Annotated in this window: 47 protein-coding genes and 1 riboswitch (2 of these 48 running past the window's edge); of the genes, 26 read left to right on the top strand and 21 right to left on the bottom strand. The window is 68.6% G+C overall.

What is annotated here, in order from left to right; translation table 11 throughout:
* A protein-coding gene (locus KHF85_RS04490) for an NAD(P)/FAD-dependent oxidoreductase (RefSeq protein ID WP_409976655.1) crosses the window boundary here: on the bottom strand, positions 1-1,425 show its 5' portion. Its footprint begins 174 nt before the window's first position; the window shows 1,425 of its 1,599 coding nt (coding positions 1-1,425); its start codon is at positions 1,423-1,425; its stop codon lies beyond the left edge, outside the window.
* A 338-nt stretch (positions 1,426-1,763) separates the two neighbouring features.
* On the opposite strand from KHF85_RS04490, the gene KHF85_RS04485 reads away from it, so the two are divergent.
* Positions 1,764-2,381 (top strand): HAD-IA family hydrolase, encoded by a 618-nt coding sequence (locus tag KHF85_RS04485; protein WP_284568664.1) that lies wholly within the window; start codon positions 1,764-1,766, stop codon positions 2,379-2,381.
* 437 nt (positions 2,382-2,818) lie between these two features.
* Here KHF85_RS04485 and KHF85_RS04480 read toward each other — a convergent pair whose 3' ends face one another.
* The 5 genes from KHF85_RS04480 to KHF85_RS04460 all read right to left on the bottom strand — a co-directional run bounded on the left by KHF85_RS04480 (position 2,819) and on the right by KHF85_RS04460 (position 7,981).
* Positions 2,819-4,051, bottom strand: coding sequence for an acetylornithine transaminase (locus tag KHF85_RS04480; RefSeq protein WP_284568663.1), 1,233 nt, complete (start codon positions 4,049-4,051; stop codon positions 2,819-2,821).
* Positions 4,052-4,314: 263 nt separating this feature from the next.
* On the bottom strand, positions 4,315-4,737 hold the full coding sequence (locus KHF85_RS04475) for a VOC family protein (protein ID WP_009607216.1): 423 nt from the start codon (positions 4,735-4,737) through the stop codon (positions 4,315-4,317).
* Positions 4,738-4,885: 148 nt separating this feature from the next.
* Entirely contained in the window at positions 4,886-6,046 is a 1,161-nt protein-coding gene (locus KHF85_RS04470; RefSeq protein WP_409976654.1) for an ROK family transcriptional regulator, read from the bottom strand.
* A gap of 334 nt (positions 6,047-6,380) precedes the next feature.
* Positions 6,381-7,196 (bottom strand): SDR family oxidoreductase, encoded by an 816-nt coding sequence (locus KHF85_RS04465; RefSeq protein WP_284568662.1) that lies wholly within the window; start codon positions 7,194-7,196, stop codon positions 6,381-6,383.
* Between the two features lie 110 nt (positions 7,197-7,306).
* On the bottom strand, positions 7,307-7,981 hold the full coding sequence (locus KHF85_RS04460; RefSeq protein ID WP_053113536.1) for a serine/threonine-protein kinase: 675 nt from the start codon (positions 7,979-7,981) through the stop codon (positions 7,307-7,309).
* A gap of 48 nt (positions 7,982-8,029) precedes the next feature.
* Here KHF85_RS04460 and KHF85_RS04455 point away from each other — a divergent pair, with 48 nt between their 5' ends.
* From KHF85_RS04455 to KHF85_RS04440, 4 genes are all read left to right on the top strand, one after another.
* Entirely contained in the window at positions 8,030-10,048 is a 2,019-nt protein-coding gene (locus KHF85_RS04455; RefSeq protein ID WP_284568661.1) for a bifunctional DedA family/phosphatase PAP2 family protein, read from the top strand.
* A gap of 532 nt (positions 10,049-10,580) precedes the next feature.
* The gene (locus KHF85_RS04450; protein WP_284568660.1) at positions 10,581-11,570 is read left to right on the top strand and encodes a hypothetical protein; all 990 of its coding nucleotides are present in this window, start codon (positions 10,581-10,583) and stop codon (positions 11,568-11,570) included.
* Positions 11,567-14,770, top strand: a complete 3,204-nt coding sequence (locus KHF85_RS04445) for a LamG domain-containing protein (RefSeq protein WP_284568659.1) — start codon at positions 11,567-11,569, stop codon at positions 14,768-14,770. The genes KHF85_RS04450 and KHF85_RS04445 overlap by 4 nt, the downstream gene beginning before the upstream one ends.
* Before the next feature lie 39 nt (positions 14,771-14,809).
* Positions 14,810-15,319 carry a hypothetical protein gene (locus KHF85_RS04440; RefSeq protein ID WP_284568658.1) on the top strand — a complete coding sequence of 170 codons (510 nt, stop codon included), beginning with the start codon at positions 14,810-14,812 and terminating at the stop codon, positions 15,317-15,319.
* A gap of 5 nt (positions 15,320-15,324) precedes the next feature.
* Here KHF85_RS04440 and KHF85_RS04435 read toward each other — a convergent pair whose 3' ends face one another.
* The 3 genes from KHF85_RS04435 to KHF85_RS04425 all read right to left on the bottom strand — a co-directional run bounded on the left by KHF85_RS04435 (position 15,325) and on the right by KHF85_RS04425 (position 19,060).
* The gene (locus KHF85_RS04435; RefSeq protein ID WP_284568657.1) at positions 15,325-15,909 is read right to left on the bottom strand and encodes an LON peptidase substrate-binding domain-containing protein; all 585 of its coding nucleotides are present in this window, start codon (positions 15,907-15,909) and stop codon (positions 15,325-15,327) included.
* A gap of 28 nt (positions 15,910-15,937) precedes the next feature.
* Positions 15,938-17,383 (bottom strand): UDP-N-acetylmuramate:L-alanyl-gamma-D-glutamyl-meso-diaminopimelate ligase, encoded by a 1,446-nt coding sequence (mpl, locus tag KHF85_RS04430; protein WP_284568656.1) that lies wholly within the window; start codon positions 17,381-17,383, stop codon positions 15,938-15,940.
* A gap of 1,113 nt (positions 17,384-18,496) precedes the next feature.
* Positions 18,497-19,060, bottom strand: a complete 564-nt coding sequence (locus KHF85_RS04425; protein ID WP_053835490.1) for an adenylate kinase — start codon at positions 19,058-19,060, stop codon at positions 18,497-18,499.
* A 145-nt stretch (positions 19,061-19,205) separates the two neighbouring features.
* Between KHF85_RS04425 and KHF85_RS04420 the strand changes: the two genes are divergently transcribed.
* Positions 19,206-20,465 carry a 6-phosphofructokinase gene (locus tag KHF85_RS04420; RefSeq protein ID WP_284568655.1) on the top strand — a complete coding sequence of 420 codons (1,260 nt, stop codon included), beginning with the start codon at positions 19,206-19,208 and terminating at the stop codon, positions 20,463-20,465.
* A gap of 410 nt (positions 20,466-20,875) precedes the next feature.
* Positions 20,876-21,091, top strand: a complete 216-nt coding sequence (locus KHF85_RS04415; RefSeq protein ID WP_284568654.1) for a DUF6434 domain-containing protein — start codon at positions 20,876-20,878, stop codon at positions 21,089-21,091.
* 289 nt (positions 21,092-21,380) lie between these two features.
* On the opposite strand, the gene KHF85_RS04410 is transcribed toward KHF85_RS04415, so the two are convergent.
* Positions 21,381-21,923 carry a hypothetical protein gene (locus tag KHF85_RS04410; protein ID WP_284568653.1) on the bottom strand — a complete coding sequence of 181 codons (543 nt, stop codon included), beginning with the start codon at positions 21,921-21,923 and terminating at the stop codon, positions 21,381-21,383.
* Between the two features lie 256 nt (positions 21,924-22,179).
* Between KHF85_RS04410 and KHF85_RS04405 the strand changes: the two genes are divergently transcribed.
* Positions 22,180-24,207 (top strand): sodium-translocating pyrophosphatase, encoded by a 2,028-nt coding sequence (locus tag KHF85_RS04405; protein WP_284568652.1) that lies wholly within the window; start codon positions 22,180-22,182, stop codon positions 24,205-24,207.
* A gap of 59 nt (positions 24,208-24,266) precedes the next feature.
* On the opposite strand, the gene KHF85_RS04400 is transcribed toward KHF85_RS04405, so the two are convergent.
* Positions 24,267-24,755, bottom strand: a complete 489-nt coding sequence (locus KHF85_RS04400; protein ID WP_284568651.1) for a hypothetical protein — start codon at positions 24,753-24,755, stop codon at positions 24,267-24,269.
* 195 nt (positions 24,756-24,950) lie between these two features.
* On the opposite strand from KHF85_RS04400, the gene ppa reads away from it, so the two are divergent.
* A complete protein-coding gene (gene ppa / locus KHF85_RS04395; RefSeq protein ID WP_284568650.1) occupies positions 24,951-25,484 on the top strand; it encodes an inorganic diphosphatase in 534 nt (177 codons plus the stop codon).
* 158 nt (positions 25,485-25,642) lie between these two features.
* Positions 25,643-26,758 (top strand): HDOD domain-containing protein, encoded by a 1,116-nt coding sequence (locus tag KHF85_RS04390; RefSeq protein ID WP_284568649.1) that lies wholly within the window; start codon positions 25,643-25,645, stop codon positions 26,756-26,758.
* Positions 26,759-26,863: 105 nt separating this feature from the next.
* Here the strand turns inward: KHF85_RS04390 and KHF85_RS04385 are convergent, their stop codons facing one another.
* The 4 genes from KHF85_RS04385 to KHF85_RS04370 form a co-directional block, all read right to left on the bottom strand.
* Entirely contained in the window at positions 26,864-27,238 is a 375-nt protein-coding gene (locus KHF85_RS04385) for a hypothetical protein (RefSeq protein ID WP_284569617.1), read from the bottom strand.
* Between the two features lie 161 nt (positions 27,239-27,399).
* Positions 27,400-28,065: an ion channel gene (locus KHF85_RS04380; RefSeq protein WP_284568648.1), complete on the bottom strand. Its 666-nt coding sequence runs from the start codon at positions 28,063-28,065 to the stop codon at positions 27,400-27,402.
* Between the two features lie 70 nt (positions 28,066-28,135).
* The gene (gene thiC / locus KHF85_RS04375; RefSeq protein WP_237650320.1) at positions 28,136-30,013 is read right to left on the bottom strand and encodes a phosphomethylpyrimidine synthase ThiC; all 1,878 of its coding nucleotides are present in this window, start codon (positions 30,011-30,013) and stop codon (positions 28,136-28,138) included.
* Positions 30,014-30,123: 110 nt separating this feature from the next.
* Positions 30,124-30,224: riboswitch (TPP riboswitch) on the bottom strand.
* 219 nt (positions 30,225-30,443) lie between these two features.
* Positions 30,444-32,294 carry a methyl-accepting chemotaxis protein gene (locus KHF85_RS04370; protein ID WP_284568647.1) on the bottom strand — a complete coding sequence of 617 codons (1,851 nt, stop codon included), beginning with the start codon at positions 32,292-32,294 and terminating at the stop codon, positions 30,444-30,446.
* Positions 32,295-32,918: 624 nt separating this feature from the next.
* Between KHF85_RS04370 and ilvC the strand changes: the two genes are divergently transcribed.
* The 10 genes from ilvC (at position 32,919) to leuB (ending at position 42,480) form a co-directional block, all read left to right on the top strand.
* Entirely contained in the window at positions 32,919-33,932 is a 1,014-nt protein-coding gene (ilvC, locus tag KHF85_RS04365; protein ID WP_284568646.1) for a ketol-acid reductoisomerase, read from the top strand.
* 43 nt (positions 33,933-33,975) lie between these two features.
* Positions 33,976-35,697: an acetolactate synthase 2 catalytic subunit gene (gene ilvG / locus KHF85_RS04360; RefSeq protein ID WP_284568645.1), complete on the top strand. Its 1,722-nt coding sequence runs from the start codon at positions 33,976-33,978 to the stop codon at positions 35,695-35,697.
* Positions 35,681-35,929: an ACT domain-containing protein gene (locus tag KHF85_RS04355; RefSeq protein WP_009606991.1), complete on the top strand. Its 249-nt coding sequence runs from the start codon at positions 35,681-35,683 to the stop codon at positions 35,927-35,929. The genes ilvG and KHF85_RS04355 overlap by 17 nt, the downstream gene beginning before the upstream one ends.
* Before the next feature lie 198 nt (positions 35,930-36,127).
* Entirely contained in the window at positions 36,128-37,234 is a 1,107-nt protein-coding gene (locus KHF85_RS04350) for a threonine dehydratase (protein WP_284568644.1), read from the top strand.
* Positions 37,231-38,790, top strand: coding sequence for a 2-isopropylmalate synthase (locus tag KHF85_RS04345; protein WP_284568643.1), 1,560 nt, complete (start codon positions 37,231-37,233; stop codon positions 38,788-38,790). Before KHF85_RS04350 ends, KHF85_RS04345 begins: the two co-directional genes overlap by 4 nt.
* Positions 38,791-38,794: 4 nt before the next feature.
* On the top strand, positions 38,795-39,184 hold the full coding sequence (locus KHF85_RS04340) for a methyltransferase (RefSeq protein ID WP_284568642.1): 390 nt from the start codon (positions 38,795-38,797) through the stop codon (positions 39,182-39,184).
* Between the two features lie 36 nt (positions 39,185-39,220).
* Complete coding sequence (gene leuC / locus KHF85_RS04335; protein ID WP_284568641.1) at positions 39,221-40,636, top strand: 3-isopropylmalate dehydratase large subunit; 1,416 nt, start codon at positions 39,221-39,223, stop codon at positions 40,634-40,636.
* Positions 40,636-40,818: a hypothetical protein gene (locus tag KHF85_RS04330; RefSeq protein ID WP_284568640.1), complete on the top strand. Its 183-nt coding sequence runs from the start codon at positions 40,636-40,638 to the stop codon at positions 40,816-40,818. The genes leuC and KHF85_RS04330 overlap by 1 nt, the downstream gene beginning before the upstream one ends.
* The gene (gene leuD, locus KHF85_RS04325) at positions 40,818-41,396 is read left to right on the top strand and encodes a 3-isopropylmalate dehydratase small subunit (RefSeq protein WP_284568639.1); all 579 of its coding nucleotides are present in this window, start codon (positions 40,818-40,820) and stop codon (positions 41,394-41,396) included. The genes KHF85_RS04330 and leuD overlap by 1 nt, the downstream gene beginning before the upstream one ends.
* Positions 41,386-42,480, top strand: coding sequence for a 3-isopropylmalate dehydrogenase (gene leuB, locus KHF85_RS04320; RefSeq protein WP_284568638.1), 1,095 nt, complete (start codon positions 41,386-41,388; stop codon positions 42,478-42,480). The genes leuD and leuB overlap by 11 nt, the downstream gene beginning before the upstream one ends.
* A 375-nt stretch (positions 42,481-42,855) precedes the next feature.
* Here leuB and KHF85_RS04315 read toward each other — a convergent pair whose 3' ends face one another.
* Positions 42,856-45,861 carry a ligand-binding sensor domain-containing diguanylate cyclase gene (locus tag KHF85_RS04315; protein ID WP_284568637.1) on the bottom strand — a complete coding sequence of 1,002 codons (3,006 nt, stop codon included), beginning with the start codon at positions 45,859-45,861 and terminating at the stop codon, positions 42,856-42,858.
* A gap of 331 nt (positions 45,862-46,192) precedes the next feature.
* On the opposite strand from KHF85_RS04315, the gene KHF85_RS04310 reads away from it, so the two are divergent.
* The 3 genes from KHF85_RS04310 (at position 46,193) to KHF85_RS04300 (ending at position 49,030) form a co-directional block, all read left to right on the top strand.
* Positions 46,193-46,858, top strand: a complete 666-nt coding sequence (locus KHF85_RS04310; protein WP_284568636.1) for a TetR/AcrR family transcriptional regulator — start codon at positions 46,193-46,195, stop codon at positions 46,856-46,858.
* Between the two features lie 129 nt (positions 46,859-46,987).
* Positions 46,988-47,647 carry a protein-L-isoaspartate O-methyltransferase family protein gene (locus KHF85_RS04305; protein WP_284568635.1) on the top strand — a complete coding sequence of 220 codons (660 nt, stop codon included), beginning with the start codon at positions 46,988-46,990 and terminating at the stop codon, positions 47,645-47,647.
* Positions 47,648-47,665: 18 nt separating this feature from the next.
* The gene (locus KHF85_RS04300) at positions 47,666-49,030 is read left to right on the top strand and encodes a TolC family outer membrane protein (RefSeq protein WP_284568634.1); all 1,365 of its coding nucleotides are present in this window, start codon (positions 47,666-47,668) and stop codon (positions 49,028-49,030) included.
* Between the two features lie 234 nt (positions 49,031-49,264).
* On the opposite strand, the gene waaA is transcribed toward KHF85_RS04300, so the two are convergent.
* Entirely contained in the window at positions 49,265-50,584 is a 1,320-nt protein-coding gene (gene waaA, locus KHF85_RS04295; protein ID WP_284568633.1) for a lipid IV(A) 3-deoxy-D-manno-octulosonic acid transferase, read from the bottom strand.
* A gap of 98 nt (positions 50,585-50,682) precedes the next feature.
* Between waaA and KHF85_RS04290 the strand changes: the two genes are divergently transcribed.
* Complete coding sequence (locus KHF85_RS04290; protein ID WP_284568632.1) at positions 50,683-51,639, top strand: LpxL/LpxP family Kdo(2)-lipid IV(A) lauroyl/palmitoleoyl acyltransferase; 957 nt, start codon at positions 50,683-50,685, stop codon at positions 51,637-51,639.
* A 94-nt stretch (positions 51,640-51,733) separates the two neighbouring features.
* Here KHF85_RS04290 and KHF85_RS04285 read toward each other — a convergent pair whose 3' ends face one another.
* The 4 genes from KHF85_RS04285 to KHF85_RS04270 form a co-directional block, all read right to left on the bottom strand.
* Positions 51,734-52,690, bottom strand: a complete 957-nt coding sequence (locus tag KHF85_RS04285; RefSeq protein ID WP_284566649.1) for an IS1595 family transposase — start codon at positions 52,688-52,690, stop codon at positions 51,734-51,736.
* Between the two features lie 272 nt (positions 52,691-52,962).
* The gene (locus KHF85_RS04280; RefSeq protein ID WP_003470612.1) at positions 52,963-53,949 is read right to left on the bottom strand and encodes a malate dehydrogenase; all 987 of its coding nucleotides are present in this window, start codon (positions 53,947-53,949) and stop codon (positions 52,963-52,965) included.
* A 34-nt stretch (positions 53,950-53,983) separates the two neighbouring features.
* The gene (locus KHF85_RS04275; RefSeq protein WP_284568631.1) at positions 53,984-54,358 is read right to left on the bottom strand and encodes a glutaredoxin family protein; all 375 of its coding nucleotides are present in this window, start codon (positions 54,356-54,358) and stop codon (positions 53,984-53,986) included.
* Between the two features lie 90 nt (positions 54,359-54,448).
* Positions 54,449-54,943, bottom strand: a complete 495-nt coding sequence (locus KHF85_RS04270) for a peptidylprolyl isomerase (RefSeq protein ID WP_284568630.1) — start codon at positions 54,941-54,943, stop codon at positions 54,449-54,451.
* A 189-nt stretch (positions 54,944-55,132) separates the two neighbouring features.
* On the opposite strand from KHF85_RS04270, the gene typA reads away from it, so the two are divergent.
* Complete coding sequence (gene typA / locus KHF85_RS04265) at positions 55,133-56,962, top strand: translational GTPase TypA (protein ID WP_003470617.1); 1,830 nt, start codon at positions 55,133-55,135, stop codon at positions 56,960-56,962.
* Between the two features lie 13 nt (positions 56,963-56,975).
* A protein-coding gene (locus KHF85_RS04260) for a DUF2127 domain-containing protein (protein ID WP_003479613.1) crosses the window boundary here: on the top strand, positions 56,976-57,146 show its start. The gene runs 312 nt beyond the window's last position; only the first 171 of its 483 coding nucleotides appear in the window; its start codon is at positions 56,976-56,978; its stop codon lies beyond the right edge, outside the window.

Genomic DNA, 57,146 nt, shown 5'->3' with positions numbered 1-57,146 from the left:
CCACACGCCGAAGCAACCATGGGTGAACGGCACCCGGTGCCAACCCACGGCGATGCCGTTGTCGAATTCGCGCGGATACTGCGGATGCAAGTGCGTACCGTATTCCAGCGCCTTGGCCACGCGCTGCGGCGGCGTCATCGAGGTGAACTCGAACGCCTCCAGCCCCCACACGTAGGCGCCCAGCAGCACGCCCTTGCCGGCGCTCTGGAAGCCGGTGCTCGGATAGCTGATCAGGGTGATCGGCAGGTCGGTGTAGCTGATGCCACCGTAGATCGCCTCGTCCTCTTCCCAGAAACGGCGCTTGAACTGCAGCCCCACCTTCACCGACGCCGCATACGGCACCTGGCCGATTGCTGCGGCCATCTTCTCGCCCACCGCGAGCGGAATGCGGCTGAGGATCGACAGCGGGATCGTGCACACGCACCAATCGGCTTTCGCCAACTGCTCGGGGCCGTTGCCGTCCTGGTAGGCGACGCTGACCCCGTGCGTATCCTGGTCGATGCGAGTGACCCGCGCGTTGTAGCGGATCGCGTCGCCGAGCGCGCGCGCGAACGCCTTGCCGATCTGGTCCATGCCGCCGACCGGCTGGAACATCGCGGTCTGCATTTCGTAGTTGTTGCCGGCCGCCAGCGTGGTCCACAGCCGCGAGCGCAGGATGTCCTGGGTACTGAACGGCGTGGAGAATTCCGGCTTGCCCGACAGGCCGCCGCCGGGATATTTGGCGAAGCCGCGGCGCTCGCTGCTCTCGCGGCCTTTGCCGTAGCCGAAGTCCTTGTCCAGCGCGCCCCAGCTGCGCAGCGACTCGAGCAGGATCTCCTGGTCCTCGCGCTGCACCTGCGCATCCAGCGCGCCCTGCCGGGTGCTCTTGGCCAGCAGTTCGGCCACATGTCCCTTGTAGTCGGCATCGATGTCGCGGAAACGTTGCGGCGTGCCGCCGAACCCAGCGCGGCTGTGCAGCAACGCGTTGAAGTTGACCTGCACGAACGGTTCCAGCGCCACCCCGAACTGCTTGCAGTAGGACAGCACCGCCTTGTGGTGATGCGGGATGCGCCACGGGCCGGGATTGAGGTACAGGCCCTCGTCGAAGCCGCACTGCTGCGCGAAGCCGCCCAATTCGGTGTAGCGATCGCCGCCGCGCAGCGTCCAATTGCGGCCGCCGGAACGCGCGTTGTACTCGAGCACCTGCACGCGATAGCCGGCCTTGCGCAGTTCGTAGGCCGCGGTCAGCCCGGCCAGGCCCGCACCGAGCACCAGCACCGTGGCGCCCTTGGCGTCGCCGTCCAGCCGCGGCACGCCGCCGAAGCGCGATTCGGCGGCCAGTCCCAGGCTGTGCATCGCCTGGTACATCATCGCGCCGCCGCCGGCCAGGCCGATCCTGGCGAGCAATTGGCGGCGGGTCATGGCGCCCCTGGTGGTTGCTTGCATCGTCGACATCGCCTCACGGATTGCGCATCGACCATAGCCGCCGCGACGGCGGCGCAGGCCGCATGCGACGGGTAGGTCGCGATGGAGCGGGTAGGACCGCGGCTGGCATTGCGCAGCGCGATCGGCACAGCGCGGCACGGCGCGAGGGCGTGCTCCGCTGGCGGACGGACCCTCACCCCGACCCCTCTCCCGTGGGAGAGAGGCTCGAGCGCGAGACGCGGCGCAGGGGAGTGGCCGCCGCAACCGCGGGGACTGGGTTACTCTCGGCGGCCGATGCTCCGGACCCGACCCATGTTCCAGCCGCGCCGCTGCGTGCAGCGCCAGACGCGGTGGCCGCGTTGATCCATCCACGCCCGAAATTGCTGCTGCTCGACTTCGACGGCGTGCTGGCGGCCTACGCGCGCGCGGCGCGCATCGCGCACCTGGCCGCCCACTGCGGCTGCGATTGCGAGCGCGTGCGGCAGGTGTTGTTCGCCTCCGGACTGGAAACTGCCTACGACAGCGGCGACATCGCCACCGCCGACTATCTGCAACGGCTGGGCGAAGGCCTGGGCGCGCACGTGAGCGCAGCCAACTGGATCGCCGCACGCGTGGCCGGCAGCCGCGGCGATCCCGGCGCGATCGAACGCGTACTGGCGCTGGCCGACAGGATCGACATCGGCGTGCTGACCAACAACGGCGCACTGATGGCGCAGGCGATCCCGCAGATCGTGCCGGCGCTGTTCCCGCTGCTGCACGGACGCGTGCTGTGCAGCGGCGCGCTCGGCGGACGCAAACCGCAGGCCGAGGTCTACCGCCGCGCACTCGACCATTTCGGCATCGCCCCGCGCCACGCCCTGTTCATCGACGACCTGTTCGTCAACGTCCGCAGCGCCCGTGCGATCGGCCTGCCCGCCGAAACCGCCAGCGGCGCCCGCGCCCTACGCCGCGCACTTGTGCGGCATGGGCTGACGTAAGCACCGCGCCTACAACCAACAGATCCGCTGTTGCTGCAACTGTTACGACGATTGCGGCTGTTGCTGTTGCTGTTGCTGTTGCTGTTGCTGTTGCTCAGATTTTGATCTTGGCTTTTCGGGGCCCCCATAGAGCGCGGCGAGGTGGGCAGGTACAACCCCGCAGGGGCGCCACGCATGATGCGTGGCGTTTTCCGCTGGCACATGGATGTGCCATCGGAAAATTCCTGTCCACCTCGCGCACCCGGAGCGCAGCGGAGGGCGCGCGTCTGGGGTGTGCTTTCTTTTGGTTACTTTTCTTTGCACAAGCAAAGAAAAGTGACTCGCGCAACGCGCGAAAGCTCTGGCTCTGGCTCTGGCTCTGGCTTTGGCTCTGGCTTTGGCTCTGGCTTTGGCCGTTATCGCATCACATGCAAAACCGAAACTATCCAGAAACCGACTCAACGCTTCCCGACATAAGCCTGCAGCGCAGCCCGCAACCGCTTCAGCCCCTCCGCCATTTCCTGATCGGTGATATTCAACGAAGGCACGAAACGCAACACATCCGGCCCGGCCTGCAACGTCAACAACCCATGCGCAGCGGCATGATCGAGGATCGCCCCCGCCTGCCCCGCATGCGCCTGATTCAGCACCGCGCCCAGCATCAGGCCCCGGCCACGCACCTGCGAAAACAGCGCGAACTCATCGTTGAGCGCGGCCAGCCCCTGCCGCAGCGCCGCCGCCTGCCGCGACACATTCGCCGCGATCGGCGCCGATGCCAACTTGCGCAGCGCCACCCGCGCCACCGCCGCCGCCAGCGGATTGCCGCCGAAGGTGCTGCCATGCGCGCCGAACTGCATCGTCTCGGCGACCTTCGGCCCGGCCAGCAGCGCGCCGATCGGGAAACCGCCGCCCAGCGCCTTGGCCAGCGTCACGATGTCCGGCGTCACCTCGTCCTGCCAATGCGCGAATAGCGTGCCGGTGCGGCCCATGCCGCACTGGATCTCGTCCAGCAGCAACAGCGCGCGATGGTGATCGCACAGCGCGCGCACCTGCGCCAGGAAGCCAGGTGCGGCCGGCATCACCCCGCCCTCGCCCTGCACCGGCTCGAGCATCACCGCGGCCACATCGCCGGCCGCCATCGCGGTTTCCAACTGCACGATGTCGTTGAAATCCACATAGCGGAAGCCGCCGGGCAGCGGCTCGTAGCCTTCCTGGTACTTCGGCTGCGCGGTGGCGGTGACCGCGGCCAAGGTGCGGCCGTGGAAGCTGCCGCGGAAGGTGACGATGACCCGCCGGTCCGGCGCGCGGCCCTGCCTGGCGGCCCACTTGCGCACCAACTTGATCGCCGCCTCGTTGGCCTCGCTGCCGGAGTTGCACAGGAACACCTTGCGCGCGAAGCGCGACGCGGCGACCAGTTCCTCGGCCAGGCGCAGCGGCGGCTCGCTGTAGAACACGTTGCTGGTGTGCCACAACTTGCCGGCCTGCTCGAGCAGCGCCGCGCTCAGGTCCGGATCGTTGTGGCCGAGTCCGCACACGGCGATGCCGGCGGACAGGTCGATGTAGTCGCGGCCTTCGCTGTCCCACACCTTGGCGCCCTGGCCGCGCTCCAACACCAGCTGGCGCGGGCGGTAGATCGGCAGGTAGTAGTGCTGACCGAGGGCAATCAGATCCGCGGCGGAGGAAGCGGTCATCGAAAGGATTCCTGCAGGAAAGCGTTCGATTATAAGACCGCTGGCATTGCGTGCAGTGCGCCGCTCCGGCGTGCAGCGGATTCGGCAGCAACGGCGCGGCGCCGCTGCTGCCCGCGAAACGCGCCGGCGGCGTTGCCGCGGCGAGCGGAGGTCGCGCTGCGACGCGCAGCGCAACGAAGGCAGGTGCTGCGGCGCGCGGCACCGGATTCAGCGGGAAACAGACCGCCGTGCGCAGTGCATCCGACGCGCGCGGCGGCAGCGAATCACCACACGCCGGTGTTCGGCATCGATGCCCACGGCTCGGCCGGGGCCAGCGCCTCGCCCTTCTGCAGCAGTTCGATCGAGATCAGGTCCGGGCTGCGCACGAAGGCCATGCGCCCGTCGCGCGGCGGACGGTTGATGACGACGCCCTGCGCCTGCAGGTGCGCGCACAGCGCGTAGATGTCGTCGACCTCGAACGCCAGGTGGCCGAAGTTGCGCGCGCTGCCGTAGTCCTCGTCCGAGCCCCAGTTGTAGGTCAGCTCGACTTCGGCCTGCGGGTTCTCCGGCGCGCCGAAGTACACCAGGGTGAACTTGCCGGCTTCGTTGTCGATGCGCCGGGTCTCGCTCAGGCCCAGGCCTTCGGTGAAGAAGGTGCTGGTCTTCTGCAGATCGTGGACGCGGATCATGGCATGCAGGTATTTCATCGCGACAACTCCAGTGGATGGCGGAAACGGGCAGGACCGCGACGTGCCGCGACACGCGGCCGCGCCGTCCTTGCACAGGCGCACAGGGTAACGCCCGCGGCGTGCAGGCGCGGGCACGCCGCGCACGCGGCCATGCGCGCGGCGCCGCTCAGCGGAAGTAGCAGGCCTTCAACGGCAGCGTGGCCGCGCCGACCGCGCTGGCGTCGGCCATCGCCGCCGCCGGCAGCAACACCGGCAGCGGCCGCGACTGGCTGCGGCGCGGCGGGTCGACGATGCGCAGTCGCGGGATCAGGCGCAGCGCCAGGTCGCGCGGCAGGCGCCCGCCGAACACCACCGCCTGCGGATCGAACACGGCGCTGATCGCCGCGACGATCAACGACAGGCCCGGCACCGTGCGCGCGATCCAGCGCTCGATGGCCGGCCAGGCCGGATCGTAGGCGGCCACCAGCGCGCTGACGTCGGCCAGCATCACCCCGTCCTCGATCAGCATCTGCCGCAAAAGTTCCAGCGTGGCGCGCTCCAGGCCCTGCCCCGGCAACATGCCGGCGAACTCGCCGGCGTTGCCGTGCGCGCCGCGCAGGCAGGTGCCGTCGATCACCATGCCGCCGCCGAGGCCGTAGCTGAAATACAGGTAAGCGAAATCGCGGTACTGGCGGCCGACCCCGAGCAGGCTCTCGCCGACCGCGGCGACGCTGCCGTCGTTGTCGACCCAGACCGGCAGGCCCAGCGCCTCGGCCAGCCAGTCGCCAATCGCAAACTCGCCCAGCGCGCGCAGCGGATCGGGCGGATTGATGCGCTTGGCGCCGTCGACGAAGAACCCGGTCATCGCCACGCCCGCGCCCAGCCGCGGCCCGAGTCCGTGTCCGGCCGCGGCCAGCAACGCCGCGTCGGCCTCGCGCAGCTGCGCCAGCAACGCCGCAGGCTCGGTGGAGCGCAGCGGATGCTCGGCACTGGCGCGGACCTGGCCACTGAAATCCAGCAGCGCCAGCGACAAGGCATCGGTGGCGATCGAGTAACCGACGGTATGGCCGTGGGCGGGATTGAGCGCGATCGCCGCACCCGGCTTGCCGCGTCCGCCGTGCGCCAGCGAGGCGCCGATCAGCACCAGCCCGCGCGCGGCCAGGCCATCGATCAGGCGCACCGCCGACTGCACGGTCAGCCCGGTGATGCGGCTGAGGTCGGCACGGGTGACCGTGCCGAACAGGCGCAGGCTGTCGAGCATGCGCCGCTCGTTGTCGCTGAGATCGGCATGCGTGGCATGGACGGGGCGGGAAGCGCGCGGCAGCGAGACGACGACGGGAGCTGGCATGAGCGACGATGGACGGAAGATCGGAAAAGCATATCGAGCAATGGTGAAATATTTAATTCACCTTTAGTTAGTGCATTCCAGGCCCTGCCTCAGCGACATCATGGGCGCGTACAGGGGCCGACGGCCATCGTGGACCGCTGCGCTCCTACCTCACTCGCGCCGCAGCACGTCGCGTCTCCGGCCGCACATCCTGCGGAGCAACACGGTGATTTGCCACGACCGCTGCAGCGAGAATTTCCGCACGGCAGACAGGGGCGGGGCTGGAGTCCTCCCCCAGGCAACCGCCACACCGAACCCATCGTCGCCGCAGCGGCCGACGCCCCGCAGCGCCCGCTCAATCCAGGAACAGATCCGGCAACAACGGCTGCGCCGGATCCAGCGCGTAGCCGGAGAGGTCGATCACGCCGGCCGCGGCCAGCACCTCGTCATCGATCAGGAACTGCCCATGGAACCCGGCCGCGGTGCGCGTCAGCACCGCATGCGCCGCGTCGGCCATGATCTGCGGACGCCGGCCGTTGCCCGCAGCGACGCCCGGGATCATGTTCAGCGCTTCGGTGGCGATCAGTGTGCGCGGCCACAGCGCATTGACCGCCACGCCTTGCGGGCCGAATTCGCCGGCCAGGCCCAGGGTCACGAAACTCATGCCCATCTTCGCCAGCGTGTAGCCGGTATGCGGCGCCCACCATTTCGGATCCAGCGACGGCGGCGGCGCCAGGGTCAGGATGTGCGGATTGGCGCTGCGCAGCAGGTGCGGCAGACAGGCCTGCGCGCACAGGAAACTGCCGCGCACATTGACCTGCTGCATCAGGTCGAAGCGTTTCATCGGCGTGTCCAGCGCCCCGCGCAGCCAGATCGCGCTGGCGTTGTTGACCAGGATGTCGATGCCGCCGAACGCCGCCACCGTCGCCGCCACCGCCGCACGCACCTGCTCCTCTTCGCGGATGTCGCACTTCAGCGCCAGCGCGCGGCCGCCGGCCGCCTCGACCGCCGCCGCGGCGCTGTGGATGGTGCCGGGCAACTTCGGATTGGGCACCGCCGACTTGGCCGCGATCGCCACATTGGCGCCATCGCGCGCCGCCCGCAGCGCAATGGCCAGGCCAATGCCGCGCGAGGCGCCGGTGATGAACAGGGTTTTGCCGGTTAGGTTCACGGGACTCGGGACTCGGGACTCGGGACTGGCAACAGCTTAGCCCCACTAAGCCGCAGACACCCCAAATCCGCTTTTCCGAGTCCCGAGTCCCAAGTCCCGAGTCCCGGCACTCAGGGCTTAGGCCCCTGCCCCTCATTGTCTTCCCACTTCAGCAGGCGCCGGGTCACGAAGCGGTACACCGGCTTGCCGGTGGCGAACCACAGTGCGCGCACCCAGGAGTGGCGCTTGAGCAGGCGCAGTTCGACCGGGGTCAGGGCGTGCCGGCAGTACATGCGCTTGTGCTTGAGCAGGTGGCGCAGGTCCTCGCGCGCCAGCAGCCGCATCCAGCGCGAGCGCGGCGCGCCGCGCACCGCCAGCTGGAAGTCGATCAGCGCCGGGCTGCCGTCCTCCAGCACCAGCCAGTTGGCTTCCTTGGCCAGGTCGTTGTGCGCCACGCCGCGCCGGTGCACCTGCTGCAGCAGGCGCCGTGCGGCGCGGAAATAGGCCAGGTCGCCGCGCGGCGGGCGCTGGTACATCGCATCCCCGGCCAGGTAGCTGCGGTCCAGGAAGGTGCCGTCCCAGCCGCGCAGCTGCGGCGTCGCCGCCATGCCGGCCAGTTGCCGCAACGCCAGCGCCTCGCGCCGCGCCAGCCACCAGGCCGGCAGGCGCAGCCACCACGGCGCGGCGGTCAGGTCGCGGCGCACGAACACGCGCTGGCCGTGGCCATCGGCCTCGCGCACCAGCAGGATGCGGCCGAAGCTGTCGGCCTTGAGGATCTGGGTGGAGGCGGCCGGCGCGGGTGTCATCGGCCCAGTTTAAGCGGAACGCCATCCGCACCCACTTATAATGTGGACATGAATGCCTCATGGATCGACGCCACGCTGGAGTGGGTCGCAACGCATCCCATCCTGGCCGGCGCGGTCATCTTCGCGATCGCGTTCTGCGACGCGGTGATCGTGCTGGGCACCATCGTGCCGGCGCTGCCGCTGCTGTTCGCGATCGGCGTGCTGATCGGACTCGGCCAGATCTCCGGGCCGTACGCGGTGGCCAGCGCCGCCCTCGGCGCGCTGGCCGGCGACGCGCTGAGCTACTGGGTCGGGCATCGCTGGGGCCACCAGCTGCGCAACTACTGGCCGTTCCGGCGCTACCCGCAGTTGCTCGACCGCGGCGAAACGATGTTCCGCCGCAATGCCTTCAAGAGCATCCTGGTGGCGCGCTACGTCGGCGCGATCCGCCCGTTCGTGCCGGCCGTGGCCGGGATGATGAAGATGCCGCTGCGCCGCTACTTCGTCGCCAGCGGCGTCGCCGCGGTGACCTGGGCGCTGCTGTTCCTGGGCCCGGGCTGGCTGCTCGGCCAGGCCTACGACGCGGTGGCCGCGGTCGCCGGGCGCCTGTTCCTGGTGCTGGGCCTGCTGGTGCTGGCGCTGGGCCTGGTCTGGGCGATCGTGCTGTACGGCTATCGCTGGTCGGCCGGACACATGGACGCGCTGCTGGCGCGTGGCCTGGACTGGTCGCGGCGGCACCCAGTGCTGGGCCGCTACTCGATCGCCGTCTTCGACCCGCAACGGCGCGAGTCGGTGCCGCTGGCGATGCTGGCGGTGATGCTGCTGGCGCTGGGCTGGGGCTGGTTCGCGCTGCTGATGGTGGTGGTCGGCCACGGCGAGCCGCTGCGGCTGGACCTGGCCGTGCACGACCTGATGCTGGCGCTGCGCAATCCGCTGGCCGACTACCCGATGACCGCGCTGGCCGCGCTCGGCGACTGGCAGGTGCTGGTGCCGGCCACCGCGCTCGGCCTGGGCTACCTGGTCTGGCGCCGGCGCTGGATGGCCGCGGCGCACTGGCTGGCGGCGCTGGCCTTCGGCCTGGCCCTGACCAAGCTGCTCGGCACCACCGTGCACGTGGTGCGCCCGCCGGCGGCCAGCAGCGGCTTCGGCTTCCCGTCGGTGGCGGTGACCATGGCCACCATCAGCTTCGGCTTCTTCGCGGTGCTGATCGCGCGCGAGCTGCCCGGGCGCTCGCGGGTGTGGCCGTACCTGCTGTCCGGCGTGGTGGTGACCCTGATCGGCTTCGCCCGCCTGTATCTGGGCGCGCACTGGCTCAGCGACGTGATCGGCGGCATGTTGTTCGGCATCTTCTGGCTGCTGGTGCTGGGCATCGCCTACCGCCGCCGTTTCAACCGCGCGTTCTGGATGAAACCGCTGGCCTGGCTGTTCTATGGCGGCTTCGTCGCCGCGGCGCTGTGGTACGCGCCGCGCGATCTGGAGCGCAAGCTGGCCAAGTTCGAACCGCCGCCGCCGGTGTTGATGGATCTGACCGCCAGCGCGTGGTGGCAGGACGAGTGGCGGCTACTGCCGTCGCGGCGCAACGAATTCGACGACGACCAGCGCTGGCCGCTGGACCTGCAGGTGGCCGGACCGCTGGCACCGCTGCAGCGCCAGCTCGAAGCCGCCGGCTGGCGCGTGCAGCCGCAGGCCGGCTGGCAACAGGCGCTGCAACTGCTCGACTACAAGGCCCAGGCCGAACAGGTCCCGGTGCTGCCGGCGACGCTGGACACGCAGGTGGAATCGCTGCTGATGCTGCGCAGCGGCCCACGCCCCGGCGAGCTGTACGCGCTGCGCCTGTGGCCGGCGCCGGCGCGGCTGCAACCGGGCAACGTGCCGCTGTGGCTGGGCAGCGCGCAGAGCCTGCGCTACGAACGCCACGTCAACCTGATCGGTCTGTGGCGCCCGCTGCGCGGCGCCGATCCGGCGCTCAACGCGGTCACCGATGCGCTGCACGCCCTGCCCACGCGCAGGGACATGCATCGTCCCTCGCAAGTGCCGGTGCTGCTGGTGCGCAGCGAGGGCGAGGCGCCGGCCAGCGACGGGAACTGATCGCCAACCGCGCAGCGCATCGCCGGCAACGGCGGCGTGTGGACGGGACCAGACGCATCGCCAGGCAGCGATATGCCATCGGCAGCGCTGGCGCAGCGCATGCAAGCGACCAGCGCGCGCAGGTGCCTCGCCGGCTGCAAGCGCCATGACCAGGCACGCCGCCTCCAGACCGGCAGCAGCAACCAATGCGTTGCCATGCGGCGGCCGCGCTGCAGGCAAGCGCCGCCGCGCTTGCGCGCCGGCGACTACGGCGGCGCTTTCCTGTCACAACATTCATGTACTATCGAACGCGGCAACCCTCGCATGGTTGCTCTTGGCCGATGGCCATGGTTGAGGCTGCAATCCTTCCTGTTTGCCTTGTTTGCACTATCTGCACAACCATGACCCGGCACACCCAGGCCGCCCCCATGGCGATGGCGCTGCAACATCCGCATTGCGCAAAGATCGACCTTCCCACCTGCTTCGCAAGCATCTCCTTGCCGATCCGCAGACGCACGGCGGATCACCATTCGCTTCATGGGAACCCTGCAAAATGCCTACCTATAATGGATTTTTGGTACGTGACTCGTTGGGCGACTCCGGCATAACGCCGTCGAAAGGCTATTGGAGCCAGTCGCCCGACATCATCTCCTCGCCCCTCATCGCCGACCCCCAGCAATTCGCCACGCCTTTCGCCTGGTCGCAAGACATGAACGTCCCGGCAGAAGCCGGCTCGCGCATCAATCCGGTGTATGTCCGCGCGAAGAACCTGACCGGCACGACCCAGCAAGGATGGTTCATTTCCTTGTACCGGTCGCCGGCCTCGCTGTTCCTGAACACGCCCGACTGGGCCAACAACGCGCTGCGCACGGATAAAGGCAACACCTACTCGCCCCTCGCCTCGACCGACGCCAACGGCATCATCGCCGGCGCCGACTACTTCGTGCTCGACGGCACCACGACCAGCCAGCACATGTGCTACGTGGCGGTCGCGTCCAACACGCAAACGCCGACATTGCCCAGCACGTTTTCCAGCTTCGACGACTACGTCACCTGGGTCCACGCGAACCAGAACGTCGCCATGCGCAACATGGATCTGGTGATGGACTATCCCGCGCGCACCTATGAAGTGCCGCAGACCTTCCAGAACCCGCAAAGCGGGCAGGCGCTGGTCGCGTTCGAATTGTGCGCCAAGGGTTTCCCGATCGGCACCACCTTCGGCATCACCTGCGCGGCGTTGAAGATCGACGAAACCTGGATGTTCAACACGGACCCGCAGACACAGGCGGCCTCGGGGATCTGTGATCCGGGCGCCGCGTTGGTGATCGTGAGCTGGGCGACCCTGCCCGCTTCCGCGCCCAAGTGGCCGGACCGCGCCAGCCTGCAGACGCAGGCGTTCTTCGCGCCGGCCGCCGATTCTCCCGTCGCGGCATTCGGCCGGCCGTGGAAGGACTTCGCGCTTGCGGACAAGCTGCGCGCCAACGACGGCCTGCTGGTGCCGGTCGGCGACTTCACGTTCGTGCTGCGCGAGACGCTGACATGAGCCAGACATCGCCGTACTCGCCCGCCAACACGTCCATCCTGCTGCAACTCGATGCAGCAGGCAGCGTGAACTCCACTGTTTCGAGCCTTGTTCTGAATGGCGCCTTTCCGTTCTCGATCGACGCCCTGGTCCGCTTCAAGTCGCTGCCGCTTTCGCAAGACATGCCGTTCGTGCCCATCGTCAGCCAAGCCGGGATCTTCCAGTTCGGCGCGAGCGGTGCGGAACTGGCCCTGCTGATCTCGGGCATGGCGCCGGCGGTGACCACCACCGCGCCGCTGCTGCAAGGCACCTGGCAGGCACTGGCCGTCACCTGCAGCGGTTCGCAGGTCTACCTGTACATCGACGGCGAGCTGGTCGCCGGTCCCATCGCCATCGGCGGAAGCCCCGGCTCGGTACCGGCGGACATCGTGATCGGCAATCTGTTCGAAGGAGAACTGCGCCGCGTGCGTGCGTTCAATGTGGCGCTCACCGCGGATCAGGTGCTGGCCAACATGTATACGCGCATCGACGATGCCACGGTCGCATTCGACTACGACTTCAGCGTCAATCCGCCGTGCGACCAATCGAACAACAAGTTCCCGGTCGCGCTGGCCGGCAGCGCCGCGATGATCAGCGAGGTCCCCGCGCTCAGGCTGCACGCCACTGCGTACGCTCGCCCGCTCTACCAAAAGCATGTCAACCCCGGCGGCGGCCTGATCGATCCATACACCGTCCAGGCCGATGTCTATATCACCGATAGCAGCCTCAGCAACGACCAGTACATCTTCATCAACGGAGACATCGAAGATTCCAGCGGCATGGGCCTGTTCCTGCGCTATAACGGCAGCAGCGGCTTCAACGTGGTTTCCGAGCGCGGCGCCAACTGGGTCGGCGATGCGCTGGTCTCCACGGCGGTCATCCCGCTCAACCAGTGGTCGAACATCTCCACCACGTTCGATGGAACCACGCTTTGCCTCTACATCGATGGCGTATTGGATGCCAGCAAAGCGTTCGGCCCCATCGCCGAAACCTCCGAAAGCAGTTACCTGGTGATCGGCGCGGCGCGCAGCGTGGGACAACCCACCGGCGCCACGCCGCTGCAAGGGTATGTCGCCAGCGTCGACGTCTGGAATCTTGCGCTGACGGCCGCCGACATACAGCTGTATCTGCAAGCGCCGCCGCCGGTCGATGCATCCGGACTGCTCGCCCGCTACGACTTCACCCTGTCGCCGGCGCGCAATCTGGTCGATGGCCATCCCATCGGGCTGGTCGATGGCGCGCGGATCGATATGCAAATCGCGAGCATCTCCGCGCAGACCGTCATTGCAAGCTCTGCGTTCACAGGCAGCCGGCCTCGGCAGACGACCGACTCGACCTTTCCAGCCACTGGTGAAGCCCTGATCGCCGCGCTCAATGCCGAACTGGAAGCGGCAAGCGCAACGCTGGGCGCGGACTCACCGCGCTTGCAAGCGCAACGCGCCTGGACCGCGACCATCGTTGCAAACCTTGCCCACAGCAAGGCCGTGCCGTTCATGATCTCGTCCGAGATCCAGGGCGACGCGCACGTCATCTACGTCGACCAGGGCGGCAAGCGTTGGGAGGCAGGCCGCGCCGTGGGCTTTCCCAACGACGACATCAGCGTCTGGAAGGCGCAGCTGGTCTTCACGGTCGTGTTCGGCGTGGTCGATCTCATCAGCGGACTGAAATGCGATTTCACCCAGCAGGGCAGGGCCTATATCGGCAAGATCCTGACCGACCCCAAAATCGCCGCCAACCTGTCGCTCGGCGCCGCCATGACCGGTGCGGGCATTTTCGAAATCGTCCGCCAACTCTACAACGGCAGCTACCTGCGCATTCTGGTCGGCTTGCTGGTGAGCGTTGGATACTGGGCGCTGCTCAGGATCGTGGCCAGGCTCATCCTGGTGTTCTCCGGCATCACCGTGGCGGCATGGGTGGTCTCGCTCGCCTCGACCGCGCTGGCCTTCGCCACGGTCTACAAGAACAAGCCGCAACCTCCGCCAACGCCCGACCCGGTCGATCCGCTGCCGCTGATTCAGATCATGGAGGTGCGGCTCGCCTTCGACCCGACCCAGACCCTGCGCAATTCGCTGCCGTTCTACGCGGATCCGCAAGCTACCCGCCTGGCCGCCGTCGATACGAGCAGGTGCCCTGACGGTTGGTATCTGCTCGACGACACCAGAACCATCTGCATCCAGGCGCGGTTCGCCGCTGCTGAAGGCTTCAACGGCATCGCCAGCATCCAGGCCACAGGCAGCGCCGAATTCGGCCAAAGCAACATGGTCGAGGTTACATTCGTCAATGGCGTTTCCGACTACATCACGTTCCAGTTCGCCAATAACGGCATTGGGCAAGGCGGCGTACGGGCCAGGAATGCGACCTTGACCTGGAATGGAACCATTCTCGGAGTTGCCGGAAATTTTGGCATCACCAATCACAAGGTCTACGTTACGTTGAAGCGGGCCACCCTGCCTTGGCTAGAGTACGGCGAACCTACCCAACGCGTGTGGAAGAGCGTTTTGGATTACGCTTGCCAATGGGCGGAAGGCACGCTCGCAGTCGATGGCGCAGCGGCAGCGATCACCACACGGGTCAACAACAGCGGCCTGCGCTACGACAGCGTCAACGGCGCGGCTTTTTACGTCGAAATCGTCAATGGCAACAGCCAATTCAATCTGAGTTCGTTCACCCGATTCTTGAGCGGATCGGCGTTCAGCCCACGAACGGTGAACTGCACAGACTGCGCCACCATCGTGACCACGTTCGCCAATGCGCTTGGATGCGAACTTCTCGAAGCCGTCATGACGGACCCGCAAGGCAACGGCTTTGCGACCAATATGATCATTGCAATAGGATCCAATGCCTTCGGTCCCACGTTCCCCGGGCGGCCGAGCCAGGGCCGCTTTTCCTATCATGAAGTGGCATGGAGCAGCGGATTCGGCGGCGCAAGCGAGCCGATCTACGATGCCTGCCTGCAGGTCGATGGATCGACGACGCCATGGCCGGGAGCGAGCATGCCGACCTTGCCAACGCCCATGACATTTTCGGTGGAAGCCGCCATGCCGGCGCTTCCCATCCCAACGCCCTACGCAACCATGTCCTATCGCTCGCGGCTTTGCGCCAACAGCGCCGACGGCATAGGGAAATGCATTCCTTCCGGAGCCGCAGCCAACACCCAATTTGGTCACCGCCGTGTTTTCTGATGGCTGGCAGGCACGCCCCGCATCGCTCAGGAGAAAAACATGATCCGTCTCGACGAACAACTGAAGACCTCTGCCGCCGCCAGCTATCGATTCGAGGAATGGCCGGCATCCGACGATCCGCCGCACGCCTATTTCGTTCCGCAGACGAAACACATCGGCCGTTTCATCTTCGAGCAACGCGAAGCGCTGCCGGGCACGCGCGATGTCATCGACTACTATTCCGATACGGCACGGGCGTATCTGCTGCAGGTGACCCACCATTACCGGACGACCCCGGAGGCGGCACGCCAGTTGCTGCTGACGCTGCTGTCCCAGCTGACCGTGGTCTCCCTTCCCGCATGCCCCAATTCGGCGTTGCAGGTGGGAGATTTGAGGTTTTGCGATGATGACGCACGGCCCACCATGCTGCTTTTTACCCGCTCCAACAGCCTGATGCGGGTACGCCTCATCGCTGCCGACGCCATCGCGGCGGCCGACGACCCGGTCGTGGAATTTTCCCTGGCGCTCGATCAGGCGCTGCTGGCGCACCGGAGGCAGGCGCTGCACTGACCGGCCTAGGGGATCCACCCGAGCAACTGCTCCAGCCGCTCATGCGGATCGTCTTCCTGCAGCAGCGCCAGGCGCTGGCGCTCGTCCAGCGGCAGCAGTTCGGCCAGGCGCCAGCCGACCCAGGCGGCCTGGTCGAGCAGGCGCGGGCCGGCCACCGGAAACACCTCGGCGGCCTGGTCGAGGATGCTGTCCAGCACGACCGACAACAGCGCGTGCTGCGGCTGCAGCTCGTCGTCCTCGTCCGGCTCGCGCCAGTGCACCTCGCCGACCACCAGACCGTTGTCGCGGACCCGGCTGCGCAGCACATGGAAGCGGCGTTCGCCGCGCAGGCTCAGCACCAGCACGCCGTCGGCGCCGACATCGAAATCGACGATGCGCGCCTCGGTGCCGTACGCGGCCGGCCGCGCCGGCGCGCCGGTCTCGCTGCCTTCCAGGATCAGGCACACGCCGAAGCCGCCGCCGCTGCGACCGCACTCGCGCACCATGTCCAGGTAGCGGCGTTCGAACACGCGCAGCTTGATCGACGCCCCGGGTAGCAGCACCGCATGCAGCGGGAACAGCGGCAGCGTGCTGCGCTCGTCTTCGCTCATATGCGCCCTCCGCATTGCATCATCGCGCTCATTGCAGCGCCGCCAGGAAGCGCCGAGGCGCGCCGTCGAAGCCGCCGTTGGACATGAACACCACATGGTCGCCGGCACGCGCCTGCGCCTGCAGCGCCGCCAGCAGCGCGTCCACGTCCGCGGCGGCAAAGGCCTGGCCGCGCAGCGCGGCGATCACCTTGCCCGCGTCCCAGGCCAGTTCCGGCCGCTGCAGGAACACCACCGCATCGGCCGCGTCCAGCGCCGGCGCCAGCGCCTCGGCATGCGCGCCCAGGCGCATCGAATTGCTGCGCGGCTCCATCGCCACCACGATGCGCGCCGTACCGACCCTGGCACGCAGGCCCTCCAGGGTGGTGCGGATCGCAGTGGGATGATGCGCGAAGTCGTCGTAGACGGTGATGCCCTGCGCCTGGCCGAGCACTTCCAGGCGCCGCTTGACGCTGCGGAACTGCGCCAGCGCCGGCATCACCTGCGCCGGCGCCACGCCGACCGCGTGCGCTGCGGCCAGCGCCGCCAGCGCGTTCATCACGTTGTGCCGGCCGAACAGCGGCCAGCGCACCTCGCCCAGTTCCTGGCCGTGATGCAGCACCGCGAAATGGCTGCCGTCGGCGGCCAGCGGGCGCGCGCTCCATTCCAACGCCGGATCGAAGCCGAAGCGCTCCACCGGGGTCCAGCAGCCCATTGCCAGCACCTCGCGCAAATGCGCGTCCTCGCCGTTGACGATCAGCCGCCCGCGCCGCGGCACGGTGCGGACCAGGTGATGGAACTGGCGCTGGATCGCGGCCACGTCGGGGAAGATGTCGGCATGGTCGTATTCGAGATTATTGAGGATCGCCACCAGCGGACGGTAGTGCACGAACTTGCTGCGCTTGTCGAAGAACGCGGTGTCGTACTCGTCGGCTTCGACCACGAACAGCGGCCGCTCGGCCGCGCGCGCGGCGTCCTGTGCAGCAGCGCCGCCAGCGACCGCCGGTGCCGCGCCGTGCGCGCCGCCGGCCGCGGACGCCTTGCCGCCCAGACGTGCGGACAGGCCGAAATCCTCGGCCACGCCGCCGATCAGGAAGCCAGGCTCGCGGCCAGCCGCCTGCAGCAGCCAGGTCAGGATGCTGGTGGTGGTGGTCTTGCCATGGGTGCCGGCCACCGCCAGCGTGTCGCGCCCGGGCAGCACCTGCTCGCTCAGCCATTGCGCGCCGGAGGTGTAGGCACGGCCGGCATCCAGCACCGCCTCGACCGCGGCATTGCCGCGCGACAGCGCATTGCCGACGATCACCTGCGCGCAGTCGGCGCCAATGTGCTCGGGCAGGTAGCCCTGCTGCAGCGCGATGCCGAGGTGTTCCAGTTGCGTGGACATCGGCGGGTAGATCGCCTGGTCGCTGCCTTCGACCTCGTGGCCGAGTTCGCGCGCCAGCGCGGCGACGCCACCCATGAACGTACCGGCGATGCCGAGAATGTGGATCTTGCTCATGGGCCGATTGTCGCCGATCCCCCGGCGTGCGCAAACCGGCGCGCAGCGGCGGCCGGCGTCGTGCCGTAGCGCTGGCGCGCGCGGAGGGTCGCAACGGCAACCGGGTCAAGCAGGAAATCCACTACAAGGCCTGAAGAAAGTTACCGATAGGCAAGTCGGAGGCCGACATCGAAAATGAACGCGCCAACCGCAGCATCCCTACGGTCCTACTCCCCCAAAAGCCATTACCAAGGGGGAGCTCATGCTGTGGGGCCTTGAGCAAGCCCGTTCGCTGGCACCTGACGATTCTCGGCCTCCCGCCCACGCCCACGCGCGGCGGGAGGCGTGGGTTTGGCCTTGGCCACTGCTGGCGACGGATGACGTTAAAATTCTTGCGCAGAACTCTTGCGCAGAACGCGGTTCGCCGACTACATGGCGCGGACGCGGGGTAGCCGGAGTTGGTCGATGCCCTGGCGGGCCTGAACCCTGCGGGCATCCCGCACACGCCGGCCTTACGTCCTTATCCCTTGCAGGAGCGGTTTCAACCGCGACGAGCGAAGTGTGAGAGGTACAGACTTCGGACACAGCCTGTCGGGGCTGAAGCCCCTCCTACAGTGCGTCCAGTTAGCTTGCCGCAAGTCCCTGTAGGAGCGGCTTCAGCCGCGACGAGCGAAGCGGGGCGCTTTCCGGCGGCGCAATGCGTCGGGACTGAAGTCCCCCCACAGTGCGTCCAGTTAGCTTGCCGCAAGTCCCTGTAGGAGCGGCTTCAGCCGCGACGAGCGAAGCGGCGCTCTTTCCGGCGGCGCAAATGCGTCGGGACTGAAGTCCCTCCCACAGTGCACCCAGCGATGTCGCGATAGCAGAAACGGCAGACGTGCCGGCGCGGGCAATGCTGGGCCGAAAGGCACTTCCACAACGCACCCAGGCAACCAAGCCCAACTCCCTGCAGGAGCGGTTTCAACGGCGACTAACCCAGCGGCGCGCCTTCCGAGGTCGGAAACGGTCGGGGCTAAAGCCCCTCCTACAGTGAAGCAAGCACGATGGTCGCAGGCCTGCGAAGAAGCGCCGCGAATGGGGCGAGACCATCGACCATCAGGCGCGCCGAGCGCCGCAGCCGCTCGGCGCAGCGCCGTCTCAGCGGCCGATCGCCGCCAGGATGCGCGCCAGCACTTCGTCCAGCGAGCCGACGCCGTCCACGCGCGCCAGGGTGCCGCGCTTGTCGTAGAAACCGATCACCGGCGCGGTCGAATCGTTGTACACCTGCAGGCGCTTGCGCACCGACTCCGGATTGTCGTCTTCGCGGCCTTCGGCCTTGGCGCGGCCGGCGATGCGCTCGACCAGCAGTTCGGTGGCCACGTCCAGCTGCACCACCGCGTCCAGCGGCTGGCCGATCTTGGCCAGCAGTTCGTCCAGCGCCGAGGCCTGGGTCAGGTTGCGCGGATAGCCGTCGAGGATGAAACCCTTGGCGACGTCGTCGCGGCCGAGGCGCGATTCGAGCATGCCGAGCAGGATGTCGTCGGAAACCAGGTCGCCGCGCGCCATCACTTCCTTGGCCTGCACGCCCAGTGGGGTGCCGGCGGCGACTTCGGCACGCAGCAGATCGCCGGTGGAAATGTGCGGGATCTGCAGCTTGTCCTTCAGGCGGCTCGCCTGCGTGCCCTTGCCCGATCCGGGCGGTCCCAACAGAACCAATCGCATCAACCTGACTCCTCGAGGAAATTACCGTGCGCGGCCGGCGGCGTTAGACTCGGGGGCCACGCCTGCGCTGTACCGCAAGGCCCCCAGCTTAACGCATCCGGGCAATGTCCCGGCAATGTCCCCACCCCAGGAGCGAGTCCCGACCATGGCCCAAGGCACCTTGCTGTATGCCCAGTCCGGCGGCGTCACCGCCGTCATCAACGCCAGCGCCGCCGCCGTGATCGGCGAGGCGCGTGCACGCAAGGTCAAGGTCCTGGCCGCGCGCAACGGCATCCTCGGCGCGCTGCGCGAAGAGCTGATCGACACCTCCAAGGAGTCGGCCGCGGCGATCCGCGCGCTGGCGCACACGCCCGGCGGCGCGTTCGGTTCGTGCCGCTACAAACTCAAGTCGCTGGAGGCCGACCGCGCCAAGTACGAGCGCCTGCTGCAGGTGCTGCAGGCGCACGACGTGCGCTACTTCCTCTACAACGGCGGCAACGACTCGGCCGACACCGCGTGGAAGGTGTCGCAGCTGGCCGACGCGTTCGGCTATCCGCTGCACTGCATCGGCGTGCCCAAGACCATCGACAACGACCTGGCGGTCACCGACACCTGCCCCGGCTTCGGCTCGGCCGCCAAGTACACCGCGGTGTCGGTGCGCGAAGCGGCGCTGGACGTGGCGGCGATGGCCGAGACCTCGACCAAGGTTTTTGTCTACGAGGCGATGGGCCGCCACGCCGGCTGGTTGGCCGCTGCGGCCGGGCTGGCCGCGCAGTCGCCGGACGATGCGCCACAGATCATCCTGTTCCCCGAAAGCGCTTACGACGAAGCCGCGTTCCTGGCGCAGGTGCGCAAGGTGGTGGACAAGGTCGGCTGGTGCGTGGTGGTGGCCAGCGAAGGCATCCAGACCGCCGACGGGCGCTTCGTCGCCGATACCGGCGGCGGCACCGATGCGTTCGGCCACAGCCAGCTCGGCGGCGTGGCGGCGTACCTGGCCGGCAAGGTCAAGGCCGAACTCGGCTACAAGGTGCACTGGACCCTGCCCGACTACCTGCAGCGCTCGGCCCGCCATATCGCCTCGAAGACCGACTGGGAGCAGGCGCAGGCGGCCGGCAAGGCGGCGGTGCAGTTCGCGCTGAAGGGCATGAACGCGGTGATGCCGGTGATCGTGCGCAGCAGCGATGCGCCCTACCGCTGGAAGATCGAAGCCGCGCCGTTGAGCAAGATCGCCAACCACGAGAAGAAGATGCCGCCGGCGTTCCTGCGCAAGGACGGCTTCGGCATCACCGAGAAAGCGCGCCGCTACCTGCAACCGTTGATCCGCGGCGAAGCCTACCCGCCCTACGACCGCAACGACGGCCTACCCAAGTACGTGGCGCTGAAGAACGTGGCGGTGAAGAAGAAGTTGCCGGCCTGGGAGGATTGACGGACTCGGGACTCGGGACTCGGGACTCGGTTTACAGCGTGCCTTTTCCCGAGGGGATGGGACAAGGCTTATTGCATGCTCCTCGCCGCTGCGCTGCACCGCGCAGCGCAGCGCAGCGCACGGAGTTTGCTGAGCTGAGCTGAGCAGATCGAGCGCGCGCAGCCGGTACTTGGTGTCGACCGCAATGGCATCGCGGCGGCGACGCCGGTCCGTGGCTTGGCTTGCCCGCCATGTGCGCCACTGCGCGTATGCGCGAGCGGCGCCAGACTAGGGCGCCGTTCATTCGCTGCGGCGGGCAGCGATTGGATGTCGCTTGCCGCGGCCGCTGTAGCGGGTTCGCAACGACGATTCGGCTACGCTGACGCCTGCCAAGCGGCATTCGCACTGCAAACCGGCGACAAGGAACCAGAATGAACGTCGATTGGCACAACGGTCCGATCACGCGCGCAACGCCGGTGGACGAGACCTACCGCAGTACGCAGGCAGTGCGCCGGTTCCTGGCCGGCGCGTGCGGGGCCGAGTTCAAGTTCGATCGCGCCTTCATGGCGTGGATCAAGGACGGCGCGCCGAAGAGCATGGGCGACGTTGCCGACGAATGGCTGCGCCTGCAGCGGCAAGGACTGTAGCTAGCGCGATAAAGCTGCGCGGGTTCGCATGGCCTATGTTTTCGATTAAAAAAGCTGGCGACGGCGCACGGCAACGCGCGTTCGCGGCTGAGAAAAATGCATTTCAGGCAGCCGCTGGCAGGGCTGAGCGCAGCGAACTGCGAACCGCGAACTGCGCAAGCGTGCAAGCACATCGGGTCAGGCAGAAAAAGCGCCCAGCCACCCGATGTCCATGCCACGCATCGGCAACGCTGCGCGAGCAGTCGCGCAGCAGCTGAATTCCGCAAGGAATGCCGCTACGCGCCCCGACTCAGCGGCAGGCCGTGCCTTCCAGCGTCATCTGCGCGGCGAACTGCGGCACCTGCGCGATCGCGCCGGCCGCCGCCTGCTTCTTCGCCTCTTCCAGATAGATCCGCGACTGGCCCTGGCCGTCGAGATCCGCCTTGGTCGCCACCGGCTTGCGCCACACCCGCACCACCGCCTGCTGCGACGGACAGGCGGCGCTGGGCACGCGGATCACGTCGTTGAACTTCCAGCCGGTCGCCTCGCTGGGCCTGGCCTGGTCGAACTCGACCAGCTTGGCGCGCGGCTGGCAGGTGGGGCTGCTGCGCACCGCGGAAAACGTGTAGGGCTGCGCCGCATCGCCGGTGTAGACGCCTTCGAAGCGCACGCAGGCCTCGGGGATCTGCCGGATCGTGTGCAGCACGCCGACCGCCTGAGGCGCACCGGGCTGCCGCTGCTGCAACTCCGGGACCGGATCGGCGGCCAGCGCCGCCAGCGGCGCGCAGGCGCACAGGCCCAGGGCCAGGGTCGAAGCGAGTGCGCGCCGCCGCGCCGGGATCGTCGATTGCATCGGCTTGCTCCTTGAAAGCGATGCGCCACGCTGCCACGCGCCGACTGAACGCGGCGCCAAGACAGGGCCGGCGCCTGTCGCTGGCGATGCGCAGGACCCGGGCGCATACTCGGCGCGTTCAGGCCAGGTCGCACATGGCGATACGCACCACCGGCGCGTTGCGGCCGCGGAGTCGTTGCATGCCTCAGGCTCCTTCGGTGTGATCCCGCTGTATGCCCCCATCGCTTGGGCGACATCCACATCCTTGGGAGGGGTCATGCTGGAACGATATGCGGTCACCGTGGCACTGACGTGCGCGGCCTTGGCAATTCTCTATGGCGTCGTGTCCACGCGCTGGGTCCTGGCCCAGCCCGCCGGCAACGACCGCATGCGGCAGATCGCCGATGCGATCCAGGAAGGCGCGCGCGCCTATCTCAACCGCCAATACCAGACCATCGCCATCGCCGGCGTGGCGCTGTTGCTGCTGGTCGGCTTCTTCCTGAGCTGGTACACCGCCGGCGGTTTCGCGATCGGCGCCGTGCTGTCCGGCGCGGCCGGCTACATCGGCATGAACCTGTCGGTGCGCGCCAACGTGCGCACCGCCGAGGCGGCGCGGCGCGGCTTGGGACCGGCGATGGACGTGGCGTTCCGCGGCGGCGCGATCACCGGCATGCTGGTGGTCGGGCTCGGCCTGATCGGTGTGGCCGGCTACTACGGCGTGCTGCAATGGCTGGGGCGCAGCGTCGAGGAAAGCCTGCACGCGCTGGTCGGCCTGGCCTTCGGCAGTTCGCTGATCTCGATCTTCGCGCGGCTGGGCGGCGGCATCTTCACCAAGGGCGCCGACGTCGGCGCGGACCTGGTGGGCAAGGTCGAGGCCGGCATCCCCGAGGACGATCCGCGCAACCCGGCGGTGATCGCCGACAACGTCGGCGACAACGTCGGCGACTGCGCCGGCATGGCTGCGGATCTGTTCGAGACCTACGCCGTCACCGTCATCGCCACCATGCTGCTCGGCGGGTTGATGGCGGCCGAGGCAGGACGCAATGCGGTGCTGTATCCGCTGGTGCTCGGCGGGGTGTCGATCGTCGCCTCGATCGTCGGCACCTTCTTCGTGCGCGTGCGGCCTGGCGGCTCGATCATGGGTGCGCTGTACAAGGGCGTGCTGGTATCGGCCGTGCTCGCCGCGCTGGCGTTCTGGCCGGTGACCCAGCAGTTGATGGGCGACACCGCCGCCGGTGCGACCAAACTGTACGGCTGCGCGCTGATCGGCCTGGTGCTGACCGGACTGATCGTGTGGATCACCGAGTACTACACCGGCACCCAGTACAAGCCGGTGCAGCACATCGCCGCAGCCAGCAGCACCGGCCACGGCACCAACATCATCGCCGGACTGGGCGTGTCGATGAAGTCGACCGCGCTGCCGGTGCTGGCGGTATGCGCGGCGATCTGGGGCGCGTTCGCGCTGTCGGGCCTGTACGGCATCGCCATCGCCGCCACGGCCATGCTGTCGATGGCCGGCATGATCGTGGCGCTGGACGCCTACGGCCCGATCACCGACAACGCCGGCGGCATCGCCGAGATGGCCGAGCTGCCGCCGGAAGTGCGCGCGGTCACCGACCCGCTGGATGCGGTCGGCAACACCACCAAGGCGGTGACCAAGGGCTATGCGATCGGTTCGGCCGCGCTGGCCGCGCTGGTGCTGTTCGCTGACTACACGCACAACCTGCAGGCCGCGCATCCGGGCGAGAGTTTCGTCTTCGACCTGTCCGACCACACGGTGATCATCGGCCTGCTGCTCGGCGGGCTGATCCCCTATCTGTTCGGCGCGATGGCGATGGAGGCGGTGGGTCGCGCCGCCGGCGCCGTGGTCGAGGAGGTGCGGCGCCAGTTCCGCGAGATCCCCGGGATCATGCAGGGCACCGGCAAGCCGCAGTACGACCGCGCAGTGGACATGCTGACCCGCTCGGCGATCCGCGAAATGATCGTGCCGTCGCTGCTGCCGGTGGCGGTACCGGTGGTGGTCGGGCTGCTGCTCGGCCCGCGCGCGCTCGGCGGGCTGCTGATCGGCACCATCGTCACCGGGCTGTTCGTGGCGATCTCGATGACCACCGGCGGCGGCGCCTGGGACAACGCCAAGAAGTACATCGAGGACGGCCACTTCGGCGGCAAGGGCAGCGAGGCGCACAAGGCCGCGGTCACCGGCGACACGGTCGGCGATCCGTACAAGGACACCGCCGGCCCGGCGATCAATCCGCTGATCAAGATCATCAACATCGTCGCGCTGCTGATGGTGCCGCTGCTGTAGGCATCCGCGACCGGGACCGGCGCTGGCGATTCGCCGGCGCCGGTGCGCGCACAGCGCGACTACAGGCAATCGATCAGGCCGTCGTTGACGCTGCGCCGGCTGTACGGCAGCGGCGCGAACAAGGGGTGCTCGCCTGCCAGCGCCTGGTACAGCGCCACCAGCCGGGTCTGCGGCAGCAGCGGCGTGGGGCATTGCCACAGCCTGGCATCCACCTGCACCTGGCCGGTGGCCGGGTCGATGCTGGCCTCGCTGGCGCCGAAGGTCCACACGCACTGGCCGATCGCGCCGTCGCGCTGGCGCACCGAACAGCGGTAGCGCAGCGGCCGGTAATCGCTGTAGTCGCCCTCGCAGAAGGTGTCGCCGCAGCTCTGGTCGAAGTCCTTGGCCAGCCGCCGCTCCAGGTCGTCGAATGCCTCCCAGCCCGCGCCCTCGGTTGGATAGTCGACCGCATCCACGTAGACCTGCTGCTGCGCCTGCGCCCGGGCCGCACCGAAAACCAGCAGCACGCCCGCCAACACCGCGCCGACCGAAAACGGGATTCCTTTCATCGTCTTGCTCCTTGGGTGGACTGTGGACACAGCATCGCCCGGCAGCGCGCCGGGCACTATCGGAAACCTGCCCATGCGCAGCGGTACGGAGTCCGAAAGCCCTGTAGGAATAGGCTTAGCCGCCCGCGCTGCATTGCAACAGCCAACCGACTAGAATGCAGACCTCTTTAGAAGCCACTCCACTGGAGCTAGCGCATGGGTCTGGAACTGGTCACCTCCGGCAAGAATCTCCCGGAAGAAATCAACGTCGTCATCGAAATCCCCAAGGATTCGGAGCCGGTCAAGTACGAAGTGGACAAGGCCAGCGGCGCGATCTTCGTCGACCGCATCCTGTCCACGCCGATGCGCTATCCCTGCAACTACGGCTATGTGCCCAACACCCTGTGCGGCGACGGCGACCCGGCCGACGTGCTGGTGGTGCTGCCGCTGCCGCTGGTGCCCGGTTGCGTGGTGCGCTGCCGCCCGGTCGGCGTGCTGAAGATGAGCGACGAGGCCGGCAGCGACGAGAAGATCCTGGCGGTGCCGGTGGCCAAGGTGTTCGAGGGCTACGGCCACATCGAGGACATCGCCCAGGTCTCCGGCCACTGGATGGAGCGCATCGGCCACTTCTTCGCGCACTACAAGGATCTGGAGAAGGGCAAGTGGGTCAAGCTGGATGGCTGGGGCAACGCCGCCGAAGCCAAGCAGATCCTGCTGGACGCGGTCGAGCGCTACAAAGCCAGCGTCTGACCAACAGGGCGTCGCGGCGGAGGGGGAGACCCGCCGCGGCTGACCCGCTTCACGTTTTACGAGTGCCAACCCTGTCGCAGTGCGGGGTTTGGAGTACATTGCGAAACGAATATCCGGGCCGGTCGAGCGTGAACCGGTCCCTTCCTGGGGGAAGTCTCTTGCGTATCCTGTTCGTCGGCGACGAAGCGAGCCTGCCGGCCGAAGTCACCGAATATATTCGCGAATTGGGCGAGGACTGGCAGGTCCAGACCGTGCTCGACGGCAATTCGGCCATCGCCGCTGCCGCCACCGAGCACCTGGATGCGGTGATCGCCGCGCCGGCGCTGCCGGACCTGACCACGGCCACCCTGCTCGGCCAGATCCGCACGCTGAGCCCGGAAACCATCCGCGTCGCGCTGATCGACGCCGAGCAGAGCAACCGTGCGCCGCCAGCGCGCATCATCGGCGTGGCGCACCGCTTCCTGCCGCTGCCGCTGTCCCCGGAAATGCTGCTCGAGGCGGTCACCAGCATCGAGGAACTGCAGGAGTTGCTGAGCGATCCGCGCTTGCGCGCCAGCATCGGCCGCATTGAGAAGCTGCCGTCGCCGCCGCATCTGTACCTGAGCCTGATGCATGCGCTGGAACAGGACGAGGGCAGCAACGCCGCCGACCTGGCCAAGCTGGTCTCGGCCGATCCGGCGATCGCGGCCAAGGTGCTGCAGCTGTGCAACTCGGCGTACTTCTCCAACGGCCGCACGATGTCCGACCTGCGCACCGCGGTGACCCGGCTGGGCATCGCCACCTTGCGCGACCTGGTCCTGGCCAGCGAGGTGTTCTCGGTGCAGGCGCTGTCCAACGCCGAACGCAACGCGCTGCAGCAGCGCTCGCTGCTGGCGTCGAAGCTGGCGTCGAAGATGCTGCCGTCCTCCAGCGCCGAACTGGGCGCGACCGCCGCGCTGCTGGCCGACATCGGCCTGCTGTTGCCGGGCATCCGCAACGAGCGCGAGTCGGCGGTCGAGGGCGACGAGGAACGTCCCGGCCATGCCGAGGCGGGCGCCTACCTGCTCGGCCTGTGGGGCCTGCCGATGCCGATCATCGAGGCGGTGGCGTTCCACCGCCAGCCGCAGCGCTCCAGCACCCGCAGCTTCTGGGTCACCGGCGCGGTGCACGTGGCGATGGCGCTGGCCAGCGGCTCGGAGATCGACGAGGACTACCTGGCCAAGACCGGCACGCTGAGCAAGCTGCCGGCCTGGCGCGAACAGGCGGAAAACCTGATGGGGCTGACGTCGGCCTAGTCCCGTGTCGGCGCTCCTCGCGCAACGCGGGCAGTTCGCGGGGAAGCGCCTCGCTCATGCGGGCATGCGCATCGCGGATCGTATTGGCAAGCCCGGCTCGTTGCGCTACGAACCGCCGCCCAGGTCATACGCGCATGCCTCACGCAGACTGGAGTAGCAACGTACGCCCCAGTTGACGCCGAAGTCGCCGCAGCTCCAATCCATGCTCAAGTTGGAACACAGACGGAAGTTGGAACCCCAGTCGTGGCTACCCCAGCCATTGCGCCGCTCGATCGGCGTGTCCGATTCGTTGTCGCGCTTGTATTGCTGGTAGCCGCCGTTGATCAGGGTACGGGTCACGTCGATGACCTGGCCGCTGCCGGTCATGCTGCCGAACAGCAGCCCGCGCCCGTCCGGGGGCCAATCGAGACGGAGCAGTTCGGTGCCGTCGCAGCGCGCGGCCTCGCGCGCCACGCCATGCCCCTCGGCCGCCACCAGCATCAAATGCGACGAATGCAGCCAGGCGTGGCGACGCCGACAAATTCCACCCTAGTCGTTGCCGCCGCCAACCGCGGCGAAGCACTACAGGCTCTCTGCGCCGACGAAACTCATATAAAGGTTGCAAGATCACGCGCCGCCTGGCGCGTTTTTTTAGCCGCAGCTCAGGCTTTGGGTTTGCGTGTAACGCTGAGTCCGATCAGCCGCGACACCACCAGCGCGATGTACATCACCCCGGCGAACTGTTCGAGCATCACCAGCGAACGCGCCAGCGGCAACACCGGCAACACATCGCTGAGGCCGACCCCGGACAACACGCTGAAACTCAGGTACAGCAGTTCCATCCAGGTACGCGGCGACTGCGTCGTCTGCGCGCCGATGAAGCTGCCCGGCAGCCATTGCTGGCACACCGAGAAGGCGAAGGCGAACGCCCAGGCCAGCAAGGTGAAGGTCGCGCCGGCCGCGTACAGTTCGTCGCGGGTGACCTCGTGGTCCTGCAGCATGTAGGCGATCAGGCTGGCCGCGGTATAGAAATACAGCAGGCTTTCCAGCAGTTGCGCGAACGCGCCGAGTTCTGGGCTGTCGCGCAGCGCCGCGGCGATCGACAGCACCACCGACGGCACCGCCAGGCACCAGGCGACCCACAACACCGACGGACTGCGGTTCACAACCCACAGCGCCAGGCCCAGCACCACGATGCCGAACGCGCCGAACAGCGCGCGCCCGGCGGCGGTGTCTTCCATCAGCGGATACAGCAGCAGGCCCAACAATTGCACACTGAGCAGCAACGCGGACGGGTGGCGACGCAAGGCGAGCGCGTAGCGGAGCATGCGGCATTCCGGAAGGGACGTGCGCGCATCATAGACAAGCGCACGCCACGGCGGCGGGATGATCCCGGGCCTATTCCTGCCGATAGACCTCGGCGCCGGCCTCCAGGAACTGCGCCGATTTCTCGGCCATGCCGGCCTGCAACGCGTCGGTCTCGCCGACGCCGTGCTCGGCGGCGTAGTCGCGCACGTCCTGGGTGATCTTCATCGAGCAAAAGTGCGGGCCGCACATCGAACAGAAGTGCGCCAGCTTGTGCGCGTCCTTGGGCAGCGTCTCGTCGTGGAATTCCTTGGCCTTTTCCGGATCCAGGCCCAGGTGGAACTGGTCGTCCCAGCGGAATTCGAAGCGCGCCTTGGACAGCGCGTTGTCGCGCACCTGCGCGCCCGGATGGCCCTTGGCCAGGTCGGCCGCGTGCGCGGCGATCTTGTAGGCCATGATGCCGTCGCGCACGTCCTGCCGGTTGGGCAGGCCCAGGTGTTCCTTGGGCGTCACGTAGCACAGCATCGCGGTGCCGAACCAGCCGATCATCGCCGCGCCGATCGCCGAGGTGATGTGGTCGTAGCCGGGCGCGATATCGGTGGTCAGCGGCCCCAGCGTGTAGAACGGCGCCTCGCCGCATTCGCGCAGCTGCTTGTCCATGTTCTCCTTGATCAACTGCATCGGCACGTGGCCGGGGCCTTCGATCATGGTCTGCACGTCGTGTTTCCACGCGAGCTTGGTCAGCTCGCCTAACGTCTCCAATTCGCCGAACTGCGCCGCGTCGTTGGCATCGGCGATGCAGCCCGGGCGCAGCCCGTCGCCCAGCGAGAAGGCCACGTCGTAGGCCTGCATGATTTCGCAGATGTCCTCGAAGTGGGTGTAGAGGAAGTTCTCCTTGTGATGCGCCAGGCACCACTTGGCCAGGATCGAGCCGCCGCGCGAGACGATGCCGGTGACGCGCTTGGCGGTCAGCGGCACGTAGCGCAGCAGCACCCCGGCGTGGATGGTGAAGTAGTCCACGCCCTGCTCGGCCTGCTCGATCAGCGTGTCGCGGAAGATCTCCCAGGTCAGTTCCTCGGCGCGGCCATCGACCTTCTCCAGCGCCTGGTAGATCGGCACCGTGCCGATCGGCACCGGCGAATTGCGGATGATCCACTCGCGGGTTTCGTGGATGTGCTTGCCGGTGGACAGGTCCATCACCGTGTCGCCGCCCCAGCGGATCGACCACACCAGCTTCTCCACTTCCTCTGCGATGCCCGAGCTGAGCGCGCTGTTGCCGATGTTGGCGTTGATCTTGGTCAGGAAGTTGCGGCCGATGATCATCGGCTCGCTTTCCGGATGGTTGATATTGTTGGGCAGGATGGCGCGGCCGCGAGCGATCTCCTCGCGCACGAATTCGGGGGTGATGACGTGCTGGATGCTGGCGCCGAACGCCTCGCCGGGATGCTGCTGGCGCAACAGCGCATCGCGCACCGCCTCCAGCCGCTGGTTCTCGCGGATCGCCACGAACTCCATCTCCGGGGTGACGATGCCGCGGCGCGCGTAGTGCATCTGGGTGACGTTGGCGCCGGCCAGCGCGCGCCGCGGCAGGTGCCGGGCCGGGAAGCGCACCGGGTCCAGCCGCGCGTTGTGCTCGCGGCCGCGGCCGAAATCGGAGCTGAGCTGGGCCAGCGCCGCGGTATCGCCGCGTTCTTCGATCCAGCGCGCGCGCAGCGGCGCCAGGCCGGCGCGCAGGTCGATCGCCGCGTCCGGATCGGTGTACGGACCGGAGGTGTCGTAGACGGTGACCGGCGGATTGTCTTCGCCGCCGAACAGGGTCGGGGTGCGGGTCAGCTGGATCTCGCGCATCGGCACGCGCAGATCGGCACGCGAGCCTTGCACGAAGATCTTGCGCGAACCGGGGATCGGCCGGGTCACCGACTCGGACAAGGTATCGGCCTGCTGCAACAACGGGCTGGGTACGGCATTCATCGGCATTCGTCCTGGTTCTGGAAGCCCGCAACGGGTGCGGGCGGTTGCGAGCGGACTCGCATCACGGACGAAGCGGCGGCGCGGGCGCGGCCTCGGCGCGACAGCGCACGGACCAGGCTTGCGAAGCTTCCCTACGCCGGTATCAACCGGATCAGGTTCGAAGGGACTGTCTCAACCGCGGCCTGCGCCGACGGTACCCCCGCTTCTGCGGCTATTAGACCCGTTTCTGCAGCGGACGCCAACCGCGCGCAGCTGAATCGGCGCACAATCGGGCCGGCGTCGTGTCAATGTCGGCACGTGCGCGCCCGGCATCGCGGCAACTCCTGGCGAAATACCGCGCCTGGCGTGGTTCACACCAGAACGACGCCGCGCTCCCCCTGACGCCGGCTCGACACCGGCGGCGTCTTTTTTGCGGCGTTCGCCGCAGGCTTCATTCCAGCACGTAGGCCACGCGCAATCCGCCCCAGTGGCGGCCACGCACGTACACCGGCACCGACAGATCGAACAGGATCTGTCCGGTATCGCGCCGATACACCTGCAACAGATACGGCTCGGTGTGACGGCCGACGCTGCGCCCGACCCGATCGGCGAACATGCGCTTGGTGCGGTTGCCGACCAGGTCGCGGGCGCGGTCGCCGCTCAGCGGCTGGCTGAAGCGCAGGTTGTGGGTCGGCACGTAGCCGTCCGGGGTGGCGCAGATCGCGAACACGATCCACGGGTGCGCGGCCAGCAGCGGTTCCTGCAATGGCGGCAGCAGTTCGTCGCACAGCGCATCGAAGGCGGTGCGGTACTTGGGCGGATCGATGCCTGCGATCGGCGTGTAGTCGTTGGAAAACAGCGCGTCCTCGTCGATGCGGCCACGGGCGATCGCCTCGGCCAGCGCCTTGCCGATGCTGCCCGCGGTCGCGGTCGCCAGCTCGCGGATGCGCGCATGCCGCGGCTGCTGCATCGGATCGGCCGGCAAGCGGAACAGGCCCACGCAGTCGTGCAGCGTGGCGCTGCCGGCGCCCAGCGCCGCGCTGCGCTCGACCACGCGCGCGACATGCTCCAGGTTGCTGCGGCTGAGTCCGACCACGTGCGCGACCGCGCGGTCGATGCCGCCGATCTCCTCGCCTTGCGCGGCGACGCGGGTGGCCACGGTCTCCATCGCCGCGCTGGCGCGGCCGAGCAACTGGCCGATGCCGCCGAGCACCTGCTCGGTACGCTGCGCCGAGGCCGCGCTGTCGTGCAAGGCGCTGCCGGTCTCGCCGATGATGACGCGCACGTCGCGCGCCGCGGCGGCGGCGCGTTCGGCCAGGCGCCGGATCTCGCTGGCGACCACGGCGAAACCGCGCCCGGCGGCGCCGGCATGCACCGCCTCGATACTGGCGTTGATCGACAGGATATTGGTCTGGAACGCGACCGCGTCGATCACCTCGATGACCTCGGTAGCGCGCGCCGAGCGCCGCTCCACCTCGCGCATCGCCTGGCCCAGCGCGCGCGCCGCCTCCACGCCCTGGCGCGCGCTGTCGTCGGCGCTGGCCGCCACCGCGATCACCGCGCGCAACTCCTGGTCCATTTCGCTCAGGCCCTGCAGCAAGCGCCGGGTGGTCGCCACCACCGTCTGCAACGCGTCCATCTGGGTCTGCGACTGCTGCGCCAGCTCGTCGTTCTCGGCGACCACGTGCGGCACGTCGGCGGCGATCTGCAGCGACAGCGCCACCGCCTGGCGGATCGCCTCGGCCAGGTTGCCGAAGCCGGCCGACAGGCGCCGCCTGGGCATCGCCTCGGTTTCCTGCGCGGACAGCGGCGTGCTCAGCCCCAGGTCCAGGTCGCACCCGGTCAGGCGCTCGCCGACCCGGTCCAGCAAGGCCTGCGCCTCGGCGCCGGCCTGCAGCCGCTGCGCCAGCGCCTGCAGCGCCGGGCTGGTCGCGCCCTGCGCCTGTCCGGCGCTCAGCAGCAGAACGTCGCGCAGCAGCGCGGCGGTTTCCGGATGCGGCAGCGACAGCAGCCAACCCTCGCCGTCGCGGTCGCGCTGATAGCGCACACGCCGCGCCGGATCGGCGTCCGATGCCAGCCAACTGCCCTCGGTGCCGGCCAGCGCCGCCAACGGCAGGCCCCACACCGCTTCGCTGGGTTCGCCGAGCAAGACCTCCGCACGCACCCCGAGCAGATCCAGGGCGGCCCGATTGGCGGCAGCGACCCGTCCCTGCGGGTCCAGCCGCAGCAACGCCACCGGTGCGTCCGGCAAGGCCGCGGCGTGTCCGCCATCGGCGCCGGGACTGCGTGTGAACAACGACATCGTGTTCCCCTCCAGGAATCCTTCCGCATGGTATCGGCCGCCGCCGTGCAAGCTGAGCGGCACGGCCGCAACCGGGATCGGCGTCATGTCCGTTGCCGTGCGGATTCAGACGCAGGCATGGTTGTGCCTGTGCGCTGGCCAAGCAGCGCAGGCGCCGCGGCTTCCTGGTCGTTCACCGCTGCAAGCCGGGCCGCCTGTAGACGCCACACGGAGGCCGCGCGAGGCACCGATTTTCCGCGCAATCGGCCGCGCGGGTTTCGCGCCGGCTCACCGTTTCAGGCGTAACGATGCTGTCCTGGCGCGGCTTTCGGCACATTCGCGGTTTCGCACCGGCGGCAGGGTTGACAGCCCCGTAAAGGCCATGTTTATCTCGCTGCATGTTGCATCGCCACACCAGCCCGAAGCCGACCCGCCTGCCCACCGCGCTGCGCGCGGACGCCACCGCGTCGCTCCTCGTACTCGTGCTTATTACCTCGCCCACAAGTGCGGGACGAACCGGCGTGTAAGCGACAAGCAGCCTGGATTCGATCAGACCCCGCACCGGCAACGGCGCGGGGTTTTTTCATTTTAGTAACCGCGAAACACACGCTCCCCCTACCTACACCGTCCGAGGAAATCCGCCCCATGACCAGTTCCACCCAGCCCACCACCAAGATCGCCATCGTCGGCTACGGCAGCCAGGGCCGCGCGCATGCGCTGAACCTGCGCGAGTCCGGCTTCGACGTCACTGTCGGCCTGCGCGCGGGCGGCCCGACCGAAGCCAAGGCGCAGGCCGACGGCTTCGTGGTGAAGAGTCCCGCCGACGCGGTCAAGAACGCCGACCTGGTCGCGGTGCTGACCCCGGACATGGTGCAGAAGAAGCTGTACGACGAAGTACTGGCGCCGAACATGAAGCAGGACGCCTGCCTGCTGTTCGCGCACGGCCTGAACGTGCATTTCGACATGATCAAGCCGCGCGCCGACCTGGACGTGGTGCTGGTCGCGCCGAAGGGCCCGGGCGCGCTGGTGCGCCGCGAATACGAGATCGGCCGCGGCGTGCCGTGCATCTGGGCGGTGTACCAGGACAAGAGCGGCAAGGCCGAGCAGTTCGCGCTCGAGTACGCCGCCGGCCTGGGCGGGGCGCGCGCCAACCTGATCAAGACCACCTTCAAGGAAGAGACCGAGACCGACCTGTTCGGCGAGCAGGCGGTGCTGTGCGGCGGCGCCTCGTCGCTGGTCCAGGCCGGCTTCGAAGTGCTGGTGGAAGCCGGCTACCAGCCGGAAATCGCCTACTACGAAGTGCTGCACGAACTGAAGCTGATCGTGGACCTGTTCTACGAAGGCGGCATCACCCGCATGCTCGAGTTCGTCTCCGAGACCGCGCAGTACGGCGACTACGTCAGCGGCCCGCGGGTCATCGACGCAGCCACCAAGGAGCGCATGCGCGACGTGCTGACCGACATCCAGAACGGCACCTTCACCAAGAACTGGGTCGCCGAATACGAAGCCGGTCTGCCGAACTACAACGCGTTCAAGCAGGCCGACCTGCAGCACCCGATCGAAGTGGTCGGCAAGCAGTTGCGCGCCAAGATGGTCTGGCTGAACAGCGACGCCGCTGCCGCTGCCACCAAGCCGGCCGCGACAGGCCAAGCCGCGTAACCCGCGGCTCCCCCACCCGCTTTTACCGAAAGGTCGCCACCGTATGAACTCCTCCGCTCACGGCACGCCCCGCAACGGCGCGCGCTGGCTGACGCAGGCCCTGGAAGCCGAAGGCGTGGACACGCTGTTCGGCTATCCGGGCGGCACCATCATGCCGTTCTACGACGCACTGGTAGACAGCCAGCTCAAGCACATCCTGGTCCGCCACGAGCAGGGCGCGGCGCTGGCCGCCAACGGCTACGCCCGCGCCAGCGGGCGGGTCGGGGTCTGCGTCGCCACGTCCGGTCCGGGCGCCTCCAACCTGGTCACCGGCATCGCCGACGCGATGCTCGACTCGGTGCCGATGATCTGCCTGACCGGGCAGGTCGCCACGCCGCTGCTGGGCACCGATGCGTTCCAGGAACTGGACGTGTTCGGGCTGACCCTGCCGATCGTCAAGCACAGCTTCCTGGTGCGCCGCGTGGACGACCTGCCGCAGGTGCTGCGCGACGCGTTCCGCATCGCCCGCGAAGGCCGTCCGGGGCCGGTGCTGATCGATCTGCCCAAGGACGTGCAGCTGGGCGACGCCTCGCACTTGCCCGACCACGTGCCGGCCGCGGTGCCGGCCCCGCCGGCGCCGCACGCCGCGGCACTGGCCGAGGCGCTGGCGGCGATCGCCGGCGCCGACAAGCCGGTGATCTACGGCGGCGGCGGCATCGCCCTGGCCGATGCGGTGGACGCGTTCCGCCAGTTCGTCGACATCACCCGCATCCCCACCGTGCTGACCCTGCGCGGGCTGGGCGCGCTGCCGCACGGGCATCCGCACTACCTGGGCATGCTCGGCATGCACGGCACCCGCGCCGCCAACATGGCGGTGCAGGAGTCGGACCTGCTGATCGTGGTCGGCGCGCGCTTCGACGACCGCGCCACCGGCAAGCTGGCCGAGTTCGCCCCGTTCGCGCGGGTCATCCACCTGGACGCCGACGCCTGCGAGATCTCCAAGCTGCGCCATGCCCACATCGCCGTGCCCGGCGACGTGGCCGAAGCCTTGCGTGCGCTGAGCGCGGCGACCAGCACCTGCGAGGCGTGGCACGCGCGCTGCGTCGGCCATCGCGAAAAGTTCGGCACCCGCTACGACGCGCCGGGCGACGACATCTACGCGCCCGGCCTGCTGAAGCGGCTGAGCGAACTGGCCCCGGCCGACACGGTGATCGCCTGCGACGTCGGCCAGCACCAGATGTGGGTGGCCCAGCACTGCCGTTTCAACCATCCGCGCAACCACCTGACCAGCGGCGCGCTGGGCACGATGGGCTTCGGCCTGCCGGCAGCGATGGGCGCGCAGTTCGCCTGCCCCGACCGCACCGTGGTGCTGGTCAGCGGCGACGGCAGTTTCATGATGAACGTGCAGGAGTTGGTCACCATCGCGCGCTGCAAGCTGCCGGTGAAGATCGTGCTGCTGGACAACAGTTCGCTGGGCATGGTGCGGCAGTGGCAGGAACTGTTCTTCGCCGAGCGCTACAGCGAGATCGACCTGTCCGACAACCCGGACTTCGCCGCGCTGGCGCAGGTGTTCGGGATCCCGGCCAAGCGCATCACCGCGCGCGGCCAGGTCGAGGACGGCCTGGCCGAACTGCTGGCGCAACCGGGTCCGGCGCTGCTGCACGTGGCCATCGACGCGCGCGCCAACGTGTGGCCGCTGGTGCCGCCGAACACGGCCAACAGCACCATGCTGGAGAGCAATCCCGCGACCCAGCGCCAGGAGACCGTCCATGCGATACCAGCTTGACCTGGTGCTGAAGCCGGTCGAAGGCGCGCTGCTGCGCGCGATCGGCATGGCCGAGCGGCGCGGCTTCGCGCCGCTGTCGATCCGCGGCGCGCCGGCGCCCGACGACGCCGGCCGCTGGCACCTGCAGATGGTGGTGGACGGCACTCGCCCCGGCGAGAGCCTGCGCCTGCAGATGGAGAAAGTGTACGACTGCGAGTCGGTGCGGGTGACTGCGTTGGATGTAGCGCCATGAAACTTTCGGGACTCGGGACTCGGGACTCGGGACTCGGGGGCTGCGTTGGCAGCTCACTGGTCTTGGGCTTCATGCCGGCCGTGCGGCAGCGCCGCGCGACGGCGCGGAGGCGTCTTCTTCCATGGGGGCGTCTTCTTCCAGTCCGCGATTCGCATTCCGAGTCCCGAGTCCCGAGTCCCGAGTCCCGGCACCCACCCCATGCCTGACCCCGGCCGCCCCGCCCGGCAGGAACCCGACGTAGGCGACGTAGCGGTCAGCGTCGCCGACGTGCTGGCCGCGCAGGCGCGGCTGCGCCGCTACCTGCCGCCGACGCCGGTGCACTATGCCGAGCGTTTCGGGGTGTGGCTGAAGCTGGAGAACCTGCAGCGCACCGGGTCCTACAAGGTGCGCGGCGCGCTGAATGCGCTACTTGCCGGGCTGGAACGCGGCGACGAGCGCACCGTGATCTGCGCCTCGGCCGGCAACCATGCGCAGGGCGTGGCCTGGGCCGCGCACCGGCTGGGCGTGCAGGCGATCACGGTGATGCCGCACGGCGCGCCGCAGACCAAGATCGCCGGCGTCGCCCATTGGGGCGCCACCGTGCGCCAGCACGGCGACAGCTACGACGAAGCCTACGCCTTCGCCCGCGAACTGGCCGAGCAGAACGGCTACCGCTTCCTGTCCGCGTTCGACGACCCGGACGTGATCGCCGGCCAGGGCACGGTCGGCATCGAGCTGGCCGCGCACGCCCCGGACGTGGTGATCGTGCCGATCGGCGGCGGCGGCCTGGCCGCCGGGGTGGCCCTGGCGCTGCGCTCGCAGGGCGTGCGCATCGTCGGCGCCCAGGTCGAGGGCGTGGACTCGATGGCGCGGGCGATCCGCGGCGATATCCGCGCGATCGACCCGGTACCCACCCTGGCCGACGGCGTCAAGGTTAAAATACCCGGGTTCATCACCCGCCGGCTGTGCGCCAGCCTGCTCGACGACGTGGTGATCGTGCGCGAGGCGGAACTGCGTGAAACGCTGGTCCGCCTGGCGCTGGAGGAGCACGTCATCGCCGAAGGCGCCGGCGCGCTGGCCCTGGCGGCCGGCCGCCGCGTCTCCGGCAAGCGCAAATGCGCGGTGGTGTCCGGTGGCAACATCGACGCCGGCGTGCTGGCGACGCTGCTGTCGGAGGTGCGCCCACGCGCGCCCCGCAAGCCGCGCCGCCGCAATGCCGAGCGACTTCGCAACCAACGTGCCGCCGCCCCGCCCGCTCCCGCTCGCCCCGTGTCTTCGCTCCCCCATCCGCCAGCCACCGCCGCCGTAGAGGAAACCATCTGGTGAACACTTCTGCTTCTTCCCAGACCCCCCGCATCCGCATTTTCGACACCACCCTGCGCGACGGCGAGCAATCCCCCGGCTGCAGCATGACCCCGCAGCAGAAGCTGGTCATGGCCCGCGCCCTGGCAGAGCTGGGCGCGGACATCATCGAGACCGGCTTCCCGGCCAGCTCACAGTCCGACCGCGAGGCAATGGCGATGATCGGCCGCGAACTGCGCGAGCCGACCCTGGCGGTGCTGTCGCGCTGCCTGGCCAGCGACATCGAAACCTCGGCGCGCGCGCTGGAGGCGGCGGCCAGGCCGCGCCTGCACGTGTTCCTGTCGACCAGCCCGCTGCACCGCGAACACAAGTTGCGGATGAGCCGCGAGCAGGTGCTGGAATCGATACGCAAGCACGTGTCGCTGGCGCGCCAATACGTGGACGACGTGGAGTTCTCGGCCGAGGACGCCACCCGCACCGAAGAGGATTTCCTGGCCGAAGTGACCGCGGTGGCGATCGCCGCCGGCGCCACCACCATCAACCTGCCGGACACGGTCGGCTTCACCACGCCCGAAGAGATCCACGGCATGTTCGCGCGGCTGATCGCCAACGTGCCCGGCGCCGAGCGGGTGATCTTCAGCACCCACTGCCACAACGACCTGGGCCTGGCCGTGGCCAACTCGCTGGCCGCGGTGGAAGCCGGCGCGCGGCAGGTGGAATGCGCCATCAACGGCATCGGCGAGCGCGCCGGCAACTGCGCGCTGGAAGAGATCACGATGGCGCTGAAGGTACGCAGCGCGTTCTACGGGATCGACACCGCGATCAACACCCAGCGCATCGTCGCCAGCTCGCAGCTGCTGCAGCGGCTGGTGGGCATGCCGGTGCAGCGCAACAAGGCGATCGTCGGCGGCAACGCCTTCGCCCACGAGTCGGGCATCCACCAGCACGGCATGCTGCGCCACCGCAGCACCTACGAGATCATGCGTCCGGAAGACGTGGGCTGGGAGTCCTCGCAGATGGTGCTGGGCCGCCACAGCGGTCGCGCCGCGGTCGAGCAGCGCCTGCGCGCGCTGGGCTACGTGCTGGAAGAGGCCGAACTGATCCTGGCGTTCGAGGCGTTCAAGGCGCTGTGCGAGCAGCAGCGCGTGGTCAGCGACAGCGACCTGCAGGCGATGATGCAGGACGCGCCGGAAAGTCAGGGTTACCGGCTGTCGTCGATGACCGTCAGCGACCGCGGCCAGCGCGCCAGCGCGCAGGTCGAGCTGTCCGACCCGGACGGCCAGCGGGTCAGCGAACATGCCGAAGGCGACGGCCCGGTGGATGCGCTGTTCGCCGCCCTGGCCGCGGCCACCGGCGTGCAGCTGACCCTGGACAGCTACCAGGTGCACAGCGTCGGCATCGGCGCCGACGCGCGCGGCGAGGCCAACCTCAGCGTGCGCCACGGCGAGACCGAATACGACGGCACCGGCACCAGCCGCGACATCATCGAGGCCAGCGCGCTGGCCTGGCTGGACGTGGCCAACCGCGTGCTGCGCCAGCGCCAGGGCGCGCAGACCGGTGCCGCCAGCGCCGCAGCCTGAGCCGATGCGCGCGACCATGCTGCCCGCCGCCGGCCACCGCGGCAATGCACCCGGCGATGGCGCCGGCGCCGGCTTCGTGCCGGCGCCGGGCGAAGCGGTGCCGGGCCTGCTGGCGCCACGGCCGCGCGCACAGCGCCTGCAGGCGCAGGGTTTCCAGCTGCGGCAGAGCGCATCGCTGGCGCGGCCCACGCCGCTGCCGACCGGCATGGCCGGCTGGCGGCGCAGCTTCGCCGACCCGTTCCTGGTCGGCCTGAACGCTGCCACACGGCAGTACATTCTCGCTACCGCCGTCGCATTGCTGACGCCAACGCTATGCGACGATCGCGGGCGCTGGAGCGCCGACTACGTCCGCCTGCGCTTCCACGCCATTGTGCCGACCCAGGCCGACGCCTGAGCCCACTCGTTCCAGACCCACGCAAGGTTACCGGCAATGAATCCAATCCCCCGCACCCTGTACGACAAACTGTGGGACGCGCATGTCGTCGTCCCCGAAAGCGGCACCGCCCCGGCGGTGCTGTACATCGACCTGCACCTGATCCACGAGGTGACCTCGCCGCAGGCGTTCACCGAACTGAAGGCCCGCGGACTGGCGCCGCGCCGGCCCGAGCGCACCAAGGCGACCATGGATCATTCCACGCCGACCCTGCCGCGCGGCGCCGACGGCAAGCTCCCGTACTACACCAAGGCCTCCGAGGCGCAGGTGGACATGCTCGCGCGCAACTGCGCCGACTACGGCATCGAACTGTTCGACATGGCCTCGGAGAATCGCGGCATCGTGCACGTGATCGCGCCCCAACTGGGCCTCACCCAGCCCGGCATGACCATCGTCTGCGGCGACAGCCACACCTCCACCCACGGCGCGTTCGGCGCGTTGGCGTTCGGCATCGGCACCAGCGAGGTCGGCTACGTGCTGGCCACCCAATGCCTGCTGCAGCGCAAGGCCAAGACCATGTCGATCACCGTCGACGGGCCGCTGGCGCCGGGCGTCGGCGCCAAGGACGTGATCCTGCACATCATCGGCGTGATCGGGGTCAACGGCGGCACCGGCCACGTGCTCGAGTACCGCGGCTCCACCATCGAGGCGATGGACATGGAGCAGCGCATGACCCTGTGCAACATGTCGATCGAGGCCGGCGCGCGCGCCGGCATGGTCGCCCCGGACCAGGTCACCTTCGACTGGATGGCGAACACGCCGCGCGGTCCGAAGGGAGCAGAGTTCGACGCGGCGGTGCAGCGCTGGTCGCAGCTGCGCAGCGATCCGGGCGCGCGCTTCGACGTGGACGTGCGCATCGACGCGCGCGAGATCCGCCCGACCCTGACCTGGGGCACCCACCCGGGCACCGCGATCGCGGTGGACGTGCCGATTCCGGCGGCGCAGGATGCAGCCGCGCAGAAGGGCCTGGACTACATGCATTTCGCATCCGGCCACGCGCTGATCGGCACCCCGGTGGACGTGGTGTTCGTCGGCTCCTGCACCAACGGCCGGCTCAGCGACATGCGCGAAGTGGCGCAGGTGCTGCGCGGCCGCCGCGTCGCGCCGACCGTGCGCATGCTGGTGGTGCCGGGCTCGGAGGTCGTCAAGCGCCAGGCCGAGGCCGAGGGCATCCACGAGGTGGTGCGCGCCGCCGGCGCAGAGTGGCGCGAGTCCGGCTGCTCGATGTGCATCGCGATGAACGGCGACCTGGTCGCGCCGGGGCAACTGGCGGTGAGCACCAGCAACCGCAATTTCGAAGGCCGCCAGGGTCCCGGCTCGCGCACCTTGCTGGCCTCGCCGATGACTGCGGCCTGGGCCGCGGTGAACGGCAAGGTCAGCGACCCGCGCACGCTGTTCGCGGAGGTCGCGTGATGGTGCCGCACATCGCCGCGTTCGCGGCCACGCTGACCTTCGTCGCCGCCACCACCCGCGCCTTCGCCCATCGCGGCAAGCCGCTGCTGCCGCCGCACGTCCCCACTGCGGCGCTGCCGCCGGCGACGCGGCCCGACGCGGCCATCGCCGCCCCCACCACCGTGTCCCAGGAGACCTGCTGATGGCCGGATTCGCCGCCCTCACCTCGGCCAGCGTGGTGCTGCGCCAGACCAACATCGACACCGACCAGATCATCCCGGCGCGGTTCCTGTCCACCACCGAGCGCGCCGGCCTCGGCCGCAACGCGTTCAACGACTGGCGCTGGCAGGCCGACGGCACGCCGAACCCGGAATTCGCGTTCAACCAGCCGCACAACGCCGGCCGCCAGATCCTGCTGGCCGGGCGCAACTTCGGCTGCGGCTCCTCGCGCGAACACGCGCCGTGGGCGCTGACCGACCTGGGCCTGCGCGCCATCGTCAGTAGCGAGATCGCCGACATCTTCCGCAACAACAGCCTCAAGAACGGGCTGCTGCCGATCGTGCTGGACGAGGCCGACGTGCAGACCCTGATGCAGCGCCCGGACGACGCACTGACCGTGGACGTGGCCGCGCGCGAACTGCGCACGCCCGACGGCCGCGTCTATCCGTTCCCGCTCGACGAGTTCTCGCAGACCTGCCTGCTGGAAGGCGTCGACGAACTCGGCTACCTGCTGCTGCGCCAACCCGCCATCGACCAGTACGAGGCCACCCATGCACGCTGACATCGTCGTCCTGCCCGGTGACGGCATCGGCCCCGAAGTCGCCGCCGCCGCCGTCTCGGTGCTGCGCACCATCGCCCACCGCTACCAGCACACCTTCGAGTTCCACGAACACGACATCGGCGGCATCGCCATCGACCGCCATGGCGAACCGCTGCCGGCGGCGACCCTGGCCGCCTGCCAGCAGGCCGATGCGGTGCTGCTCGGCGCGGTCGGCGGGCCGAAGTGGTCCGACCCCAACGCCAAGATCCGCCCCGAGCAGGGCCTGCTGGCGATCCGCCGCGGCCTGGGCCTGTTCGCCAACCTGCGCCCGGTCAAGCCGCATCCGGCGGCGCTGGATGCCTCGCCGATCAAGCCGCACCTGCTCACCGGCGTGGACATCGTGGTGGTGCGCGAACTGACCGGCGGCATCTATTTCGGCGACAAGACCCGCACCGCCACCGACGCCAGCGACCTGTGCCGCTACAGCGTCGAGGAGATCGAGCGGGTGCTGCGCAGCGCGTTCCGCCTGGCCCAGCAGCGCCGCAACCACGTCACCTCGGTGGACAAGGCCAACGTGCTGGAGACCTCGCGGCTGTGGCGCGACGTGGCCGCGCGCATCGGCCGCGACGAATTCCCGGACGTGCGCCTGGAGCACCAGCTGGTCGATTCGATGGCGATGCACCTGCTGGCCAAGCCGCGCGAGTACGACGTGATCGTCACCGAGAACATGTTCGGCGACATCCTCACCGACGAGGCCTCGATGCTGGCCGGCTCGCTGGGCCTGCTGCCGTCGGCGTCGCTGGGCGAAGGCCGGATCGGCCTGTACGAGCCGATCCACGGCTCGGCCCCGGACATCGCCGGCAAGGGCATCGCCAATCCCTACGCCACCATCCTCAGCGCCGCCCTGTTGCTTCGCCACTCGCTGGGCCTGAACGCCGAAGCCGAGGCGATCGAACAGGCCGTGGACGCCGCGCTCAACGCGCAGGCCTTCACCGCCGACCTCGCCGCCCCGGGACAGGGCATTTCCACCACTGCGGCCACGCGCGCGGTGGTGGAACGGTTGCAGGCGCATGACTCGGTGCCGGCCGAGGAAGCGCACAAGTGAGTTGCAAGCCGGCCTGCCAGCCAGTGGGCTGCGCAGCGCCGGGAGTCGGGACACGCACCGGCGCCGCTGTTGGATGACAGCGGCCGCCGGAGCCCGTAACGCCCACCGCTTCGTTCGTCGCGGCTGACACCGCTCTGCAGGGGACTTGCGGCCTGTCCACCGAGTGCATTGTGGGAGGGACTGCAGTCCCGACGCTATCCGATCGCGCACATCCACTGTGTTGTTCGTCGCGACGATCCCCCAGGGGGCTTGCGGCACGCAGGCTTGGTGCACGGGGAAGGGACTTCAGTCCCGACGGGATGCAAGCGTCGCTTTATCCCGGTACCGAACCTGCGGCGCGATGCAGCCGCTGCCACCCACGCACCGCCGCTCCGCCTAGCCGATCACCCGATCGCGGCCTTCGTGCTTGGCCTGATAGAGGCGCTGGTCGGCCAGCGCCAGCAATTCGCGCCGGCTTTGCAGCGCCGGGCTGAGACAGGCGAAACCGACGCTGGCCGTGCACTGCACCATCCGCCCATCGATGTCGTGGACCACCACCGCGGCGACGCGGCGGCGCAGTTCGTCCAGCCGCACGCGCGCCTGCTCGCGGTCCAGGCCCGACAACACCAAAAGGAATTCCTCGCCACCGTGGCGCGCGGCGAAGGCTTGTTCGCCGAGCGTGGCGCGCAACACCTCGCCGACCCGGCGCAGCACCTCGTCGCCGATCTCGTGGCCGTAGGTATCGTTGATCCGCTTGAAGTTGTCGATGTCCAGCAGCGCCACGCACAGCGGCGATTGCGTGGCCCGCGCATGCTCCAGCGCCGCGGTCAGGTGCGGATCGGCGGTGCGCCGGTTCGGCAGCCCGGTCAGCGCGTCGTGGCCGGCCTGGTGGGCGAGCTTGCGCACCAGCTCCTCGCGTTCGAAATCGGCCAGCTTCAGCGCCAGGTTCTTCGCGCGCAGCTCGTGGGTGCGCTCGGCGATGATGCGGTTGAGCCGGCGCTGGCGGCGCAGGTGGCGATGGCTGCGCCCGCGGTACCACCACAGCAGCAGGCCGCTGAACGCGATCGACGCCAACGCCACGAACGGGCCGCGCAGCCAGAACGGCGGCACCACGTCCAGCTGCAGCGAGGTGCGCCCGACCAGGTCGCTGCGCGACCAGTCCGCCGAACTGGTGGTCGCCTGCACTTCCAGGCGATAGGCGCCCGGCGGCAGGTTGGTATAGACCGCCGCCGCGCTGCTGCCCGCATCGATCCACTCCCGGTCGAAGCCATACAGGCGATAGCGGTAGCGCACCTTCTCCGGCGAGCGAAAGCTCAGCCCGGCATAGTCGACGCTGAGCCGGCCGACGCTGCCGGGCAGGTGGTAGGCGCCGCGCAGCGGCTGAGCGTGGCCATCGACCTGCAGCCGCTCGATCACCACCGCCGGCGCGCGCAACGCATGCCGGCTGGGCAGCGCCGGGTCGATCAGCGCCAGGCCGGCGGAGGTGGGGATCAGCAGATTGCCGTCGCGGCTCAACCAGCCGGCCGGCGCGCTGCTGCCGTTGCTCTGGTTGCCGGGCATGCCGTCGCTGCGATCGACCACCTCCACCGCCAGCTCCGCGCGGCGGCCGGCATCGAGTTGCGCGATGCTGTCGCGGGCGATGCGGAACACGCCCTGGTTGCTGGTCGCCCACAGATGGCCATGGCCATCGTCGATGACCCGAAACAGCTTGTCGAGCGGTAGCCCGACGCGATGGTCATAGACGCGGAAGCGGCCGTCGCGCAGGCGCAGCAGGCCGCAGTCGCTGCCGATCCACAGCGTGCCGTCGGCATCCTCCAGGAAGTCGAACGCATTGTGCGCCGGGAAGCCGCTGCCGGCCGGCCAACGCCGCAGCGTGCCGTTCGGCGCCAGCGCCGCGATGCCGTCGTTGGTGCCGATCCACAGCACGCCGGCGCGATCGCGGTACAGCGCCTGCACCTGCAGCGCCGGCAGGCCGTCGGCCAGGGTGTACAGGCGGGTATGGCCGTGGTTGCGGTAGGCCAGGCCGGCATTGGTGCCGACCCATAGCCCGCCGTCCGCATCCTGCAGCAGCGCGCGCACCATGGCCGGCGGCAGGCCCGCTTCGCTGCGCAGGCGCTGCCGGACCGTGCCGTCGGGCGCCAGCAGCAGCACGCCCTGGTCGTAGGTGCCGGCCCACATGCCGCCGTCGTTGGCCGCGGCCAGCGCCAGCACCGACGGATCGCGGCCGCTGGCGGCGATGCGCAACGCCGTGATACGGCCATGCTGCCAGCGATCCAGGCCGGCGGCATGGCCGATCCAGATCGCACCGTCGGCGCTCTGCCGCACCACCCGCACGTAGTCGCTGCCAAGGCCGTCGTGCCGGGTCAGGCCGCCGGCATCGCCGGCGGCGATGCGGAACAGGCCGTCGGTGCTGCCGGCCCAGACCAGGCCTTCGCGGTCCTCGATCAACGCCGAGCTGACCACGCCAGAGATCGACATCATCTCCTCGCTGGCGCCGCTTGGCGAGCGCCGCAGCAATTGCCCGCTGTACAGGCTGGTGGTCCACAGTTGGCCCTGGCGGTCCTGCAACGCGGCATCGACCCGCTGGCCCTGGCGCAACCACTGCAATTGGCCGTCGGCATGCAGCCAGAACACGCCGGCGTCGCCGGCGACCAGCAGCCCGCCGTCGCGGTCGTGGCTGAGCAGCCGCACCGCCGCCGCGCGCATCGCCGGCGTGCGGCCCCAGCGCCGCACGCGGCGCATGGCCGGGTCGAGACGGAACAATCCCTGTAGCGTGCCGACCAGCACGCCGCCATCGGGCTGTTGCAGCAGCGCCGTGATCCGGCCCTTGGGCAGCCCGGCGGCGGCGGTCAGGCGGCCATCGGTCTCGATCCGGAACAAGCCATCCTCGCTGCCGACCCACAGCGTGCCGTCGCGGCCGCGCAGCATCGACGCCACCCGCAGCCGCTGCGCACGCGCATCGCCCAAGTGCTCCCAACGGCCGCCGAGATAGCGGAACACGCCATCGTAAGCGGTGCCGATCAGCACCCCGCCATCGGCTTCGGGCACGATCGCGAACACGCCGGACATCTGCATGCCGGGCGTGTTCTGCCGGTCGAACACAGTGAAGCTACGGCCATCGAAGCGCGCCACGCCTTCCCAGGTACCGACCCAGAGCAGGCCGTCGCGGTCCTGCGCCAGCGCGTGCACCAGGTTGTGCGGCAGGCCTTCGTCCATGGTCCAGCGCGCCAGCGTCGGCCGCTCGGTGACAGCGCGCTCGGACACGGGCAGCGCCGCCTGCGCCAGCGCGGCACCGGCCGCACAGCAGGCGCACAGCAGGACCAGCAGCAAACCGCTGCGCAGACGCCTGCGCAGCGCATGCACGCTGCTGGCAATTATGTGACGCTGCTCCCCCTGCTTCATTGCGTTCCGAATCTGGCCCTCGGCAGCGCGTGGCATCCAAACCGTCCAAGAAAGCCAATTTATCACTGCGCGTTCGCCGCCGATGCCAGGATGTTCCTTACACCGCACGTTGCATCGCAGCCGCAAACAAGGCTAGCCCGAACGTGCGTGGGCGCAGTGTGCACGGGCTGGTGCGGCGACCACTGTGACCGCCTTTCCGATGAAGGCGATGCGTCAGAAAGATGCACCCGTTTCATTCAGCAAGATAACTGCGGGGTGCGGCACTGACATGCTAAATAGCATACTTAACGGTATAGTATATATATCGAACCGACTGGTCTAGTATTGCCCCATGGTCAGCAAATCCTCCGTCGCTCCCTCCCCCAAACCCTCCTCCCGCGCCGCCGGGCCGGGCCGTCCCAAAGACATGGGCAAGCGCGCGGCCATCCTGGAAGCGGCCAAGCAGATGTTCACCGAACTGGGCTTCGGCGGTGTCAGCATGGACGGCATTGCGGCCCGCGCCGGGGTGTCCAAGCTCACCGTGTACAGCCATTACGGCGACAAGGAGACCCTGTTCACCGAGGCGGTGCGCGCGCAATGCCAGGCGCTGCTGCCCGACGACCTGTTCAGGCATGCACTGAAGGGGCCGCTGCGCACGCAGCTGGTGCAGATCGGCCTGGCGTTCTTCGCGATGATCAGCAGCGAGGCGGCGATGGCCACGCACCGCATGATGCTCGCCCCCGGCACCGGCGACGAGCACGTGCGCGAGATGTTCTGGAATGCCGGCCCCAAACGCACCCAGCAGGACCTGGCGCAGCTGCTGCAGGTGCATGTCGCCGCCGGCGCGCTGGAGATCGCCGACCTGGGCCTGGCCGCCTCCCAGTTCTTCTGCCTGGTCAAGGGCGAACTGCATTCGCTGATGATGTGCGGCCTGTGTCGCGATCCCAGCCGCGCGCGGATCCAGGCCCATGTCCAGGCCAGCGTGGACTTCTTCCTGCGTGCCTATGCGGTGCGCTGACCCCATGCCGGCCGGGCGGCCCGATGACTTCCGGCACTGCGCGCGGCGGCCACGCTGCGGCGATGCTGCAGCGTACGCACGGCCCTTGTGCCGGCTAAAATGCGCGACCCACCGCGTTGGATGCCCCAGATGACGATCGACTACTCCCAAGCCCGCGAAAAGATGGTTGAACAGCAGGTGCGTCCCTGGGACGTGCTCGACCTGCGCGTGCTCGACGTGCTGGCGCGGCTGCCGCGCGAGACCTTCGTGCCGGAAAGCCACCGCGCGGTGGCCTATGCCGACCTGGAAATCCCGCTGGGCCACAGCCAGTTCATGATGAAACCGGTGATCGAGGGGCGCATGCTGCAGGCGCTGGATCTGCAACCGGGCGAAGACGTGCTGGAGATCGGCACCGGCAGCGGCTTCATCAGCGCCTGCCTGGGCGAACTCGGCCGGGAAGTCGTCAGCCTGGAGATCGAGCCGGCCCTGGCCGCCGCCGCGCGCGCCAATCTGGAGGCCGCCGGGCTGGGCAGTAACGTGCGCATCGAGGCGGCCGACGCCTTCGGCTGGCACAGCGAGCGCCGCTTCGACGTGGTCTGCATCACCGCCGCGGTCACCGAGATCCCGGCGCAGTTCCTGGCCTGGCTGCGGCCCGGCGGGCGCCTGTTCGCGATCCGCGGCCATGCCCCGGTCATGGACGCGGTGCTGGTCCACGCCCAGACCGGCGCGCCGCGCGTGGAATCGCTGTTCGAAACCGACCTGGCGTACTACCTGCGTGGCGCCGCGCCAGTCCCCCAGTTCACATTCTGATCCATCAAGGAAGCCGCAATGATCCGCCGATCCCTCGTTCTGGCGCTGGCCGCCGCGCTGTTTCCGCTGGCCGCCAACGCCACAGACCTGCTGCAAGTCTACGAAATGGCCCGCAATAGCGACCCGCAGCTGGCCAGCGCGGAATCGAACCGGCTGTACGAAAAGGAAGGCGCGGTGCAGGCGCGCGCGGCGCTGCTGCCGCAGATCAACGGCACCGCCTCGCTGCAGCGCAGCCACAGCGAGATCGAGCGTGGCACAGGCGAACTGGCCGGCACCGGCAAGAGCCGCAGCTACGCGATCCAGGGCCAGCAGACGCTGATCAACTTTGCCCAGTTCTCCACCCTGCGCGCGCAGAAGGCGCGCAGCCTGGCCGCCGACTACACGCTGGCATCGGCCAACCACGACCTGATCGTGCGCGCCTCGGCGGCCTACTTCAACGTGCTGGTGGCGATCGAGTCGCTGGTCGCCGCGCAGACCAACGAAGCCGCCGCCAAGAAGCAGTTCGACTACGCCGACAAGCGCCTGGAAGTGGGCCTGGCGCCGATCACCGACGTGCACGAAGCGCGCGCCGAATACGACCAGGCGCGTGCCGACACGATCACCGCGCGCAACTCGCTGCAGGACCTGTACCAGGCGCTGACCGAGATCACCGGGCAACCGGTGCACGACCTGCGCAGCCTGCCCGAGGACTTCCGTCCGCAGCTGCCGGCCGACAGCGGCAACATCGACGGCCTGATCGCCTCGGCGCTGGACAAAAACCCGTCGCTGCGTTCCTACCAGTACCAGGTGCAGCAAGCCGAAGACAACGTCTCCACCGCCCGTGCCGGGCACCTGCCCACGCTGAACCTGTCGGCCAGCGCCGGCCGCGACGCCAGCTGGGGCGACGGCGTGTCCGGCAGCAACTCGCCGCGCAACGACAGCAACGTCATCGGCCTGACCTTGAACGTGCCGATCTTCGCCGGCGGCGCGACCCAGTCGGCGGTACGCCAGGCGCTGGCACAGCGCGACATCGCCCAGGACACATACGAGCAGCAGAAGCGCGCGCTCGACCGCAATACCCGCAACGCCTACCAGACCGTCGTCGCCGGCATCAGCGAAATCGAGGCGCGGCGCCTGGCGGTGGTCTCGGCGCAGGCCGCGTACGACGCCTCGCAGGTCGGCCTGGAAGTGGGCACGCGCACCGTGCTGGACGTGGTGCAGAACCAGCGCACCCTGTACCAGGCGCAGCTGAACTACGCGCAGTCGCGCTACAACTTCCTGCAGAACCGGCTGCTGCTGAGCCAGGCGCTGGGCACGCTGGACGTGGCCGAGGTGCAGTCGATCAACGCGCTGCTGACGCAGAGCGCCGAATCCAAGCTCAACTCCGGCAGCAGTACCCAGTAACGCTGCGCCGGCAGCTGCAAGACCGCGAAACGGCGGGCCTTCGGGTCTGCCGTTTTTGCATGGGGGCGGCGCAATGGCGGAAAGAACGCCTGATGGCGCCAGGGACTTCCGATCGAGATCAGGATGCCACTTGTAGGAGCGGCTTCAGCCGCGACGGCGTTACCGATGGATTCTGTCGCGGCTGAAGCCGCTCCTGCAGCGCGCCGCCGACTGCACTGCCTGCGTCGAAACGCCCTACTCGTCCGCAGGCGCGTCGTGCGCCACCGGCGGCAGATGCTCGGCGATCAGCTGCAGCGCCCGCTGCAACGCGCCGCGGCCATTGGCGACCAGCGCGCAGCCGGCTTCGGCCATGCGCGCGCGCGCGGCCGCATCGCCCAGCAGTTCGCGCAGCGCCGCGCACACCGCCGCGGCGTCCTCGCAGATCGCCACCGCGCCGGCCTCGCGCATGCGCCGTGAGATCTCGGCGAAATTGTGCAGATGCGGCCCGCTCACCGACGGCGTGCCGACCGCGGCCGGCTCCAGCAGATTATGCCCGCCGATCGGATGCAGGCTGCCGCCGACGAAGGCGACCTGGGCGCAGGCGTAGAACATCATCAATTCGCCCAGCGTATCGATCACGAACACGCTATCCTCGGCGCCGGGCCACTGCTGCTGGCGGCGCGTGGCCACGCGCCAGCCCTGGTCGCGGGCCAGCGCCTCGACCCTGGCGAAGCGTTCCGGATGGCGCGGCGCCCACAGCAGCAGCAGATCCGGCCAGTGCCGGCGCAGTTGCCGGTGCATCTCGATCACCGCCGCCTCCTCGCCCTCATGGGTGCTGGCGGCGATCCACACCGGCCGCGCCGCCGCCACGCGTTCGCCGAACGCGGCGACGAACTGCGGCAACTGCGCGGGCACGGCAATATCGAACTTCAGGTTGCCAAGCGCGCGCACCTGCTGCGGATCGGCGCCGAGCTCGATGAAGCGCTCGGCATCGGCCTGCGACTGCGCGGCCACGCAGGTCACCGTGCGCAGCGCGCGCCCGATCAACGGCCGCAGCAGGCGGTAGCCGCGCAGCGAGCGCGCCGACAGCCGCGCATTGAGCACATAGACCGGGATGTTGCGGTCGCGGCAGCCGAACAGCATGTTCGGCCACAGCTCGGTTTCCAGGATCAGCGCCAGGCTCGGGCGGAAATGCTGCAGGAAGCGGCCGACGCTGCCGGGTACGTCGTACGGCAGATAGACGTGGTCCAGCGCATCGCCCCACAGCGCGCGCACCCGCTCCGACCCGGTCGGGGTGATGGTGGTGATCACCCAGCGGATGTCCGGGCGCTGCGCGCGCAGCGCGTTGACCACCGGCGCGGCGACGTTGACCTCGCCCACCGACACCGCATGCAGCCACACCCGCGGCCGCCCGCGCGCCTGCGGATACGAGGCGTAGCGCTCGTCCCAGCGCTGGAAATACTGGCGCACGCGGAACCCGCGCCAGACCAGGTGATAGACGGTGACCGGCAGCAGCATGTACAGCACGGCCGAGTACAGGCCGCGCAGCAGCCGCTCGATGAAATCGTTGCGCATCGCCAAAGCATAGCGGGTTGCGCCGCGCAGGCGGCAGACGAGCGCGTGCGGCGCCGCCAGGCGACGCCGCCGCGCCCGCGCCCGGCTAAACTTGGCGCATGTCCGATCCCGCCCCCACCCTTCCGTCCGCCGCCGCCACCGCCGCCGCCACCGTCGCGCCGCCGCCGCGCTCGCCGAAGCACTGGCCGACCTGGCTGCTGCTCGGCATCGCCGTGGCCGCCGCGCGGCTGCCCTGGCTGCTGCAACGCGCGCTCGGCCGCGGCGTCGGCTGGCTGGCGCTGCGCCTGGCCGGCACCCGCCGCCATGCCGCCGAGACCAACCTGAAACTGTGCTTCCCCGAACAGAGCGAGGCCTGGCGCACGCGCCTGCTGCACGACAGCTTCGATGCGCTGGGGGTGGGCGTGTTCGAATTCGCGCGCGCCTGGTGGGGCAGCCTCGGTCCGATCCGCCGCCGCACCCGCATCGAGGGCCTGGAGCACCTGCGTGCGCTGCAGGCGCAGGGCCGCGGCGTGCTGCTGGTGTCGGGCCATTTCATGACCCTGGAGATGTGCGGCCGCCTGCTGTGCCAGTACGTGCCGCTGGCCGGCATGTACCGCCGCCACCGCAACCCGGTGTTCGAATGGGCGGTCAAGCGCGGCCGCCTGCGCTACGCCATCGCCATGTTCGCCAACGAGGACCTGCGCGGCAGCGTGCGCCACCTCAAGCGCGGCGGGTTCCTGTGGTACGCGCCGGACCAGGACATGCGCGGCAAGGACACGGTGTTCGTGCCGTTCTTCGGCATGCCCGCCTCCACCATCACCGCCACCCACCAGCTGGCGCGGCTGACCGGCTGCGCGGTGGTGCCGTATTTCCACCGCCGCGAAGGCGCCGACTACGTGCTGCGCATCGCCCCGCCGCTGCAGGACTTCCCGTCGCAGGACATGGTCGCCGACACCGCGCGGGTCAATGTCGCGATCGAGGCCATGGTGCGCGAGGCGCCGGCGCAATACCTATGGATCCACCGCCGCTTCAAGCGCCAGCCCGAGGGCCGCAGCGCGTTCTACGAACGCGACTGAGCGCGATATGCGGACGGGGGTAGCCTGGCGCGCTCCAATTCCGCGAGACGCTTCGCGCCGGACCCTCACCCCAATCCCTCTCCCGGTGGCCTGATTAGCGCTGTGTCTCAGCTGTCGTACGCAGTTGCTGCTCTGTGAGCCTTCCCGCGCCGGCCAGGGCACTGGCCAGGCGCGGCACCATGGCGGCCAGGTTGAAGCGGCGATTGAAGCGGTAGGCATGCGCATGCAGGTAGCGCGCGCCGTATTTGGGGAAGTCCACCGCATGGTGGGTGCCGCTAAGCGCCGTTTTGAGATTGCCCAGGATCGTATTGACCCAACGCAGACGAGGCTGCTGGACGCCTTTGCGGCCGCTTCCGGTCACGATGGCATCGTGGGTCAGGCCTGCCCAGCCCACACCGGTGAACGCTGTCAGCCCATCACTGACGACATGGGTGCCCGGTGCCAGTGCCTGCTGAGCCCACGTGTGCACGACGCTTCTTCGGAAGCTGGAGACCACATCCAGGCGGAGATAGCGCGGGCGCCCTTGATGCAGGGAAACCGCTGCAATAAACGGCACTTTATTGCGCCACTGCGGTTGGCCTGGACCACCGGCGCGTTCGCCGCCCAGATAGGCATCATCGATCTGGACCTCTCCGTCGAGCCGGCGTGACTGCTCACGATCGGCCATCGCCGACATCACTTTGTGCTTGATCCGCCATGCAGTGCGATAGCACACGCCCAGTTGCCGAGCCAGTTCCAGCGCAGCAATTCCGTTCTTGGCTTGGCTCACCAGATAGATGGCCAGCCACCACACCCGCAAGGGAAGCTTGGTGTCTGCCATGGGCGTGCCGGCGGTCAAGCTGGTCTGTACCCGGCAGCGCGCGCACTGCCACAGGTGCTGGCGTCCCCGCTCAAAGCCACTGGCATGCGTGTGTCCGCACTGCGGACACACGAAGCCATTGGGCCACCTGGCCTGAACCAAGGCCTCGACACATTGCGCCTCGGAGCCGTAGCGGCTCAGAAAAGCCGGAATCGAAAGCCCCTTTTGGAACTGGATCCGATTGAGCGTCATCGCCGTATCTCACTGAAGAACCTGCATTTCTAAACCAAGGCAGCATCACCAGCTGAGACACAGCGCTAATCAGGCCGGCGGGAGAGGGGCTAGCTGTTCCTTCCCCCACCGGGACCATGGCCCGCTTTTCGGCGAAAGGTAGCCCGAAGCGCAGGATGAGGGTCCGGGCATAGCCTCGCGCACCCAAATCAAGGCTGCCCAACAGGGTTGAAGCCCCACAACGCAGAACGCCGGGCAGTGCCCGGCGCTCCGTCACGCGATCGCAGGGGCGATCAGCCCAGCAGGTGCGCCACGCCGCTGCGCTCTTCTTCCAGCTCGGCCAGGGTCTTGTCGATGTACTTCTGGCTGAAGTCGTCGATCGGCAGATCCTTGACCAGGGTGTACTCGCCGTTCTCGGTGGTCACGGCGAAGCCGAACATCACGCCTTCCGGGATGCCATAGGAGCCGTCGGACGGCACGCCCATGGTCACCCACTTGCCGTTGCTGCCCAGCACCCAGTCGCGCACGTGGTCGATGGCGGCGTTGGCGGCCGAGGCAGCCGAGGACGAGCCGCGCGCTTCGATGATCGCCGCGCCGCGCTTGCCCACGGTCGGGATGAAGGTGCCGGCGTTCCAGTCCTGATCGTTGATCGCATCGGCCACGGAGGCGCCGTCGGCGGTGGCGAAACGGTAGTCCGGGTACATGGTCGGGCTGTGATTGCCCCACACCACCAGCTTCTCGATGCCGCCGACCGGCTTGCCGAGCTTGAGCGACAGCTGGCTCAGCGCGCGGTTGTGGTCCAGGCGCAGCATGGCGGTGAAGTTCTTCGGGTTCAGGTCCGGTGCCGACTTCATCGCGATGTAGGCGTTGGTGTTGGCCGGGTTGCCGACCACCAGCACCTTGACGTTGCGGCTGGCGACCTTGTTCAGGGCCGCGCCCTGCGCGGTGAAGATCTTGGCGTTCTCCAGCAGCAGGTCCTTGCGCTCCATGCCCGGGCCGCGCGGACGCGCACCGACCAGCAGGGCGACGTCGGCGTCCTTGAACGCCACTTCGGCGTCGTCGGTGCCGACCATGCCGGCCAGCAGCGGGAACGCGCAGTCTTCCAGCTCCATCATCACGCCCTTCAGCGCGGCCTGGGCCTTCTCCATCGGCAGCTCGAGCAGCTGCAGGATCACCGGCTGGTCCTTGCCCAGCATTTCGCCGGAGGCGATACGGAACAGCAGGGCATAGCCGATCTGGCCGGCAGCGCCGGTCACAGCAACACGTACGGGTGTCTTCATGGGGGGTTCCTCTGCTAAAAAAGGGATAAGGGAATCAGTAGACGCGGTAGCCGAGCGGCAGCAGGTGCGCGTCCAGGGCGGCAGTGTCGTAGCCGTCGATGACGTACTGGCCGATCACCGTGATCGGCATGCCTTCGCGGCCAAGTGCCGCGGCGGCCAGGCGGCCTTCCTCCTGCTCCACGTCGAGCACCCGGTAGCGGACCTGGGCACGTTCGAAATCGGCCTGCTGCCGGCGGCAGTAGCCGCACCAGTCGGCGGCCAGCATGACGATGCCGTCGGCGCCGGTGAGCCGCCGCGGATCGCCGGCCGCCAGCGCTGCCGCCGCCGGGGTTGCCTGCGCACTGCGCCACCACGCGTGCACGCCGCCACCGATTCCGAGCAGCAGCATGCACAGCAAAAGGGGATGCATCGTCATCGAGGCTCGGGCGCGGCAATCAACCGGCAAATGTTAGCACGCAGGCCATCGGCGACCGGCCGCCAGGGCCGGTCGCGGCGGCACTCAGGCGTCGAGCAGGCGGTTCCACTCGGCGACGCGGTCGGCCTTGGCCGCCAGCACCGCATCGGTGTCGCCTTCGATGCTGATCTTGTTGATGGCATCGCCCTGGGCGACGCTGTCCACCACGTCCAGGCCCTGGGTCACCTTGCCGAACACGGTGTGCTTGCCGTCCAGCCACGGGGTGGCGGTCTGGGTGATGAAGAACTGGCTGCCGTTGGTGCTGGGACCGGCATTGGCCATCGACAGCACGCCGCGATCGTGGCGCACGCCGTTGTTGGTCTCGTCCTCGAACCGGTAGCCCGGGCCGCCGCGGCCGGAGCCTTCCGGGCAACCGCCCTGGATCATGAAGTCGGGGATCACGCGGTGGAAGCTCAGCCCGTCGTAGAAGCCGCGCTTGGCCAGGTTCACGAAGTTGGCCACGGTCAGCGGCGCCTTGTCGGGGTACAGCTCGATCGTGATCGGGCCGCGGGCGGTGTCGAAATGGGCGATCAGGGACATGGGATTCCTTGGAAACGGTGGCGTCATTTGGGGCGCATAGAATACACGGCGGCCTGTTTGGCCCGCTTCCGGCACCGCCAACGGCCCTGTCGCCGCTGCCTGAATCCTGAACCAGCAGGCGCGCCGGGATGCAGGTATAATAGCGGGCTTACTCTCCTTCCTTTCTGGCGCCGGTTGGCCCCCTTTCGCATGTCCATCGAAAATCTTCGCAATATCGCCATCGTCGCCCACGTCGATCATGGCAAGACCACCCTCGTCGACTGCCTGCTGAAGCAGTCCGGCACCCTCTCCGAGCGCACCGTGCTGGCCGAGCGCGTGATGGACAGCAACGATCAGGAAAAGGAGCGTGGCATCACGATCCTGGCCAAGAACACGGCCATCACCTGGCAGGGCAACCGCATCAACATCGTCGACACCCCCGGACACGCCGACTTCGGCGGCGAAGTGGAACGCGTGCTGTCGATGGTGGACTCGGTGCTGATCCTGGTCGACGCGATGGACGGGCCGATGCCGCAGACCCGCTTCGTGACCCAGAAGGCCTTCGCGATGGGCTTCAAGCCGATCGTGGTGGTCAACAAGATCGACCGTCCGGGCGCACGTCCGGACTGGGTGATCGACCAGGTGTTCGACCTGTTCGACAAGCTCGGCGCGACCAATGAGCAGCTCGATTTCCCGATCGTCTACGCCTCGGCGCTGCACGGCTACGCGAGCCTGGACGACAGCGCCCGCGAAGGCGACATGACCCCGCTGTACGAAGCGATCATGAAGCACGTGGCACCGCCGCAGGTGGACCCGGACGGCCCGTTCCAGATGCGCATCAGCCAGCTGGACTACAACAACTTCGTCGGCCTGATCGGCATCGGCCGCATCCAGCGCGGCAAGGTCAAGAAGAACATGCCGGTCAGCATCGTCGACCGCGAAGGCAAGAAGCGCCAGGGCAAGATCCTGCAGGTGCTGGGCTTCATGGGCCTGGAGCGGGTGGAAGTGGAAGAGGCCGAGGCCGGCGACATCGTCGCCATCTCCGGCGTGGCCGACATGAGCATCTCCGACACCATCTGCGCGCTCGATACCCCGGAAGCGCTGCCGGCGCTGACCGTGGACGAGCCGACCATCTCGATGACCTTCCAGGTCAACAACTCGCCGTTCGCCGGCAGCAAGGAACACAGCGGCGGCAAGTTCATCACCAGCCGCCAGATCCGCGAGCGCCTGGAGCGCGAGACGCTGCACAACGTCGCGCTGAAGGTCGAGGAAGGATCCGACCCGGACAAGTTCCTGGTCTCCGGCCGCGGCGAGCTGCACCTGTCGGTGCTGATCGAGAACATGCGCCGCGAAGGCTTCGAACTGGCCGTGTCGCGCCCGGAAGTCATCGTCAAGGAAATCGACGGCAAGCTGATGGAGCCGGTCGAGCAGCTGGTGGTGGACATCGAAGAGCAGCACCAGGGCGGCGTGATGGAAAAGCTGGGCGTGCGCAAGGGCCAGCTGAAGAACATGGAGCCGGACGGCAAGGGCCGCGTGCGCCTGGACTACATGATCCCGGCGCGTGGCCTGATCGGCTTCCAGAACGAGTTCCGCACCCTGACCCAGGGCTCGGGCCTGCTGTTCCACGTGTTCGACCATTACGGCCCGAAGGAACAGGGCGCCATCGCCAAGCGCCAGAACGGCGTGATGATCGCCAACGCCGCCGGCGCCACCCCCGCCTACTCGCTGGGGCCGCTGGAAGAGCGTGGCCGCCTGTTCGCCGCCGAAGGCGACAACGTGTACGAAGGCCAGCTGATCGGTATCCACTCCAAGGACAACGATCTGACCGTCAACGCGATCAAGACCAAGCCGCTGACCAACATGCGCGCCTCGGGCAAGGACGATGCGATCAAGCTGACCCCGGCGATCAAGTACACGCTGGAACAGGCGCTGGACTTCATCGAGGACGACGAGCTGGTCGAAGTCACCCCGAAGGAAATCCGCCTGCGCAAGAAGTTCCTGACCGAAAGCGATCGCAAGCGCGCCGGTCGCGGCGGCTGATCGCCAAGTTCCCGTGGCCAGCAAGAAGGCGTACAACCCGGATCCGCATGCGCATCCGGGCCTGCACCTGATCGCACTGCTGGAGGCCGGCAAGGGCCTGCTGGCGGTGCTCGCGGCCACGGGCCTGGAACTGATGGGCCCGCTGCCGCTGCGTGCGGCAGTGGGCCGGCTGATCGTGCGTTTC

The organism is Xanthomonas graminis pv. graminis, from assembly GCF_030168915.1.
GTDB classification, from domain to species: domain Bacteria; phylum Pseudomonadota; class Gammaproteobacteria; order Xanthomonadales; family Xanthomonadaceae; genus Xanthomonas_A; species Xanthomonas_A translucens.
This window is presented reverse-complemented; position numbering and strand designations above follow the sequence as displayed.

What these genes read in the sequence shown, in the direction of transcription:
- KHF85_RS04290 (WP_284568632.1), top strand. Translation starts at nt 50,683, where the DNA reads ATGTCCGATCCCGCCCCCACCCTTCCGTCCGCCGCCGCCACCGCCGCC.
- KHF85_RS04305 (WP_284568635.1), top strand. Translation starts at nt 46,988, where the DNA reads ATGACGATCGACTACTCCCAAGCCCGCGAAAAGATGGTTGAACAGCAG.
- typA (WP_003470617.1), top strand. Translation starts at nt 55,133, where the DNA reads ATGTCCATCGAAAATCTTCGCAATATCGCCATCGTCGCCCACGTCGAT.
- KHF85_RS04330 (WP_284568640.1), top strand. Translation starts at nt 40,636, where the DNA reads ATGGTGCCGCACATCGCCGCGTTCGCGGCCACGCTGACCTTCGTCGCC.
- KHF85_RS04380 (WP_284568648.1), bottom strand. Translation starts at nt 28,065, where the DNA reads ATGCTCCGCTACGCGCTCGCCTTGCGTCGCCACCCGTCCGCGTTGCTG.
- KHF85_RS04270 (WP_284568630.1), bottom strand. Translation starts at nt 54,943, where the DNA reads ATGTCCCTGATCGCCCATTTCGACACCGCCCGCGGCCCGATCACGATC.
- KHF85_RS04410 (WP_284568653.1), bottom strand. Translation starts at nt 21,923, where the DNA reads ATGCAATCGACGATCCCGGCGCGGCGGCGCGCACTCGCTTCGACCCTG.
- KHF85_RS04425 (WP_053835490.1), bottom strand. Translation starts at nt 19,060, where the DNA reads ATGCGATTGGTTCTGTTGGGACCGCCCGGATCGGGCAAGGGCACGCAG.
- KHF85_RS04315 (WP_284568637.1), bottom strand. Translation starts at nt 45,861, where the DNA reads ATGAAGCAGGGGGAGCAGCGTCACATAATTGCCAGCAGCGTGCATGCG.
- KHF85_RS04400 (WP_284568651.1), bottom strand. Translation starts at nt 24,755, where the DNA reads ATGAAAGGAATCCCGTTTTCGGTCGGCGCGGTGTTGGCGGGCGTGCTG.
- KHF85_RS04310 (WP_284568636.1), top strand. Translation starts at nt 46,193, where the DNA reads ATGGTCAGCAAATCCTCCGTCGCTCCCTCCCCCAAACCCTCCTCCCGC.
- KHF85_RS04435 (WP_284568657.1), bottom strand. Translation starts at nt 15,909, where the DNA reads ATGAGCGAAGACGAGCGCAGCACGCTGCCGCTGTTCCCGCTGCATGCG.
- KHF85_RS04285 (WP_284566649.1), bottom strand. Translation starts at nt 52,690, where the DNA reads ATGACGCTCAATCGGATCCAGTTCCAAAAGGGGCTTTCGATTCCGGCT.
- KHF85_RS04480 (WP_284568663.1), bottom strand. Translation starts at nt 4,051, where the DNA reads ATGACCGCTTCCTCCGCCGCGGATCTGATTGCCCTCGGTCAGCACTAC.
- KHF85_RS04355 (WP_009606991.1), top strand. Translation starts at nt 35,681, where the DNA reads ATGCGATACCAGCTTGACCTGGTGCTGAAGCCGGTCGAAGGCGCGCTG.
- KHF85_RS04450 (WP_284568660.1), top strand. Translation starts at nt 10,581, where the DNA reads ATGCCTACCTATAATGGATTTTTGGTACGTGACTCGTTGGGCGACTCC.
- KHF85_RS04440 (WP_284568658.1), top strand. Translation starts at nt 14,810, where the DNA reads ATGATCCGTCTCGACGAACAACTGAAGACCTCTGCCGCCGCCAGCTAT.
- KHF85_RS04350 (WP_284568644.1), top strand. Translation starts at nt 36,128, where the DNA reads ATGCCTGACCCCGGCCGCCCCGCCCGGCAGGAACCCGACGTAGGCGAC.
- KHF85_RS04470 (WP_409976654.1), bottom strand. Translation starts at nt 6,046, where the DNA reads ATGCCAGCTCCCGTCGTCGTCTCGCTGCCGCGCGCTTCCCGCCCCGTC.
- KHF85_RS04280 (WP_003470612.1), bottom strand. Translation starts at nt 53,949, where the DNA reads ATGAAGACACCCGTACGTGTTGCTGTGACCGGCGCTGCCGGCCAGATC.
- KHF85_RS04460 (WP_053113536.1), bottom strand. Translation starts at nt 7,981, where the DNA reads ATGACACCCGCGCCGGCCGCCTCCACCCAGATCCTCAAGGCCGACAGC.
- thiC (WP_237650320.1), bottom strand. Translation starts at nt 30,013, where the DNA reads ATGAATGCCGTACCCAGCCCGTTGTTGCAGCAGGCCGATACCTTGTCC.
- mpl (WP_284568656.1), bottom strand. Translation starts at nt 17,383, where the DNA reads ATGAGCAAGATCCACATTCTCGGCATCGCCGGTACGTTCATGGGTGGC.
- KHF85_RS04455 (WP_284568661.1), top strand. Translation starts at nt 8,030, where the DNA reads ATGAATGCCTCATGGATCGACGCCACGCTGGAGTGGGTCGCAACGCAT.
- ilvC (WP_284568646.1), top strand. Translation starts at nt 32,919, where the DNA reads ATGACCAGTTCCACCCAGCCCACCACCAAGATCGCCATCGTCGGCTAC.
- leuC (WP_284568641.1), top strand. Translation starts at nt 39,221, where the DNA reads ATGAATCCAATCCCCCGCACCCTGTACGACAAACTGTGGGACGCGCAT.
- KHF85_RS04445 (WP_284568659.1), top strand. Translation starts at nt 11,567, where the DNA reads ATGAGCCAGACATCGCCGTACTCGCCCGCCAACACGTCCATCCTGCTG.
- KHF85_RS04300 (WP_284568634.1), top strand. Translation starts at nt 47,666, where the DNA reads ATGATCCGCCGATCCCTCGTTCTGGCGCTGGCCGCCGCGCTGTTTCCG.
- KHF85_RS04420 (WP_284568655.1), top strand. Translation starts at nt 19,206, where the DNA reads ATGGCCCAAGGCACCTTGCTGTATGCCCAGTCCGGCGGCGTCACCGCC.
- KHF85_RS04385 (WP_284569617.1), bottom strand. Translation starts at nt 27,238, where the DNA reads ATGCTGGTGGCGGCCGAGGGGCATGGCGTGGCGCGCGAGGCCGCGCGC.
- KHF85_RS04275 (WP_284568631.1), bottom strand. Translation starts at nt 54,358, where the DNA reads ATGCATCCCCTTTTGCTGTGCATGCTGCTGCTCGGAATCGGTGGCGGC.
- KHF85_RS04405 (WP_284568652.1), top strand. Translation starts at nt 22,180, where the DNA reads ATGCTGGAACGATATGCGGTCACCGTGGCACTGACGTGCGCGGCCTTG.
- waaA (WP_284568633.1), bottom strand. Translation starts at nt 50,584, where the DNA reads ATGCGCAACGATTTCATCGAGCGGCTGCTGCGCGGCCTGTACTCGGCC.
- KHF85_RS04370 (WP_284568647.1), bottom strand. Translation starts at nt 32,294, where the DNA reads ATGTCGTTGTTCACACGCAGTCCCGGCGCCGATGGCGGACACGCCGCG.
- KHF85_RS04475 (WP_009607216.1), bottom strand. Translation starts at nt 4,737, where the DNA reads ATGAAATACCTGCATGCCATGATCCGCGTCCACGATCTGCAGAAGACC.
- leuD (WP_284568639.1), top strand. Translation starts at nt 40,818, where the DNA reads ATGGCCGGATTCGCCGCCCTCACCTCGGCCAGCGTGGTGCTGCGCCAG.
- ppa (WP_284568650.1), top strand. Translation starts at nt 24,951, where the DNA reads ATGGGTCTGGAACTGGTCACCTCCGGCAAGAATCTCCCGGAAGAAATC.
- KHF85_RS04415 (WP_284568654.1), top strand. Translation starts at nt 20,876, where the DNA reads ATGAACGTCGATTGGCACAACGGTCCGATCACGCGCGCAACGCCGGTG.
- leuB (WP_284568638.1), top strand. Translation starts at nt 41,386, where the DNA reads ATGCACGCTGACATCGTCGTCCTGCCCGGTGACGGCATCGGCCCCGAA.
- KHF85_RS04340 (WP_284568642.1), top strand. Translation starts at nt 38,795, where the DNA reads ATGCGCGCGACCATGCTGCCCGCCGCCGGCCACCGCGGCAATGCACCC.
- ilvG (WP_284568645.1), top strand. Translation starts at nt 33,976, where the DNA reads ATGAACTCCTCCGCTCACGGCACGCCCCGCAACGGCGCGCGCTGGCTG.